The following is a 57,671-nucleotide window of genomic DNA, read 5'->3' on the forward strand; positions in this document are numbered from 1 at the left end:
CGAAAGCGAGCCAAGCAGCTGCGAAAGTGAAGGTTGTTCGAGATTGTCCCGACATCTTTTTATTTTGTTTAAACCACCACATCATTTGTGTGAGGGGTGAAACAAAGTAAAAACGGCGGGCAAGCCGAATCAACCGGAACGATAGGTTAAGCTAATAAGAGCGCACGGAGGATGCCTAGGCACCAGGAGCCGAAGAAGGACGTGGCGAACAACGATACCGCCTCGGGGAGCCGTAAGCAGGCTTTGATCCGGGGATTTCCGAATGGGGAAACCCAGCTGGGGTAATGCCCAGTTACTCTTGACTGAATACATAGGTCAGGTAGAGGCATACCGGGGGAACTGAAACATCTAAGTACCCCGAGGAAGAGAAAACAAAAGTGATTCCGTCAGTAGCGGCGAGCGAACGCGGATTAGCCCAAACCAAGGAGCTTGCTCCTTGGGGTTGTAGGACGTCTCACATGGAGTTACAAAGGTGTTGGTTAGGCGAAGAGGTCTGGAAAGGCCCGCTAGAAGAGGTAAAAGCCCTGTAACCAAAAGCCAGCACCCTCCGAGACGGATCCTGAGTACGGCGGGACACGTGAAACCCCGTCGGAATCCGGCAGGACCATCTGCCAAGGCTAAATACTCCCTGGTGACCGATAGTGAAGCAGTACCGTGAGGGAAAGGTGAAAAGCACCGCGGGAGCGGAGTGAAAAAGAACCTGAAACCGTGCGCTTACAAGAAGTCAGAGCCCGATTAATGGGTGATGGCGTGCCTTTTGTAGAATGAACCGGCGAGTTACGATCACGTGCAAGGTTAAGGTGGAAAGCCGGAGCCGCAGCGAAAGCGAGTCTGAATAGGGCGCCATAGTACGTGGTCGTAGACCCGAAACCGTGTGATCTACCCCTGTCCAGGGTGAAGGTGCGGTAACACGCACTGGAGGCCCGAACCCACGAATGTTGAAAAATTCGGGGATGAGGTGGGGGTAGCGGAGAAATTCCAATCGAACTCGGAGATAGCTGGTTCTCCCCGAAATAGCTTTAGGGCTAGCCTCGGTTGTGAGTGTCGTGGAGGTAGAGCACTGATTGGGTGCGGGGCCCGCCAAGGGTTACCAAGTCTAGTCAAACTCCGAATGCCATAGACATGCTTACCGGGAGTCAGACAGTGAGTGCTAAGATCCATTGTCAAGAGGGAAACAGCCCAGATCATCAGCTAAGGTCCCCAAGTGTGTGTTAAGTGGGAAAGGATGTGGAGTTGCACAGACAACCAGGATGTTGGCTTAGAAGCAGCCACCATTTAAAGAGTGCGTAATAGCTCACTGGTCGAGTGACTCTGCGCCGAAAATGTAACGGGGCTAAACACACCACCGAAGCTATGGCATGTACCTTAGGGTACTTGGGTAGGGGAGCGTTGAATGTAGGTTGAAGTCAGACCGTAAGGACTGGTGGACAGCATTCAAGTGAGAATGCCGGTATGAGTAACGAAAAGACAAGTGAGAATCTTGTCCGCCGAAAGCCTAAGGGTTCCTGAGGAAGGCTCGTCCACTCAGGGTAAGTCGGGACCTAACGCGAGGCCGAAAGGCGTAGTGGAAGGACAACAGGTTGATATTCCTGTACCACCGAAAATCGTTTGAGCGATGGGGTGACACAGAAGGGCAGTGACGCGGACTGATGGAATAGTCCGTCCAAGCAGTGAGGCTAGTTGGTAGGCAAATCCGCCAACTATAAGGCTGGGCTGTGATGGGGAGCGAAAATTGCAGTAGCGAAGGTCATGTACTCCGGCTGTCAAGAAAAGCCTCTAGTGAGATCAAGGTGCCCGTACCGCAAACCGACACAGGTAGGCGAGCAGAGCATGCTAAGGCGCGCGGAAGAACTCTCGTTAAGGAACTCGGCAAAATGACCCCGTAACTTCGGGAGAAGGGGTGCCTCGGTAGGGTGAATAGCCCGAGGGGGCCGCAGTGAAAAGGCCCAAGCGACTGTTTAGCAAAAACACAGGTCTGTGCGAAGCCGTAAGGCGAAGTATACGGGCTGACGCCTGCCCGGTGCTGGAAGGTTAAGGGGAGCGGTTAGGGGCAACCCGAAGCTGTGAACCGAAGCCCCAGTAAACGGCGGCCGTAACTATAACGGTCCTAAGGTAGCGAAATTCCTTGTCAGGTAAATTCTGACCCGCACGAATGGCGTAACGACTTGGGCGCTGTCTCAACGAGAGATCCGGTGAAATTTTAATACCTGTGAAGATGCAGGTTACCCGCGACAAGACGGAAAGACCCCATGGAGCTTTACTGCAGCTTGATATTGGACTTTGGTACGATCTGTACAGGATAGGTGGGAGCCTAAGAAGCCGGAGCGCCAGCTTCGGTGGAGGCGTCCTTGGGATACCACCCTGATCGTATCGGAGTTCTAACCTGGTACCGTGAATCCGGTACAGGGACCGTGTCAGGCGGGCAGTTTGACTGGGGCGGTCGCCTCCTAAAATGTAACGGAGGCGCCCAAAGGTTCCCTCAGAATGGTTGGAAATCATTCGAAGAGTGCAAAGGCATAAGGGAGCTTGACTGCGAGACCTACAAGTCGAGCAGGGACGAAAGTCGGGCTTAGTGATCCGGTGGTACCGCATGGAAGGGCCATCGCTCAACGGATAAAAGCTACCCTGGGGATAACAGGCTTATCTCCCCCAAGAGTCCACATCGACGGGGAGGTTTGGCACCTCGATGTCGGCTCATCGCATCCTGGGGCTGAAGTAGGTCCCAAGGGTTGGGCTGTTCGCCCATTAAAGCGGTACGCGAGCTGGGTTCAGAACGTCGTGAGACAGTTCGGTCCCTATCTGTCGCGGGCGCAGGAAATTTGAGAGGAGCTGTCCTTAGTACGAGAGGACCGGGATGGACGTACCGCTGGTGTACCAGTTGTTCCGCCAGGAGCACCGCTGGGTAGCCAAGTACGGACGGGATAAGCGCTGAAAGCATCTAAGCGTGAAGCCCCCCTCAAGATGAGATTTCCCAATTAGTAAGACCCCTTGAAGACGACGAGGTTGATAGGTTCGGGGTGGAAGCACGGCAACGTGTGCAGCTGACGAATACTAATCGGTCGAGGGCTTATCCTAAAAGTACCCCACAAAGTGAAGCGTAGGCTTCGAGGAGTAATCCGACCGCATCAAGCGGATGCTTGATCGGCGTCTAAACTTACCAATAAATCGCGGTTGCTCATCTTGAGTTACTTCGATAGAAGTTTAGACATTACTTTGCGGGGGCCTCAAAAAAGGCTTCAGCTAAAAAGTTCAGCAAACTTTCGTATCCAGTTTTCAGGGCGCAAGCCTTGAGAAGCATTGAAGCGTATGTTCTGGAGCAGCTCTTGAAGCTGTTCATCGAAAAACGCGATATTCCCTGATAGCTCAGTTGGTAGAGCACTCGACTGTTAATCGAGTTGTCACAGGTTCGAGTCCTGTTCGGGGAGCCATTTTCTGGAGAAGTACCCAAGTGGCTCAAGGGGACCCTCTGCTAAGGGGTTAGACTGCGTAAGTGGTGCGAGGGTTCGAATCCCTCCTTCTCCGTTGTACTTATTCTAGCTATTCCATAAGGCCCGTTGGTCAAGGGGTTAAGACACCTCCCTTTCACGGAGGTAACAGGGGTTCGAATCCCCTACGGGTCACCATCTTTATGCCGCTGTAGCTCAACTGGTAGAGCAACTGACTTGTAATCAGTAGGTTGGGGGTTCAAGTCCTCTCGGCGGCACCATTTTTTTGCGGAAGTGGCTCAGCGGTAGAGCATCGCCTTGCCAAGGCGAGGGTCGCGGGTTCGATTCCCGTCTTCCGCTCCATCCATCGGGACGTAGCTCAGCTTGGTAGAGCACCTGGTTTGGGACCAGGGGGTCGCATGTTCAAATCGTGTCGTCCCGACCATATCGTTTAAACTAACAGCCTAATCTTATAAATAAGATTAGGTTTTTTTGTACTTACATAGCTTATAGAATATTGAGTTCGAAGGAATAAGCGTGCCAGGAACGTCTATATGTGCTAGGACGGGTGTTCTGGAGGAAATAGACGTGCTAGGAACTTCTAAATGTGCTAGGACGGGTGTTCTGGAGCAAGTAGACGTGCCAGGAACGTCTAAATGAGCTGGGGCGGCTGTTCTGAAGCAAATAGACGTGCCAGAAACGTCTAAATGAGCTGGGACGGGTGTTCTGGGGCAAATAGACGTGCCAGGAACGTCTATTTGTGCTTCAACGGGTGCTTCGGAGGAAGCTTGAGCGGATAGGGAAGGGAGACAATGGGAATCATAATGCATGCAGAGGGGGCAGGCTAAGACAGCGATAAAGGTAAGAGAAGAGGAGAGATCACATTGCGCAAGAAGCTTATGAAGCTTGCGGCTGCGGCGACGCTTGCTGCCATTATGTTCTCAGGCGTCGCTTCAGCGGAGCCGGGGGCGTTTCATTTTGGATTCAAAAAAAGTGTCAACGGGCAGCTGCCATCCATTGATCAGGAAGGCTTTAAGCCTGTCGTGGAGAAGCATGGCGCGTTATTTCTGGGCGATACGTCGCGCAAGGAGCTATTTTTAACCTTCGATAATGGCTATGAAAACGGGCTGACTGGCAAGATATTGGATGTGCTGAAGGAGAAGAAGGTGCCGGCTGCGTTTTTTGTAACGGGTCATTACATTAAGGATCAGCCGGAGCTGCTTAAGAGAATGGCTGCGGAAGGGCATATCATCGGCAATCATTCTTGGAGCCATCCCGATATGACGAGTTTATCGGAGGAGTCGATCAAGCTAGAGCTGGAGAAGGTGAAGGAGCAGGTTCGCCTCGTTGCTGGTCAGCAGGAGATGGAGTATTTGCGTCCGCCTCGCGGCATATTTAATGATAAGGTGCTGGCTACTAGCAAAGCTGCAGGATATACAAGCGTATTCTGGTCGATTGCCTACAAGGACTGGGATGTCAGAGCCCAGAAGGGAGCGTCTTTCGCGTTCCAGCAGGTGACGAAGCAGCTGCATCCAGGAGCTATTCTGCTGCTGCATGCGGTGTCGCAGGACAATGCGGATGCTCTGGGCAGCATCATTGATGAAGCAAGGCGGCAAGGCTATGAATTCCAAAGCCTGGATGCCCTCCATTCTACGCAGCAGGACGAGCTATTGCCTGATGAGCTGAAGCCGTAAGCCAAGTCCATAGGCCATCTGGCCAACCAAAAAGCGGTGTCAGGGAACGTGCTTGCCCTGCACCGCTTATTTAACCAAAATAGAATTTATAAGTTTTCGAGCATTCGAAAACGGAAATTCTATTTGGCGATAAATCCTATATCTAAACGCGGTCGCTCATCACTGAAAGGCCTCGATAGAGGATTTCTCATGATCAGAACGTAAGCCTATTCTCTCTGCTGGCTTATCTTTCAACGCGAAAGCAGTCTCTGGAACAGCTCACTGTATCGCTGCTGCACATAGGAGCGTTCCTTGGCCAATGTGTCGCTAAGCTTCTTGGTGCTCATCCCGCTGTGAACCCGATATTGCACGAGAGGTTCATCCAGGTAATGGAAGTGATAATGCTGCAAAATGCGGCACCAGAGATCGTAATCCTGCGTGCATTTTAAGCTTTCGTCGAACAAGCCAACATGATCGAACACCTCGCGCTTCAGCATAACCGTGCATCCGTTGATGACATTGCCGGCGCGCATGGCCTCATAAAAGGCCCTCCGATCCCCGAAGCCTGCTCTGAACGTGCCGGTTATCTGATTGTGTTCATTGATGATATCGAAAGCGGAATAACAGGCGTCAGCTTGAACGGAGCCCATATATGCCAGCTGCTTCTCCAGCTTATCTGCAGCATATAAGTCGTCGGAGCTAAGCCATGTGAAATATTGTCCGCGAGCCTCGCGAATGCCGGCATTTAGGGCACTGCCGGTTCCGCCGTTCGATTTCTCCATATATCGGATTCTATCCAAATAAGGCTGTATAAGCTCTGTATGCTCGGTGGAGCCGTCGTTAACGACAATGACCTCTTTGTGCCCATAGCTCTGTGCAAGTGCGCTTTCGATCGCGGATCCGATAAAGGGACAATTATACGTAGGAATCACAATGGAGACGAGCGGCTCATTAACGTGATCGATAGGTCATACACCTCCCATACTGGCGACGAGTTCAGCATACAAGCGGGACAGCCGCTTCTCCATATGCTCCCAGCTGAACAGCTCTTCCATCATGGCTCTGGCGTTTTTGCTTAATTTCCGAAGCTTCTTCCGATCGTCCTGCAATTTCCGGAAGCACTCTGCATATTGCTCAGCAGTCGGACTAGCATGCTCAATCACTATGCCGCATTTGTATTCGCGAATGATTCTGGCCATTTCCGGGCAATTGTTGACGACTACCGGCACCCCATTGTTCAAGTAGCTGAAAAACTTATTGGGCAACGCGATGCTGTAATTAAGAGGCGTATCAGACGCTTGAATATCGTAATCAATCCAGCCGATATCAACATCCGCCATATACTCCGGTATCTGGCGGTAATCGATCCATCCGCACAGCTCTATGCGATTCTGGACCGAGGGCGGCAGCTCCAGCGTTTTGCCGGCTGTGCCGCCTAATATTTTGAAGCGAAAATCAAAGGTGCTGGCGCAGTTTTCGGTAATCCCGAACAGCTTGGCGCTGCTGCCTTTGTCCTTGTGCATATACCCTTCGTAACAGGCGATAAACGTATCCTTTTTCTTCGGAGGCGGCGTATAAGCGGCAGCAAGCGGCGGCGAGTTGTAGATCACCTCAAGCGGCATGGAGGGTACGGTATTGCTGTACCACGACGACATGGCGTCCGATACGGTAATGACCCGGTCCGCTTCCCGTAGCATATCGATCATGAGCGGAACCTTGTCGCCCTCCGTTATTTCATGGCTGTCATATATGAGTTTGACCGACTTTCCCTTCTCCTTGAGCGCCCGCTTGATTCCGATACCCGAATATAAGGAATGATATTCATGCGCGTGATAAATATCGGCTTCCTGAGCCAAGCCAGCCTTAAACAACGGATCCTCGAAATAGAGGCTTCGGCCATCGCGAATGGCCAATTCCATATGAGCTTGGAATGGCATACGGGGGGAATAGGAGACGACATGAACCGATTCATGAACAAACTCCGGCTCAAGAAAACGATCCGTAAATGGCGTGCCATCGATGTCGTACATATAGCCTTGGCGATTGCGAGGGACAACCAGTGTAACCTTGTAGCCCAGCTTCACCAGACTGATTGCTTCTCTCTTGAATATGCGCGCATCCGTGAAGGGATGCTGAAGAGCAAGCATACAGACATGGATGGGCTTCGAACGCTGCAGCTCCAACAGAACTCTCCTCCTTCTTAATCGTAAAAGCCGCCATCGCGAAGCATTGCTGCGATTTCATCCTTGGATAGAATGGATAGGTTGGAATGGTAATGGGGGAATCCGGCTTTGGCGAGGGCGGCATACTTTTGAATATGCAGCTCCGTGGGGTCCTCTGGCAGGATGACGTAATATTGTTGTCCGAATTGATAGGTGCGTCCCGCTTCATAGCTGGACACCAGCACCTCGTGCAGCTTCTCGCCAGGACGTATGCCCGTCTCCATCAGGCGGGAGCTGCCGTCCGAGAAGCGCTCCATAAGCACCTCGGCCAGATGGTCGATCTGGCAAGCTTTCATTTTCATAACGAATATTTCTCCGCCTACGGAATCAACCGAGGCTTTCAGGAGCAGATCAATAGCTTCCGATATGGTCAGGAAAAATCGAGTCATCTCGTGCGAGGTGAGAGGAATGTCCTTCTTCTGCCCCAGGAGGGCCTTAAAATAAGGGACAACGCTTCCTTGCGTGCCAAGCACGTTGCCGCCCCGAACGCAAACAAAACGAGTCTTGTCGCTCAAGGCATTCGCTCGTATCATCAGTCTCTCGGCAAACGCCTTGGTCATGCCGTAGAAATTGATAGGATCAACCGCTTTGTCGGTCGATACGTCAATGACCTTCTGGACTTCATGCCTGATGCTCGCCCGAATGACATTCTCCGTGCCGATCACATTTGTTTTGAGCGCCTCGTCGGGCTGCAGCTCGCAGACAGGAACATGCTTCAGCGCGGCCAGATGGAATACATAGTCGACGCCGCGGCAAGCTTCCATGACGGCCTCTTGATCTCGGACGTCTCCAATGATAAAGCGCAAGGCCGGATGATCGAACGTGCGCTGCATGTGGACCTGCGCAAATTCGTTGCGGGAGAAGATGCGGATCTCCTTCGGCTGGAAGGGCAGAAGCTTGCGCGTCAGCTCCTGTCCCCATGAGCCGGTGCCCCCGGTTATTAATAGGGTTGAATCTTTAAACATGATGAAGCCCTCCCAGTACCATATTCACGATCTTCGTCGACACATTGGGATCGATATAGCCCTCCGGATAGCTCCAACTTTTTCGCCCGGCTGTCATAAGCTTTACGCATTCGGCAATGCGGCGGGACTCGACGCCCGATACGACGCTGCTGCCGCATAGGACGGTTTCGGGCCGTTCAGTGCTTCGACGGATAATGACGGCTGGAACGCCAAGTATGCAGCTTTCCTCCTGCACGGTGCCGCTATCCGTAATGACGCAGCGGGCGTTCGCTTGCAGCTTAATAAATTCGAAGAAGCCAAATGGCTCGAAAAGTCGGATTAATGGGCTGTCAGCAGTAATTCCGAATGCATCCAGCTTGGCTTTGGTGCGAGGATGAACGCTGCAAATCAACGGAATCTGCAGCTCATCAGCAATCTGGCGCAGACCATCGAATATGCTTCGAAGTGTAGGCTCATTGTCTACATTTTCCGCTCGATGCGCCGTGACGAGGATATAGTGGCTCGCGCTAAGCGACAGCTGCTCCAATATATCGCTTCTATCAATTTGCTTCTTGTAATGCTCGATAACCTCGTAGATCGGATTGCCGGATACCCATATACGGGTTGGCGAAATCCCTTCCTTGAGCAGGTTGTCCCGGGCTCCTCTCGTATAGGGCAAATTGAAGGAGGAAGCCGTGTCAATGATCTTCCGGTTCATCTCCTCGGGCACCCGCGGGTCGAAGCAACGATTGCCGGCTTCCATATGGAATACGGGAACACCCATGCGTTCGCTTAGAACGGCGCATAGCGCGCTGTTCGTATCTCCCAATATGAGCACGCGATCGGGCTGCTCCGACCGAATCATTCCTTCCATCTCCGGGAACAAAGTGCCGAGCTGCCCGCCGAAGGAGAGGCTGGGGAGATCGATCCTATAGTCTGGCTGGCGAAGCCCCAGCTGGCTGAAGAAGATGTCGTTCAGATAGGGCTGCTTATTCTGTCCCGTATGCACAAGAACATGCTTCTGCGCCAGCTGATCCAGCTTCGGGATAATGCGGCTCAGACGTATGATTTCTGGACGCGTCCCGATAATGGTCATGACTTTCATGAGCGCTTTTGCCCCTTTCTTCAATATGGATGGCGGCTACGGTCGACCCCGCCTTTACCGTCGGCGACACCGATAACCGAGTGGAGAGCTTGCAAGCTGTCCACAACGATGTCGCCCTTCATGCCGATCACGCCGCCAGCGACGTAAAAGCTTCCGTCCCTGCATACACGGCCAGCCGTATGGGCCAGAAACTGCTCCGTGGATAAAATACTGTTCACAATATGGGCAAACGCGATTCGAACATCTAGTCTGTATACAAAGTGGCCCCGCTGGTTCGCCTCTTGTACAGCCTCTTCATAGAGCGTGCCGATGCCTCCGTCAATGATGAGCGCTCCAGCGGGAAGCGATCCCATCATCTCGGCTGTAATCACAGGCAAACCCTGCGTAAAACCAATTACGATATGCGCGCCGTCAGCGGCTTCGGCCAGGCTTGACGCCGCGATGATGCGGCCTTGCGAGTGCTTGCTTAGCATACTGTTCAACGCCTCGGCCAGCAGAGTCGCCTTATCGTCCCTGCGGCAGATGCTTACGCGGGCGCCTCGTTCCGCAAGCGCCAGTGCGGCTTTGGAGCCCAGGTTGCCGGCTCCGAGGACTGCGGCTTTCAGCGACGATACATCCGGGATGATCGAGCTAATCAGCAGATCACAGGCCAGCGCTGTAATATCGTTGCCTTTATACGTTCTCACTGTGCTGCGGAGTACAATCGATCGGGCTAAAGTGACGAAGCAAGCGGCGTCTGGCGTTTTGCCCTCCGCATCAATGAAGATATAGTCCGCTTTGCCATCCGCGAACAGGCAAATTTCCTTCAGCTGCTCCGCCGTTCCAATAATGAGGGAGCAGGAGACAAATTCTCGGGACTCCCGGACTGGGGCGATGATGAGGGAAGGGTTGCCCACCCGCGCTGTCGTCCCGATCATGACGATGGAGCGCCTTCGGCTAACCGCCGCTTCGTCCAGCATAGTCAGGATGGCCGTTCGCCAGTCTAGGGGTGGGTTATTCAGAGCCGCTCAGCTCGCTCTGCCCGTTCTGGATGATTGCAGCAAGCAGCTCCATAGCCATATCCGTATGCCCTGGCCGAAGCTTAGCCAGCCGCTCCAAATCGCTGGACAGCAGCGGGCTGTTCAGAGGCTTGGGTCGAATGACGGATATGCGGGGATGAGCGCTCGGCGCTACGATTTCCTCCTCGTAGGTCAACAATTCCCGAAGCTTCTCTCCAGGGCGGATGCCGATGAATTGAATTGGAATGTCGCGCCCCGGCTCTAGTCCAGCTTGGCGAATCATCGCTTTTGCCAGCTCTAGCACGTTAACGGGCTCACCCATGTCCAGAATAAAAATTTCACCGCCCACGGATAAGGCGCCGGCGTGCAGAACGAGGTGAACGGCCTCCGGAATGGACATGAAGTAGCGCATCATATCGGGATGCGACACCGTCACAGGACCGCCATCGGCTATCTGTCTTTTGAAGATCGGAATGACGCTGCCCCGGCTTTCCAGCACATTGCCGAAGCGGACAACTGAAAATTCGGTCTGGCTATTTTGGGACAATTGCTGGATGATCATTTCGCTGACTCGTTTGGTCGCTCCCATCATATTGGCGGGATATACGGCTTTGTCCGTCGAGATAAAAATAAACTTGAGGGCCTTGTGCGCCTTCGCAAGCTCTGCAACAATGCCAGTTCCCCATATGTTGTTCTGAATAGCCGCCATCCTGTTCTTCTCCATCAGCGGCACATGCTTGTGCGCGGCGGCATGGAAGACGACCTGCGGTCCATGCTTACGGAATACTTCATCAATTTGAGCGCGGTCCTGGATGTCAGCTATAAGACTTTCTACAGCAAGCTGCGGAAATTGCTCTCTAATGGTTCTATCTATTAGAAAAATACTATTTTCCCCGTGTCCCAGCAGCAGCAGCTTCCTTGGACCTTGTGCCGCAGCCTGAAGCGCAAGCTCAGAGCCAATGGAGCCTCCCGCTCCCGTAATTAGAACGACGCGATCCCGCAAATAATGGACGTCGTCAGGGGTGGCGGGCGTCAAGCTCTGCCGACCGAGCAGCTTGCCCACATCCAGAGCTTCAATGTCCACCTTCCGCATACTCTCTCACTCCTCTCTATGCTGACTCTGTTCCTAATATATGATGGAGCTGATAGATTGCTTGGATGGGAGCCTTTGCGCACTATTAGAGCATTCCTTAGGTATCGGCCGTTTCCCTATTGAATACCCAAAAATAGAATAAGAAAGAGGAAAATGGATAGAGGGAGCTGTGTCATGAAAGTCATTCATTTGCCATATAATCCTGCCGGCCAGATGAGCTCGCAAGTTTTAGCGCTTAGGAAAGCAGGGGTTCAAGCTTCATTCTGCACCTATGGAACCAGTATTTTTCAATATCCTACGGATATTCCTTCACCTATTGCACATCTTCCGATCCCTCTGCGGCCACAAGCAATGGAGACTTTCGCGAAGGAGGCTCTGGACAAATACGATGTTTTTCATTTCCACGGGGCATTAACCTTCTCGAACAGCTATTCCTATCCAGACTTGCCCTTGCTGGAGGGCAAGAAGAAGGTGATGAATTTCTGGGGCTCTGAGGTGCGTCAAGCCTCTATCGCCCGGAGAAGCAATCCCTACGTAAGAGTGAAGACGATGGAGGAGACGGAGATTGTCGAGAGGCTGAGGCTGCTCGCTAACCACTTTGAGCATGTCATCGTTCCGGATTATGAGATTCTGGAGTATGTCGGACCTTATTTCAAGCATGTTCACCTCGTTCATTATGTGGTAGACCACAGAGGATTGAAGCCCATATATCCCAATTGCCAGGAGAAAAAGCCGCTTATTGTGCATGCCCCAAGCGATCCGTATATTAAAGGAACGGAGTTTGTAGAGCAGGCGATCGAGCGGCTTGCGGGAAGGGCGAATTTTGAATTTAAGCTCATTCAGAAAATGCCGCATGCCGAAGCGATGAAATGGTATGAGAAAGCGGATATTATTGTGGATCAGGTATGCTTAGGCGTATATTCCATTCTCTCTATTGAAAGCATGCTTCTCGGCAAGCCGGTCATCGCGTATATCAGGGATGATCTGAGGATGCAATATCCCCCGGAGCTGCCCGTTGTATCGGCTAATCCATATACAATTGAGCTGACGCTGCTGTATTTGCTGCAGCATCCGGAGAAGCGTCAGCGTCTGGGCGAGCGGGGGCGTGAATATGCAATCAAGGTGCATTCGCCGGAGAAGATTGCCTCTCAGCTGATGGCGATATATAAGCAGTTGTAAGATGAAAAAAAAAGCGACGGAATAGCGCGTTCAAGCCGCTATTCCGTCGCTTCAATTATTGGAGTTGAATGGTGAGGTGACGATCGCCGCCGGAATCCTCCAGCTCGATATAGGTCTCTTGACCGGCGATCAGATCGAAGTCGCCGTCTCGCTCTCGCAGAAAGCTCAGATGGTAGCGTGTCTGGCCGTATCTGTAGGCGGCATGGAAGCCAGGCCATTCGGCCGGAACGCATGGATTCAGATACAATCGCTTGTCTTGCTTGCGCAGGCCCAAGATCCATTCGATTCCGCTCTGATACATCCAGCTTGAGGCGCCCGTATACCAGGTCCAGCCGGCGTGGCCCTGATGAGGCTCCGCCGTGTACACATCCGCAGCCATAACATAAGGCTCGCCATAATAGGTCCGCACCTCGCGCTCGGTTCTCGTATGGTTGACCGGATTCAGCATGCGGAAGAGCTCAAAGGCCTTGTCTCCGCGTCCAAGCTTGCACCAGGCTACAATGCTCCAGATGACGCCGTGCGTATATTGCGCGCCGTTCTCGCGGATGCCCGGCGGATACCCCTGGATATAGCCAGGGCTTGGCTCGGTGCGATCGAATGGAGGAGCCAGCAGTCTGACGACGCCCATATCACGATCGACCAATTCCCGGTCGAACGAGGTCATGGCCTGTTGCGCCCGGTCAGGAGCGCCTGCGCCGGAGATGACCGACCAGGATTGGGCGATGGCGTCGATCCGGCATTCCTCATTCTGCAGGGAGCCCAGCCATGTGCCTGCATCAGTGAAGGCACGGCGGTACCATTGTCCGTCCCAGCCATGCTCGTGAAGAGCTTCTGCAAGCTTCTCGCGAGCCAGCCTGTAGCGATCGCCGCGATCTTGTTCGCCAAGGCTCTCGCATAACGGCTCGAACCGCTTCAGCACCTCGCACAGGAACCAGCCGAGCCAAACGCTTTCGCCTCTGCCCTCATCCCCAACCAGGTTCATGCCGTCGTTCCAGTCGCCAACTCCGATATGCGGCAGCCCATGCTCGCCGATTCGCTGCAGCGACTTGTCGATGGCGCGGCAGCAATGCTCATAGACGCTGCCGGCTTGCTGGGACCGCACCGTCTCCTCATACCGTTCATGCTCGCCTTCCCGCAGCGTTTCACTGGTAATATAGGCGACGACCTCGTCCAATACGGTTCTGTCCCCTGTATGGTCGATATAACGGGAAACCGTATAGGGCAGCCAAAGCAAGTCGTCGGAGAACAGGGTGCGAATGCCGCGGCTGGTCTCTTCATGCCACCAATGCTGCACATCGCCCTCTTCGTACTGATGAGAGGCGCTGAGCAAAATTTGCCTTCTCGTCAGCTCTGGACGGGTATGCAGAATCGCAAGCGAATCCTGCAGCTGGTCCCGGAAGCCGAAGGCGCCCCCGGCTTGATAAAATGCGGTTCGCGCCCACATGCGGCAAGCAAGCGATTGATACAGCAGCCAGCCGTTAAGCAGAATGTTCGTCTCCTGGGAAGGCGTATCGACCACAATCTGCTCCAGCGTTTCCTCCCAATGGCTGGAGGTGCCTTGCCATGCGGCGTCGCAGCGCGCACTGTCCGAATATTCTTGTGCAAGCGCCGCAGCTTGGGCTCTGGAGGTGGCGCAGCCCAGCAGGATAATAACTTCCATCTCCTCGCCGGGCTTAAGCGTCAGCTTGCGCTGAACGGCTCCACAGCTGGCGGCATGAACCCCGACTCGCTTGTCCAGACTGACGCGAGACAACGCAGAAGGACGCTCCACGCTTCCATTCCGGCCAACGAAGCCGAGCTGATCAGCTGTCCATGACAATCCGTCTTCATCCTTGATACCTTGAGGGAATACACCGAGGAACGGTGTGGCTTCCCGGAATATTTCCTGATACCTGTTCTGCGCGGTTAAAATTTCAGCGTCGTGGTCCCATTCGCTGGCGATGAAGGATGCGTTCGATTGGCGCTGCACCCCGATGACCCACTCCGCATAATAGGTCACGGACATTCGTCTTGTCACAGCGGAATGGTTCGTGAGCCGCAGACGCATAATTTTGACGGGATCATCCATCGGCACAAACAGCTTCAGCGTATGGCGTATGCCGTATCGCTCATGCTCGAAGGAGGAATGGCCGAGCCCATGTGTGACCAGATAAGGGCTGGCATCGTTGCCCGCGCAAGGGGTCAGCGTCCACAAGCCGCCCGAATCCTCGTCACGCAAATAGCCGATTTCACCCGGCGGATCCAGCACGGGGTCGTTCGACCAAGGCGTCAGCTTGCACTCTCTGCTGTTTCGCCAGAACGTGTAGCCGGTGCCGAGCTCCGATACGATAGCTCCGAAGCCGGGATTGGACAGGACGTTAATCCATGGCGCCGGCAGGTGCTTGCCGCCTTCAATAAGCAGCTTGTATTGCTTCCCGTCAGGCGTAAAGCCGCCCCAGCCGTTGTGGAACAACACATCCTTGGCATCCAGCGTAACAGCGCGCCCTTCCTGCGAAGGAGAGGCAGGCTTGTCCATCGGCAACAGCTCCGCGCTGTCTGCATGATCGCTCAGTGCCGCCGAATCCAGGGCGTCGCCCTGTCTCTCGCTCCTTGTGCGGCTGCGTTCCACCGCGCGCGCCTTCAGCGAGCCATGCTCCCGCACACCCCGCAGCTGGCGAAGCTGGACGGCGAGAGAGGGGCCGCTTGAGCGCAGCAGCAGCCTTGCTACGGAGAGCAGCAGCGTCATATCCTCCTCCGAGAGCCGTCCGACAGGAAGGACGTGAATGTTGGCGTGTCCCGCTCCGAAGCGGTCGACGCCATGCTCTACGGCACGGCTCAACGCGTCCTGCAGATCCTGCTCGTAGCCGTCCGCCGACCGATTCAGCAGCACCAGATCGAAGCGAATGCCGAGACGGCGCAAATATTCATGGCCGGTCAGCAGCTTGATGACAAACGGGAGGCGGCTGCGTTTGTCAATCTCGGCGACCACTACTGGTCTGTCGCCGGAGATGCCGAAGGCCCACAATCCCGGCTGTCCCTTGACGTTGGCCAAAATGCGGGAGCTCCGTTCGCCGCTTAGCGGCGGCGTATACAGCACCTGCGCCGCAAGCCGCTGGAACACGAACGCTTCCGCTTGCTCCAGTCCGAGGCTTCGCAGCTCGATGCGGCTTCTCGTCCATGCCATCTGGAAGGTGCGCTCCACCGCGTGCGTTTTCGTTATGCCGGCTGCAGCTCCGAGAGCGCCTTCCTTCGTTTCGGATACCGAAGTAACGGCATAGAATACGGCCTGCGCGCCAGGCTCTACCTTCACACGCCGTCTCATGACGAAGGCAGGATCCGCGACAGAGCCCGTCTTGCCTTTGAGCCGCGAGCGAATGGATTGCGGCTCCTCCAGGCGATAGCCCCGACCGATGAAGGCTGAGCGGTCCGTTTCGAATTCCGGCTCCGCAGACGCAGCTCCCTCAGCCACCAAGGCGTGGGCAGCCCACAGGTCCTGATCCTTGGCTTCGCGCTTGCGGCGGCTCGCGATAAGGCAGCCGCTGCTCTCGTCGTAAGCCGTCCGGATAAACAGCTTGCTGAAGGCGGTATGCGCATCGTCCGCGATGGGATTCGCAAGCGCCAGCTCCAGATAGGTGGTCACCTCCAGCATCTTCGGCTCGCTGCTTTCATTCGTAAGCGTAATGCGGCGCACCTCCGCGTCGGTCTCCGGCGATACGCATATTTCCATAAGCGTCAGCACGTCGCCGAAGCGGCGCTCGAAGGACGCCTTGTCCGGCTCGAAGCGAGCGCGCTGCTCCGGCGTTTCGGTCCGGCAAGGCTGGAACGAAGGGGACCATATCCGATCGTTGCCGACGTCCCGGACATAGATATAGGCGCCCCATGAGTCCATAACGGGCTCCTCCCGCCACCGTGTGACGGACAAGCCTTCCCAGCTGCTGAAGCCGCTGCCGCTTGCTGTGACGACCGTGCTGAATCTGCCGTTGGACAAGACGCAAGCCTCGGGGGTCGCGGTATGCGGCGAAGTGAATTCCCGCACCGGCTCCGAGGTATTCGGCACCGCGTCCCGCTCTAATAATGAACGAGACAAGGCGGGATGCTGGATCATTCGGACCTCGCGAGGAATTCGTTCCTGAAGCAGCAGCTCCGCCGCACGCACCTCCTTGTTCCGATGGAAACGATCGATCATGGAATGGGGAAGCAGCAGATTGGACAGGGTCAGCATGCTCATGCCCTGATGGTGGGCCATAAAGCTGCGGATGACCTCATGGCGGTGCTCCCGCTTCAGCCGCCGCGGCGTAAAATCCATGGCTTCGTAGTAGCCATAAGGCCCTCGTCCGCCAAGCTCCTCCATCTTCTTCAGCGCGCGCAATCCCTCCTTGGGGGCATACGGCAATGCCATGATGGTAGCGTAAGGGGCCAGCACCAGATCCTGCTCCAGCCCGCGCTTGAACCCCAGACCGGGAACCCCGAACGCGCGATACTGGTAGTTCAGCTGATGATCGAAGGCGAAGTAGCCGGATTCGGATATGCCGAACGGCACTTTTCGCTGCTTCGCATATTGAATTTGCCTGGAAACAACGGCCTTATAGGTGCTGTCCCAGATCGTCTGGCGGTATGTTCTCATGAGCAGCCACGGCATCAAATATTCGAACATCGTGCCGCTCCACGACAGGAGAGCGGGCCTGCCGTCGACCTTGGTCATTGTTCTTCCAAGCGCGTTCCAATGGGAGACCGGCACCTGTCCCATCGCAATGGCGACGAAGCTTGCTTGTCTCGCCTCGGAAGCCAGCAGATCGTATAGAATGTCGTCCCGCTCTCGCCGGGACACATGATAGCCTAGCGCAAACAGATTGGTTCTGGCATCGTAGAGCTGCCGGAAGTCGGTTCCACGCGCCAGCGCGTCAATTCGCTCCGCTAGCCGGCTGCCGCGGATCATCCAGTCGTTCTTGCCGGGAGAGCCCAGCTCCGCGGAGAAGGCGACCTCGAATCGATTGGTGTGGCGGCGATCCTTCTCATGGGTCCCGCCAGAAGCCGGCTGGCTGCTCCAGTCGCTTTGCATCCACTCCAGCAATCCTTCCTTGACTGCCAGGAGCGCTGCCACCAAATTGCCTGAGTCGACGGTAGATACGTAGACCGGCATCAGAGGGGCCAGCGATTGGGTGTCGTACCAGTTATACAGATGGCCCTCCCACTTCTCCATCCTCTCCATTGTGCCAACCGTACGCTCCAGCCGCTCGATCAGGCCAGGCGTATCAATGAAGCCGAAGTCTCTAGCGGCGACGGCGCATACGGCATACATCCCAATATTCGTAGGAGAGGTCCGGTGCGCCACGCCACGATCCGGCTCCAGCTGCACATTGTCCGGGGGCAGCCAGTTCTCCTTCTCCGTGACGAAGTCCTCATAGAAGGACCAAATATCCCGAGACAGCCCGCGCAGCGTCTCCGTCTCCTGCTCGGTAAACGCGGCTTCGCCATGCTGAGGCGAAGCGTCCAGCCAGCGGACGAACAGCGGCGCCATGCTCCATAGCAGAACAGCAGCCAGCACAATGCCTTTCGTACCCCCTGATACGTCTGGCAGAGGGATGGCTATAAGCATAAGCGCGGTCAGAACGTAGCCGCCGAGCATGCCCGCTAGCGGCGGAGCCCCCGAGTTGCCGCTCAGCCGCTCCACCTCCGCCTGGCTGGTCCATTCCAGCATACGACGCTTCGATACCAGCATGCGATACAGCGTGCACAGGATCGCGTCAAGCTGCATGGCGCTCTGGAACGGCAGGGTAATGAAGGACAGCAGCACATGAGCTGACGTCCGCAGAATGCCTCCCGGATTACGAAGCAGTCCATCGAGCGTAAAGAGCTGGCGAATAACGGGCAGCAGCAGCGTGAACAGGGCAATCCCGTACCAACGCAGGGGAGAGCCCGGCAGCAGCGGCGCCGCTATCAGTATGGCCAGAAGAGCAGGCTGAAGCAGGCTTCGCCTAAGGTTGTCCGCGATCTGCCAGCGCGTCATGAGCGATAGTCGATTGGGGGCGAGCTCGCCTTGGCCGTTCTTCACAGAAGACTTCAGCCAAGGAAGCAGCTGCCAATCGCCGCGCGTCCAGCGGTGCTGTCTTTTCTGATGCGCCAGGAAGGTCGGCGGGTGATCGTCGATCAGCTCGATATCCGACAGCAGACCGGCACGCAGGTAGCCGCCCTCCAGCAGGTCGTGGCTGAGCACGCGGTTCTCCGGGAAGCGGCCTCCTAGTGCAGCATGGAAGGTGTCGACGTCGAAGATGCCTTTGCCCGTGAAGATGCCTTGGCCAATGGCGTCCTGATAAGGGTCCGACACCGCAAACGCGTAAGGGTCAAGCCCCGCTTCGTGGGCGAACAGCGATGTCAGTCTCGACTTCTGCGCGCTTTCGTAGGTCATGCCGATTCGAGGCTGCAGCACGCCGTAGCCTTCTTCTACAAACGTACCGGTCGCATCCAGCCTCGGCCGGTTATACGGCAAATGGATGGCTCCGATCATGCGGCGGGCGCTCTCCAGCGGTAGCTGCGTATCGGCGTCCAGCGTAATGACATACCGGATATCCTGCAATATGGCTGGATCCCCGTACTGGATGCCATAGCTGGTCCCCGGCATGCCCTTCAGCAGCTTGACGAATTCCTCCAGCTTGCCCCGCTTGCGCTCCCAGCCCATCCAAGCCTTCTCGGACGGATTCCATAACCGATTGCGATGGAACAAGTGGAAGGATGCTTCCGGATAGTCACTGTTCAGCCGGTCAAGCTCGGCTTTGGCGATGCGGATCAGCTCCTCATCCTCCGGCAGCTTCTCTTCAGCCGCATCCTTGAAATCGCTGAGCACGGCAAAGTGGATATGGGGATCGCGATTGGCCAAATAATGAAGCTCCAGCCGGTCGAAGGTCGCTCTAATATTGTCCGGTCTGCTCCAGATGACCGGAATGACCACCATAGTCCTCGCTTCAGACGGCACGCCTCCGGAAAAGTCATAACGAAGCAGACGGATGGGCCTTGTCATTCGTTCAATAAACCAGTGCAGGGCAGTTACCGCCCACTCGCTGGCGGGAAGGAGCAGCAGCAACACGCAGACAGCGAAGGCGCCCGCGGAGATCGGGAAATCGTATGCCGCTCCCGTGCCGACTATTGTGGACATGACGGCCACTGCGATCAGTGTGCCAAGCGATGCCATCTGCAGGTACAGACCGGAGGCGCGCAGACGAAGGCCGGCTTCTGGCAGCGCGCCTGCTTTGCCGCATTGCTTGAGCGCCTGCTGCAGCACTTTCATGCCGCGCGCATCCAGCAAGTAATAAGACACATAGCTGCCTCTGGCAGGCAGTCCGCCGTGCGCGCCTTCCGAAGCATCAGTGTTCTCTGTATACGCTTCTGCCAAGCTTACGGCTTGGGAAGCGACCAAATTTTCCGGCACTCTCATGCGGCGGGCCAACTGCTCGACCCGATGGCGCAGCGTGCCCCGGCTGGCTGCGTCCAATCGCGGATAATCGCCGGCCTTCTCCCGCCGCAGCGTCTGTTCAATGACGCTGATTCGTTCGAACAGCTCGCTCCACAGCCATCTCGAAAGCTTCCGCAGACTGCCGATCACGTTGCCAATGCCGACCTGATATTCTGCTTGAAGCCGGTATTCGTAGGATAAGATGGAGTCCAGATCCGAGGGCTCATTCTCCAGCTTGCAGATCAGCCATTCTCCGACATGCGCTGAATCCTCGGCGTGCTCTCTCAGATGCTTCACCAGATGGACGATCATCGCGCCGGATAACGGCAGCTCAATGCCTTCCTCGTCCAGCGCCCCCTTGAGGCGCTCCGGCGTCAGCTCCGACACCGGAATCGCTGACAGCATGCGGTCTACCTGTCTGCAGATCGCGCGTCTCTCCTGGAGCGGCTTGGCTAGTGTGACAAGCCTTCGCACCAGCTCCATCTTCAGCATAACAGGGAGGACTCCCGCTTCGGCGGAGGTGAGAACAGCTACCTCCTGATACGCTTCCAGATAGGAGACGAACAGGTCCTCGTCCAGCAGTCCGTCCGTATAGGCCAGATAGGCCTCGCATATGGAGGACACTCTTGTTCTGGCGCTTTTGCTTAGCACCGGCAGCGATTTCGACGGGAAGTCATCCAGCTCCATATGAATGCCGGCCAGCTCTGACTCCAGAAATTCGGAATGATCCATCAGCCATTCCTCGGCAGGCTGCTCGCAGGGGATGGCACGGTCGTTCAGCTCAGCCATAAACCGTCTGAGCTCGTTAACGTCCTCCTCCATCCACGTCCATAGCGACTTTGAAGAAACCCGCTTGCCGTGTGGGTCATGCTCCAGTGCGAGCTTATGAGCATGTTCACGCAACTTCGTTTGATTCCATTCCATTTTCATTTTTCCCCCATGGATTCTACAGGTATAAAATTGCTTTATTACCATTCCTATTTTTGGGGGATTTTATAAGCGATTGATGTAAATTTTTATGGTGATGAACGAATAAAGCCCGCGATCCGCCAATAAGCGGTCACGGGCTCTGTTCATTTCATCGGTCTGGATTCAATGATTGCGAATACATCTTAAGCGAGTGGAAAGGCAAGGCGTACAGCTCTAGATCGCCATCAGTCGCCCTGCGCGTTGCGCCGTCGAGACGGCTAAGCTTCGTCAGCAGCCTCTGCTCATCGCTGTTCCTCGCCGTCCACACGTGAAGCTCCTTGATCTCGGGATTCAGATGCTCGAGCCTCTGGAGGAGCAGGTGCATGGTGCGAGCGAATAACGGTGTGCGTCGCACCTCCGGTTGCAGGTATGCCACCGACAGCTGGCAAATCTCGCGGTCCTCGTAATTCCGTTCACCGGTGCCGAAGACCACGCTGAACGCGCCTACACATTCATATTCTTCTTCGCTAAAGATGAGCCAGGCTTGTCCCAATATTAATGGGCTGGCTATGAAGCTAAGCGTCATAGGGAAGGAATACGGCGAGCGGAGCTGATCATAGTTGCTGAGCAGAAACTTCATGTATGCGGAGTGATCCATCTCCAGCTCGCAAGGACGGTGGATATAGTGCATTATTTCAGTGCGACTCTAAGGGATTCGTTAAGCTTGACGATTTTCCCAAATCCGCTGCCTTTGGAAACATCTTTTATTTCTGGTCTTGGTGGAACCATGCGCTTCACCTCCTTCTGATAGGATGAGCATGGGTATAATGACATATCAGTCCCATTATACGACAGAATATTTTCCAAGAATAGTCTTTATTTGCGCAATGGATGTGAAAAATACCGTTTCCTGGCCCAATTGGCCTTCCCGCTGTCCGCCCTTATTCATAAACTTCGCGTACAGGCGGCACAAATAGGCGTTGCTGGAATAGGCGACAAGCCTCAGCTCCTTCACCTGCGGATTCTGCTCTACAATGCTCTGAACGACAAATTGCAGGCCTTTCACGAACATCCTTGAGCCGCGATAGCTCCTGTCGCCAATGGCGAGATCGATCAGCGCCGTGTCCTGATTCTGGAAATTTTCCTCCGGCGTGCCGATGTAGAAGGCGGATAATCCCACGATGAGGCCCGCCTCATCCAACACGATGACAATTTTACCTTGTGTGGCGTAGGTATACAGCAGCTCGACCACATTCATCGTCATGAAGCTGGGATGAAGATCGCGTCTGTTCTTCAAGAAAAAGACTCCGGCCATAGCCAGCTCGTTGTCGGTTTCGCACAATTTGATATGCAGGGCCAATTCAATAGACCTCCTTAGGTAAAGGAATTGTTAGGTTCGAGCCTGAAGCGAGCGTTCCAGCATCGTGCGGATTTGCGGGAATTGAGCGGTAATCGCGGCAAAGTCATCTCTTCGCATAGTCAGCAGGATGCCGGGACTGCCCGCCATGACGGTTGCCGTCCTCGGGATGTCCCGCAGCAGGGCAATCTCGCCGAAGTGATCGCCGTCCTGAAGAACGGCCACCCTCAGCTCGCTGGCGTCCGCCTGCCGCTTCAACACCTCGAACTTCCCTCTCACGATAATATAAAATTTGTCGCCCTCATCGCCCTCACGCACAATGCGGTCGCCTTCTCTGACGGCCTCTGAAGTAAACAAGCTTGCCAGCTGCTCCAAGGCCTCCTGTCCCAGCCCCTCGAAGAAGGCAAGCTGGGCCAGACGGTCCGCCTGTACGGCTGCTTGGCGCCCATCGTCCGAGAGGAGGAAGCCGTGCTGCTTGTCCCATAGCTTCTTGTAGAAGCCGTTGCGCTCCAGCAGCTCCTTGTGGGTTCCGAATTCCGCGACCCGCCCTTCCTGAAAGACAAAGATTCTATCCGCTCCAAGGGCGGAATCGAGTCTATGCGTAACGGTAACAATCGTATGCCGTCCGCGAAGCTGATAGAGGAGGGTGTTAATCTCCGCTTCGGCAACGGGATCCAGCGCGGCCGTCACCTCGTCCAGCAGAAGCAGCTTCGGCTTGCGAAGCAAGGCTCTGGCGATCGCAAGCCGCTGGCGTTCGCCTCCCGACAGGGTGCCTCCCTCCTGCTGCACCTTGGTATCATAACCGTCGGGCCAGCCCGCAATGATGTGGTGGATGTGCGCTTTGGCGGCTGCCCCATGCAGCTCCTCTTCGGTTATGTCCCGCTGATCCAGCACCAGATTATCCCGTATTGTCGTGTTGAAGAGAAACGTGTCTTGTGTTACCAGGGTGGCGTAACGACGCAGAGATGCTTCGCTGACGTCACGCAAATCAAGCTCGTCAGCCCTAACAGAGCCCTCCTTGGGATCATAGAAGCGGGCCAGCAGCTGAAGCGCTGTGCTTTTGCCTGAGCCGCTTGCTCCGACGAAGGCAACATAGCTGCCTGCTGGGATTTCCAGCGTCACGCCGCGAAGCTGATAGGCAGCGTCATTATAGCCGAAGGCGACGTCCCTGAACCGGAAGCTCCCGACTTCAGGCGGCAATGGAACAGGGTTGTGCGATTCCGGCACGGACGGCTGCTCGTCCAGCACCTCGTTAATTCTGCGAACACTGATGCTCGACTCTATCAAGCTGGGAATGAGATACGATAGATTGCTGCCGGATTGCCCCACGCTCATGAACAAGGTGAAAAAAGCGATAAAGTCGCCGATCGTCATCTGATCCTTGAAGATAAGGTAGCCGCCGAGCCCAATCATGACGCCGTTCAGCAGCATCAGCATAGCCAGCGGAATCCGCTCCATAAGCGCGTTTGTCATAAACAGCCTGAAGCCTGAGGTGAACAAGTCCTGGATGTTCCTGGCACCCTGCTTCGTGAAACGCTCCTGCTGATGCAGGCCCTTGATGGTCCGGTGTCCCTTGACCATCTCGTCGACCGTATTGGAGAAGTTCTCCTGCGCTTGCTTAAAGGCAAGGTTTGACGATTCCGCCCGTCGCTGCATAAGCTTGGGGCCTGCCATCATAAGCAGGGTGCCCGCCAGCATAGCGAGCGTCAGCTTCCATTCCAGCAGCAGCAGCATAGTCAGACCGAGCAGGAGTCCTGCGGATTCCTTCAGGAGCGCAGGGCTTGTGATTCGTACGACCTGTTCAATGGAAGCCATGTCCGACGTGAACCGTGTGACCAGATCCCCAATGCGGTAGCGCTGGTAGAAGGGAAGAGACTGCTTCTGCAGATGCGCGAACAGCTTCGCTCGAAGCCCTTGCACGGTGCTTCCGCTCAGCTTGCCCAGCGAATAATCTCCTAATAGATTGGCGAGAATGCTGAGCAGGCCGCCGGTCAGAAGAAAGCCCAGAATAAGCATAAAGACATGGAAATCACGTGGATACAGCGCCTTATCCACTAAGTATTTCAAGCTATATGGAGCCGCTACCGCATAGGCCACTTCGATTAGAAGAGCCAGCAGGAATAACGCTGTCAGCAGCTTGTGCCGCTTGATCGGCTCCAGGATGATTCGGGAGAATGACAAGAATACACCGCCTCTCTAGTCCTTTTAGAGTACCTCAGAATGAGGAAGGTGTAAATCATGGAAATAGCCATTATTTGGGTCGAATCGGCACGGCAAGAATCACTTGAAGCCGATCGTTAATGATATGCTGCTTGGTCAAAAAGCCATAGCTCTCGAAGTGGGAATGGAGCTCAACGGCAGATGCTTCGCCGTCCGGCTTCAAGTAAGCCACGCAGATTCGGCCATGGGGTCTCAGTACTCTGCGCATTTCCTCAATCGCCATCCGCATTTGCTCGATTGTAAGGTGATGGAGGGCAAAGCTTGATACCACAAAATCAAAGCGGCCGTCCATATAGGGCAAGGCCAGAAAATTGCCTAGCCTGGTCTCCAGCTCCGGAAATTTGCGACTGCATGCCTTCAGCATCTCCCTGGACTGGTCGACACCCGCCATGACCGCTCCTTCTGTAAGGAGCCGGCCAGCCAGATTTCCAGTGCCCGTGCCGATATCGAGCCCCCGTTCCCCGAGGGCAGGAGACACTAGCCGCACGATGCAGGCAAGCGCTTCGTCATAGTCCGGATACATCTGCCCATCCTCCGACACAAGCTGATCGTGAATGCCCGCTAAGCCGTCGAATCCCCACTTGTCCTCCCAAGCTCTATGCTCTCTTAATCTACGCGAGCCCTCGGCCAGCGAATAAATCCGATCAAGGGGGAGCTCCTCGTTCGTATGCAAGGCTTGAATCATAACATCAGTTGTTTCAATAATGCCCTTCATTTCAATCCATTTGCTGAACATGACGGAGCGCTGCAGCTCCAGCAAATAACGAAGCTGGCTGCCTCCTTGCGTATCGATATCCGACAGAGCCTCTCGGATATGTGGAATCGACATGCCGGCTTCCCTCAGCGCAATAATCGTCTGCAGCCGCCAGATGTCTTGCTCGTCGAACGTTCGGTACTGATTGTCAGCCTGCTTGGAGGGTGCAATCAGACCTTTGCCTTCATAGAACCGAATAGCTCTTTGCGATATGTTCAGTTTGTCTGCGACTTCTTTTATTTTCATTATAAGCTCCTTTGTTCGCTTGACCCTGACCCAACGTCAAGGTTTAGTATAAGCCTTGAAAAGGAGGCTGTCACGATGAGGACATTAATTAAAGGCGTAACGGTTGTAAGCATGAGCACAGAGAGGGAGGAGCCGTTCACGGGGGATATTCTGATTGAAGAGGATCGTATAGCGGACATTCAGCCCTGTATTGAAGCGGAAGTCGATGAGGTTATTCCGGGGAAGGGCATGGCGGCGATGCCAGGGCTGATTAACGCCCATCAACATACGCCTATGAGCCTGCTTCGGGGCTTCTCCGATGACCTGAAGCTGATGGACTGGCTGTCCAGGAAGATGCTGCCGGCTGAAGCTCGAATGTCACCGGAGGACATCTATTGGGGCGCACAGCTTGCGATGGCGGAGATGATCAAGTCGGGCACGACCGCCTTCGCCGATATGTACATTCATATGAACGAAATCGCCGCTGCGGTTGAGGAGGCCGGCATGCGGGCTTCATTGACGAGGGGACTCGTATTTCTCGAGAATGACGGTGGCCGGCGTATGTCGGAGGCGATGGACCTTATTCACCGTTGGAGCGGTAAAGCGGAGGGGAGAATAACGACGATGCTGGGGCCTCATTCTCCCTACACGGTTCCTCCCGAGCCATTCAGAGAGCTCATTGCGCTTGCGGAGCAGGAGGATATTCCCATCCATACGCATCTGGCAGAGACGGTCGAGGAGGTTGTCCGGATCAGGGAACGTTATCATCAGACGCCCACCCAATATTTGTACCAGCTTGGGTTGTTCGAGAAGGCTCATGTGGTGCTGGCCCACGGGGTGCAGTTGAATAGAAGGGATATAGGGTATTTGCGTGGGATGCGAGGCGGTGTGTGCCATAATCCTGTAAGCAATCTCAAGCTAGGCTGCGGCATTGCGCCTGTGACCGATATGCTGCAACAGGGTGTTGCTGTAGGCCTGGGCACGGACGGGGCAGGCAGCGCATCCACCCTGGATATGTTCCAGGAAATAAGGTGCGCGGCATGGCTTCAGAAGCTGGATTACGGGGACCCGGCGAGGCTTCCCGCCATGGACGCTCTTCGTATGGCAACGGTGGGCAGCGCGAAGCTGTTGAACCTGAGCCATGAGGTTGGCAGGCTGGAGGCTGGGATGAAGGCTGACCTCATTCTTATTGATCTGCAGAAGCCGCATTTGCAGCCGCTCCATGATGTTCCCTCGCTGCTTGCGTACAGCGCTGTCGGCGCGGATGTAGACACGACGATTGTCAACGGAAAAGTGCTGATGCGAGGCCGAAGACTGCTCACCATTGACGAAGAGGAGCTGTTCAGGCAGGTGTCAGTGCGGGCCCAGCGGATTGTGGAGGGGGTGTGAGGCGCAGGAGAAGCCAGCGTGGCAGGATGCTGCCGCGCTGGCTTGTTGTAGTCCCATTTGGAGAAGATTGCTGCACGTGCAACACTGGAGAAGACGGAGGTGTCCGCCAGCTATTTGCCCGTGAATCTAAGGATGCACATGAGTCAGCTTGAAGAACGTCGCCTGGACATAATCCGAAGCCGTGCCCGTGTTGTTCTGGTTGTAGACGCTCGCCTTGAAATACATGTATTTGTTATTGTAGCCGGAAGGCAGAGTGTATTGCACCGTTGTTGTGGAGCCGCCCTCAGGCGTTACCTTGACCGTCATGGTCAGGCCAACGACCTTGATCTCATAGCTCCACTTCTGCCCAAGCGCGATACCGTTTGAAGGGTTCAGGCTGGAAGGCCCGCCAATAATATTAACCCAGGTGTTGTTGTTGCTCAGGTCATCCGTGCCGAAATAGATGGCGCCCTTCGTATCAGTCGGACGTTTGTGGTAATACAGACGAATGGGCTCGGTGTCCGGTCCGTGAATTTGGCCTACAACTACGCGTCCCACCTTGGTGCTGTCGCCGGTCGTAGAAACCCTGTCGACCTGAAGCGTTGCATTCATCGTGCCGTCAACGCCGCCAGCCTGCGACTTCGTGCTGGAGGACGAGGTGGAGGTGACCCAGTTGTTGCCCAGAGATGTGGTGCCGGCGGATGGATTCAGCATCTCGCGCAGCTCGGAGCGGGTATACGTGCTGTTGGTCGTTGTGCTGCCCAGATTCGGCGAGCGGAACACCATGCCGCCATTGCTGGAGCTCGTGTAGAACCAGGTTGGATGCGTATAGCCATTGCTTAGCGAGGAAGGCTGCACTTCGCTGGCATCCGGAAGCGTAATCTTCCACTTGGTCAGGTCAAAATTCCCGCTTGGGGGCAAGGAAGGATTAAGTCCGCCAGTACTTCCACCGCCAGTACCGCCACCGCCGCCGCTGCCAGAGACGGTGCCCCAAATTTCGGTCTCCAGAATGCTGTTCCAATTGTTGACGTTGTTGCCGAAGCCGTTAATACGGACATATCGGGCCGTAACCGTCGTAATATTGTAAACCTCCAATGCCGCTGATGTGCCGCTGCTGGTGCCCGCGTATACCTGGCTCCAGCTGGAGCCGTTCGCCGACACCTGGATATTGAAGGTGGATTGGCGCTGTGTGCCCTGATACCAAGCGATCTTGACGCGTTCAATTGAAGCGGATTGACCCAGATCATATTGAATCCATTGTCCGCTGCCTTGTGCAGACCATCGTGTTGTGTAGTTGTTGTCAAGCGTATTGGCGGGAACATTCCCGTCATTGCTGCTGGCCGTAACTGAGGCCACTGGCAGCTCGCTGGCTGCAAATGCGGCAGGGGATAACGGGATAAGGCCAATCATAAGTACAAGTGCAGTAAGGAAGCCAATCGTTCGCATACGTAGAGACTTTGTTTTTTTCATCATAACAGCTCCTTCGATAAATTTGGCAAGCGATTACAGGTCATCCATTCTGTGATGCGCTCATGCTGCAGTTGAATGTGATAAAAGCGCTTTCACCTCCTTCGGGATTGACTATACATTTTTTGGAAGCGTTGCCTTGTTTTTTCTTTAGACGATTTGTAAATTTCTTCATAATCCAAAAAAACTACCATCCGAACAAAAAGTAACCGCTTACAGGTCTGCAAAAAATACAAGTATGATGATAACGAGGCAGGCGCATGCCGGGAGAATGCGCAACCATCTTAATTAACAAAGTAAGGGGATGATGCAGTGCGAGTTACACAATGGAAAAAACCAGTGTCTCTTATGCTGGCGGTTGCCGTAGCTTCAGCCTCCTTCTTCATGACGACGTCGACCATCGACGCGAATGAGGTCAACTATGAGAGCTACAGCGGCTTTACGACCTCCGAGGTGCCGGTGCTGCCGGAGACGGAAGCCCATCCAAGCTTATGGTTCAAGGCGGATGAGGTGGCCGACGTGTATGACAAACGGAATGCGGACGAATATGCGCTTGAGTTATGGAACAATGTGAAAGGCAGCAAATATTTGGGGGCGGCGCTCCCAGAGGTGCCGACGTATCCCAATCCATGCGTTGACAGCCGATTGCACAGCTACTATGGCGATATGGCCCGCATTGCGAAGTACAACGCGTTTATGTATGTCATGGAGGGGGACGAGACGCATAAGAATGCGGCGATTGGGGCGCTGCTGAGAGCGTATGACGGACCCATCTATCAATGCGACCCTACGGTGTCGAGCAGCCCGGTGGATGAGACCTACAGAGGCGTCTGGATTCAAAACTTTGCGGAAGCGTATGACTGGATGCACGGAGAGCTGACGGCTGAGCAGGATGCCGCGATTCGCACAGCCTTTGCCAAAGAAGCGCAGGAGCTTAATGATTTTATGTATATTTGGGGACCGCGCCCGCATAATCATCGCTCCAAGCCGGCTTGGGGCCTGGGTACGGCAGCATTGGCTCTTAGCGGTCACGAGGATGCGGCAGAATGGCTCCAAACGGCGCTGGAAGCGGCCAATACGAACACCAAATATTTTTTCAGCTCGGACGGGGTGTACCGGGAAGGCTCGCAATATTATATTTATTCCCATCTGAATTTCCTCCCGTTCCTGTACCACTACAAGCATGTATCCGAGGTTGATCTGTTCCCTACGTACAAACCAGCCTTCATCTGGGAATTCTCCGTCACGAACAACAAAGGGTGGATGCCCAATGTAGAGGACTCCTATCTAAGGCATAACTTCCTGCAGATGGTTGCCGGTCAATTCGTAAACGATGCGGATTCCACGCCGCTGCACCCAACGGCCAAATGGGGCAATTTGTTCCAATGGCGCTACGAGACGACCGACACCGCGCCATGGGGCGGGGAATTTGGCAACAATACAGGTGCCAGCTACGACGATACGATGGATCTGAACAAATATTTGACCTACGATCCGTCCGTGGAGCCAATTGCTCCTACGGGCTCCGCTACTCAGTTCCTGAACGAGGGCGGACAGACGATCTTCCGTAACCATTGGAATGACGATCCTTCCTCCCGCTATCTGCTGTTCCATGGACAAGCGGAGATGGATAACCATAATCAGTTCGATCATCTGAGCTTTATCATTCATGCAGAGAATCAAATGATGGCGAGCGATTCCGGCTATTCCAAGTCAGCCTACGGGGACGCCGAGCGCCGCAGCTGGTATCGTACGGCTAAGGCGCACAACACCGTGACCTTGAACGGGGCGTGGCCGGTTGACACCGCACAGAACGTAACACCGGCGTCACGATTCGGTATGGATACGGGTTTCTTCGACTTCCAGCAGAAGGAAGCGCGATTTATCGCCATTACGAATGATACAACCAAAGGGGAGAACCCGCTGCTCTTCCCGCCGGACGATCAAAGCACGGGCTATATCAAACGTTCGGTTGCGTTCCCGAATCAGGAATACTTCGTGGTTGCCGACCAATTAAGCACGAAGGACGGCGCTGCCGGCCAATTCGAGCTGTATCTGCACGGCGGACGCGGAACAATGATCGGAGACGGCAATTATCGGGAATGGATTTACTCCAAGGACGCATACGGCACGGCAGCCAAGCTGTCCGCATGGATTCTGTCAGATGATGCCACGCTGACCAATCATGTAGGCGATGTAAGCTATATCAAGGACGATGCGGCCTCCTTCGGTTATGTGACGGCCCAGAAGCAAGCGTCCAATGCCAACTTCCTGCAAATCCTGATTCCGAATCATATTCAGGCGGATACACCGGTTGTAACGGACGCCAGCGACGAGAGTCGCACAGGCGGAACCGTAGCCATGAATGGCAATCTGGACACGTACCTGGTACAGAACGAATCCTCGATGTCGGAAGTGGGCGAGCTGAGCTCCGATGCCGAATTCGGTTATGTGCGCCATAACGGCTGGGTACAGCAATATGCGATGAAGCAAGGCACCTCCATCAGCTATGGCGATGAGCTGCTGGCAGCTTCCAGCGCGCCAGTCGCGCTTGCCTTGAATGTGGCGGAGCGAGATCGCCACAGCGGCTATATTACCTCAGTATCCGATGCGTATACGTTGCAGCTTCTTGTACCGGAAGGCAAGACGGTCGCTTCGGCCAGTCTGGCTGGCGAAGCGTTGACGGCTTCGGTATCGAACGGCTACGTCACGCTTGCCCTCTCAGGCAGCGGCGAGCTGGAAATCCAATATGTCGATGAGGGAGCGGGGGATGTAACCGCGCCGCTGGCGATTACGGATGTGAATGCTGTCAATGAAGGAGCGAACGCCGCGATCCTGTCGTGGACTGCACCTGCTGACCAGGGCAGTGCGGTTAGCTACTATGACGTGAGGTACAGCGTTTCGCCGATTACGGAACAGAATTGGAGCCAAGCCAGCCAAGTCGCAGGAGAGCCAGTTCCAGGCGCGCCCGGCACGCCGGAGTCGATGGTCATTGGCGGTCTGAGCGCAGGCACGACCTATTATATTGCCGTAAAATCCGGTGATCATGCACGCAACGTTTCGGCCTTGTCCAATGTGGCTGCCGTAACAATGGGCTCGGCTGACGACACTATCCCGCCAGCGGCAATAACGGATTTGACAATTTCTTCTGTCTCCTCCAACACGGCAAGTCTGACCTGGAGCGCGCCAGGGGATGACGGCTACAAGGGCACGGCTGTATCGTACGACCTCCGTTACAGCACATCGCCAATTGACGAGGCTAGCTGGAGCCAGGCGGTTCAAGTGCAAGGCGAGCCTGTGCCATTATCGGTTGGCAACGCGCAAGGCATGACGGTGGAAGGGCTGAAGCCGGGTCTAACGTATTTCTTCGCTATTCGTTCGTCCGATGAGGCCAATAATGAATCCACATTGTCCAATCTTCTATTCGTGCCGCTGCTGAATGATCCGGCTGCTGACAAGCTCCAGCCCGCTCAGGTGACGGCGAGCGCGGATGACGGCAATGTGCCTGCGAACACTGTGGACGGCGATATGACAACACGCTGGTCCGCAAGGTCCGATAACGGGGTTGGACAGTGGATCGCTTACGATCTGGGCCAGCTCTATCAGGTTGATTATGTGAAGCTTGCCTGGAGCTCGGGACATCTCCGGCAAACGAAATTTGAAATTGAAGCTTCCATCGACGGCAATCGCTGGAGCACCGTGACCGAACCGGCATGGTCCAGCGGCAAAACCGAGAAGCTGGAGGCTTATGAAGCGGGTGTAATGGCTAGGTATATCCGAATTGTCGGCTATGGCAATACAGCCAGCGGCTGGAACAGTCTGCTGGAGACGGAGATATACGGCAGGGATGCAGCAGAGGCGCCTCCGGTGCTGCTGAGCAATGTGGAGCTGAAGGATCGGAGCGGAGAGACGATCTCGAGCGTTGACGGTCAAGCTTTTGTCCAAATCGAAGCAGTCATGACCAATACGCGGCAGGAGTCCCAGGAGGCGGCTCTGACCGTTGGTGTCTATGATGGGCAAGGCAAACTGCTGAATACTGTATTTATTAGCGGGTTCTTGAACGGACTGGCAAGCGAAACGATAGGCGCTGAGCTAGAACTGCCATCAGGGGCGGATTCCGTGAAGCTGTTCGTCTGGGATTCATGGGACGGAATGACGCCGTTGTCCGAAGCGGTCCAAATTGATTAAGCGGAGCTGAAGGAGGCACCAAACAATGAAGAAATTCCAAGTTCGGAGAAGCACGAGCTTGCTGCTGATACTGGCCATGCTGACGGCATGCGTTCCATTCACGGCGTGGCTGAACCAAGCATCCGCCGAAGCTGGCAGCTCGTCAGAGCCGCTTCTAATTCCCGTATCCGAGGATACGTATGTTCAGGGCGGCACGTCCTCTAACAATAATTATGGCGGCAGCACAACGCTTAAGCTGAAGCGCACCTCCTCGGAGAACAGGGATATGTTCCTGAAATTTAATCTCCCGACTATTGATGGCTTTGTGGAGGAGGCTGTGCTGCAGCTGTTCGTCAAGGGTATTGAGAGCGCAACATTAAGCAGCCCGGAAAAGGGGTATAACATCGATGTAAGGGGCATCGACGACGACAGCTGGACGGAGATGGGCTTGACCTATTCCAATGCTCCGACTGAGCAGGGGTTAGTGCTGGATACTGTATTTGTTGGTGAGTCTCAAATTGGCAGCTATGTGTCGCTGGATGTCACGAGCTTCGTTAAGGCACACCAGGACGCAACGATCACCCTGCGTCTGAGAGGGGTCGACAGCAGTCGTGGTGCGGATTACGCTTCCAGAGAAGATGCCGCAACCGGCAAGCCGGCACAGCTCGTTCTTGCTATCGGTGAGAAGCAGGTGCTGACGGAAGCGCCGGAGCTGTCAGCCGAGAGCGGTCATGAACGCGTTGAGCTCGCATGGACCGAGGTGGCCGGGGCTCTTGGTTATACCGTGAAGCGGGCGAGCTCCCCGGAAGGTCCCTATGAGACGCTGGCGGCTCAGACAACCGCGCTCTTGTATGTCGATGAGCCTGTCGTGAATGGAGAAACCTATTATTACAAGGTATCAGCGTATAATGAAGCCGGTCCAGGTCCCGATTCCGACATGGCGACAGGTGCGCCGATATTTCCGCTTCAAGTCAGCATAACGGGAATAAAGGATATGAAGGGCCAGGCTGTCGCTCAACTGGACGACACAAGGTTTGCGATCATTGAAGCAGAAGCATCGAACGTTGGAGTCGAAAGCGCAGAAGCTCGTATTGTGTTCCGGCTGCTGGATGCGAGCGGCACCTCTGTTGCCAAGGTCACCACCGTTAAGAGGCTAGCTTCCCAGGAGCAGACTGCCTTGAAGGCAGGCTTCCAGCTTCCAGCTGATGCTGCCGGCTACGAAGTGGATGTGCAGATTGAGCTGGTAGAGGAGGGAGCGATTCGATGAAGAGATGGGCAGGCCTATTACTCCTTTGTAGTCTGCTGTTCGGGCTCGTGCCAGCTGCCCATGCGGATGGCGCTTCAATAACGGCAACCTTATCCGTGAATACGGATTTGACAGTGAGTGGAGCTTTGTCGACTGGTCAGAGCAGCTGGGTCTCGCTTCGTATGACGGGACCGGAGGGCGAGCTCGCCCATCTGGACCAGACAACCAGCAATTCGAGCGGCAGCTTCACGTTTGCGGTGCCAATGGCAGGCAGGTCAGAAGGCGTGTATGAGGTGGCCATCGGCGCAGCTGGACTGACGGAGGTGTATCGCCAAGCGTTCACCTACACCCAGCCTGTCACGCTGCCACCTGTCGTACCGGTTCTTCCTTCAGCTCCTGACACCAACGTGATTCAGCTGAGCCGGCTGAACTGGAGCTCGGATGGCAGCCTGCAGATCAGCTTGGCGGGCAAGCAAGGGCTCAAGGTCCCTGCTGGGGCCATTCAAGCGGAGAACGGGAAGCAGCTTCAGATTAACCATGATTCGATGTCGGTGAATATTCCCGTTAATGTCTTGAAGGAGCTTATGAAGCAGGTTCCTGCCGCTGCTCTTGGCCAAGCAGAACTTTGGTTCACAGTCGCAACAACGGAAGGCGAGCTGAGCTTGCCTGCAGAGGGTTCGGCTATGACAGGGCTTCGTCAAGGAGGCGACACTGTGGAGCTGGAGCTGTTCGTCCTGGAGGCGAATGGCACAAAGCATCAGCTGACGGCATTCCCAGAGCCGCTGAAGCTGTCTATGTCCGTAGACAGCGGAGCGGACAAAGGGTTGGTCGGAATTTATTATATTCCTTCTAATGGCGCACCCCAATATGTAGGGGGCGTATGGGATGGCTCCAAGCTGACGGCGATGCTGAATCACTTCAGTACCTATGCGGTGCTGGAGTATAAGAAGACATTTGAGGATGTGCCGGCGCAACACTGGGCGCAGCGTGTCATTCAAGAGCTGACGGCGAAGCATCTGATGCAAGGCGTAAGCGAAAGCAAGTTTGCGCCGGACCGCTCTATGACGAGAGCTGAATTCACCGCGACCCTGGTTCGGGCGCTGAAGCTGGAGTCGGCTGAGCCAGCGCCTTTCGCGGACGTAGAAGCAGGAAGCAGGTATGCGGATGAGGTTGCGGCTGCTTATGCGGCGGGGCTGATTGCCGGCAAATCCAGCACTACCTTTGCTCCGAATGCCCAGCTGACCCGCGAGGAGATGGCGGTTATTCTGATGAACGCGGCTCGCATTAAGCAAGGGGATTCAGGCACAACGGCTTCAGGCTCCGCGAACGTTGCCTTCCAGGATGAGCACGCGATCAGCGATTGGGCTGTAAGCGCGGTTCATGCCGCCGCAGATGCGGGGTATGTGCAGGGCCGGGGCAACGGCCAGTTTGTACCGAAGGGGCAGCTGACTCGCGCGGAAGCCGCGCAGGTTGTGTATCGTATGTTTCTGTAGTTGAATAGAATTTCTTATCCACCGTCGGCTTGGCTGACGGTGGATTTGTTTGCTCAAATATTATGAGAAAGCATATGTTTGCTCTATACTGGGCTTATATTTCAACGCGAAACGTATGCTGCTCCGCCAAAGGACGGAGACAGCCGTTTCACCTTGTAGTTATAGAATTTATAACATTTTCACGCGGTTCGAACGCCACAACGCTAACGGACAAAAAATGCGCTTAGAGCTCGAATTTATCGCTTTCCAGCCTGTAACGGGCAAGCTTGACGCTTAGCCCTCCTAAACGCACCGACTTTACCTCAATTATCGTTCTAACATTCGAAAATGACCGTTACAACTTTGAATGGTCGATTTGACTAGTCTAAAGTTTTTTTTTGACCGTTAGAAGCCCGGTCGAGATGATGACTATGGCGAAAGTTTATATCAAGGACGCCGTCAGGCGTTTTTCTTACCACAATTTATAAGTTTTCGAGCATTCGAAAACGGAAATTCTATTTGGCGATAAATCCTACATCTAAACGCGGTCGCTCATCTTTGAAAGACCTCGATAGAGGATTTCTCATTCGTTCCGAAAATAATGTGCTGGAATTGCAATTTCACCTTGAATCCGTACAATGATTCAATATAGCGATTAGATAACCAGGCCAATTGTAAGAAATGCTGACAGCCTGTTCACAACTAGAATGTGAGGTGCTAGCGATGACTGACCAACCGATCGACCAACCGATGCTTACTGTCCTGATCGTGGACGATGAGGAGCCTCTTCGCAAGGAGATGGCCTCCTACCCATGGGAGAGCTGGGGGGCCGAGCTGATTGGCGAGGCGCGCAATGGAGAAGAAGCGCTGGCCTTCTGCGAGCATTGCGAGCCTGATCTTGTCATTACCGATGTGACGATGCCTGCAATGGACGGCATAACGCTGCTGCGCGAGCTGAAGCGGCGGTTCCCCCGCGTGCAGGTTGTGCTGCAAACAGTGCACAGCGACTTCCACTATGCCTGGGAAGCGATCCGCCAGGAGGCGCTGGACTACCTCGTCAAATCCAATGTGGAGGAGGAGGACTTGCAGCGTGTGCTGAAGAAGGCGGAGCAGGCCGTTCAACAAGCATCGCTTGCGGTTCGCAGCGCCAAGGAGGAGAAGAGGTGGCATTGCGGCAAGGATATGTACGCTCTTCTGCATGATACGCCGCCGCTGTCGATGAACGAAGGCTGGCAATTGTTCTGCGAGAGATATGGTATAGCTTCAGAACGCTCTTCATCGTTCATTCAATTTAAGCTGCTGTCCCTTCCTATGGACGAGCTGTATGCAAGCCGGACCATCCAGGATGCGCTGATCCAATGGGAGCAGGAGACCGGCGCAGGAGGGGCTATGGGATGGATTTCGCTGAAAGCCAGAGATTATGTTGTATTTGCCTCGCATACGGAGAAGGATAAGCTTATTGCCGAAATGGAGCAGTTGATGGAGCGTATTTACCGTCAGCTATCCGCAACGTTCTCCTATTCCGACGGAGAGATTGATCCGATCGCGATCATCAGCGAGCCATTCATGACGGGAATGGAGCTTAGAGGGCGCTACTTGGATAATCAAATATGGGAGGAAGCGCGCTCTATGCGCCAGAATCCAACGCGATCTATTACGGCGCGCCTGCACCGCTTCGGAGCGCGACCTCCGAAGAAGTTGCGGCCGCCATGAATATGCTTTCCTTGGCGGGAAGCGACTATGCCAAGTGCAGGCAGGAGATTCAACAATCCTTTGTGCCCTGGGCTTGCAGGGAACGAATTCACCCCGCCGAGCTGAAGGAGCTGGCCATTCGCGGCTTAATGAGATGGCAGCTGCTTGACGGGACCGTGGATGCCGGACGTCTGCTGAACCGGGCGCTGCTGGAGCGGGCGGCGAGCGCAGCCGAGCTGGAGGAGCTGCTGCTTAGAGGGCTGGATATGCTCTTCTCCTCCCAGCCGCGCAGGCTCAGAGGCGAGGTGGCCAAGGCGAAGCAAATTATTGAAGTGCAGTTCGCCGAGCCGTTCACCCTGCAGAGCATTGCCGAGCAGGTGGGCCACCTGTCTGCGGCTTACCTGGGCAAGCTGTTCCGCGAGGAGCTGGGTGAATCCTTTAACGAATATGTGTCCAAGGTAAGAGTGCAGAAGGCCATTCAGCTCTTGAAGGAGGGCAATACGAAGGTGTACGAAATTGCGGAGGCTGTCGGCATACCGAATTACCGCTATTTTACGCTCGTGTTCAGGAAATACACCGGATATGCGCCAAGCGATTACAAAAAAAATGAGCAGGAAAGGGACGGATTGTGATGAAAAGGATGTCCCTGCTGAAGCATCCCCGCAGATGGAGCATTGGCACCAAAATGTTTGTTTTGCTGTTTATTGTAACGATGCTCCTGTTCAGTATGCTAGCCTGGAACAATATGCGAATATCCCAGAACGCCCTGAAGGAGCAGCTCTGGACGGATTCCTACAGTCTTCTGAATCAAAGCAATCAATTAATCGATTCCCAGGTAAGCACGGTTCAGAACATTTTATTTTTCCTCACCTCTCAGAAGGAGAAGATGCTGGAAGGCAGCAGGGATGAGCTGGAAAATATACTGTCCCAATACAGCGCCGCGAATGCAAGCTTCGCCAAAGCGATGTATATGGTCCGGTCGGATGGCACCGTTTATTCCAGCAACCCGCTGCTCTACGAAATTCGGGGTAACGAGATGCTGAGCACACTATTGCTGCGAGCAAAAATCTCCCGCATCGGCATCTCCTGGAGTGAGCCTTATGAATCACCCGGCATCGGCTCTACGGTTGCATTCGTACAGTCTATCCTCAATGAGAATGGATCGTTGTTAGGCATCTCGGTTGTCGAGCTGGACTTGGAGGCGCTGAGACTGCGGCTCGCCCCTCAATTATCAAGCCGCTCCAGCGGCTTCTTGCTGCTGGACTCCTCCAAGTATGTCATTCTCTTCCATGAAAGCAAGATGAGCATGCCTCAGAAGCGTCAAGTCTATCCCCCGCAGCTCTCCACCGATTTTATCAACCAGCTCCAATTCTATCACGCGGGCTCCGAGCTCTTCGATTATGACGGTCGCTCGTATGTAGTGATACGAGAGGGCAGTAATCGATTGGGATGGGAAATCGTCATGCTGATCGATGACCAGACCTTCTATCATACCGTTAACGACCTGTTTATCGTATTCCGCAACACAGTCATGGCCTGGAGTGTCGTGCTGCTTATTATTACGTTTGTATTCAGTCGCCTCTTCACAGCGCCTCTGCGACTGCTAAGCGCGAAGATGAATCGCGTCAATGATATTAATCTTGCAAGCGGCTTCTATGTGAACCGGGAGGATGAGATCGGACAGTTGGCCGCCTCCTACAATACTTTGCTTGCGCGAGTGCACAGCTTAATTGAAATCGTCAAGCAGACGGAGAAGACTAAAAAGGACTATGAGCTGAAGATGCTTCAGAGCCAGATCGGCCCCCATTTTCTACAAAACACGCTGTTATGCGTCTCCAGCCTTGCCCGCCAGAAAAGAATGGACGAGGTGAGAGAAACGGTCAAGTCGCTAATCGGTCTGCTAAGCTACAGCTTTAACCGTGGGACCGGCGATACGATCACGCTGGCCGAGGAGATGGAGCTGCTGCGCATGTATGGACATATCCAGCGTATTCGTTATGGCAGCGACTTGAAGCTGGACATCCATATCGATGATAGTCTGCTGGAATACATGGTGCTGAAGCTGTCTCTGCAGCCGCTGGTCGAGAATGCCATCTTCCACGGGATTGGTCCCAAGAAGGAGCTCGGTACAATCTGGATCAGAGCCAGAAAACAGGGCAACAGCCTCATGATTTACATCCTTGATGATGGCGTCGGCATGGATCGAAAGCAGGCTGAGGCGATCCTGCATAAGCCAGTGGATGAGAGCGCGGATACGCTGCCAAGCGCAGCCTTCTCCTCTATTGGCGTATGGAATGTGCATGAGCGGATCAAGCTGTTTTTTGGCGAACATTACGGGCTTCGGTATTACAGCAGGAAAAACAAAGGAACGGTCGTGCGAATCAGATTGCCTATTGTGTTAAATGATTCGAAATAGTATGACACTTTTTGAAGATATCATGTATATTTCGTAAATTGGGACGGTGATACCATAAAGCTATCAACAAAACATCCAACATGGAAGGAGGGCTAATAACCATTGGAAAGCTCAATAACCCGCACATCAGTCTCAGATAACAAATGGAAGAGGAGGATGCTTTGGAAGAGAGTATGGAGCTATCGCGCGCTGTATCTGATGCTTCTGCCTGGACTGCTCTGGTTCTTAATCTACAAGTACATTCCTATGAGCGGAGCCATTATCGCCTTTAAGGATTATTCCATCGGCAAAGGTATTTTTCAGAGTGATTGGGCAGATCCGTGGTATAAGTATTTTCAGGATTTTTATGAATCGCCTTATTTCTACAAAATCTTGACGAATACGCTGCTGATTAGCTTCTACAAGCTCATATTCGGCTTGTTCCCTCCGATACTGTTCGCGATCATGCTGAATGAAGCGGCCTCGAAGTGGCTGCAGCGCCTGGTTCAGACGATCAGCTACATGCCGCATTTCTTCTCCTGGGTCATCATCTACGGCATGCTTCTGATGTTCTTGTCCGAGGGCTCTGGTATTGTGAACAAATGGCTGGTGGATGGAGGCGGTGAGGCCTATCCGTTCCTGACCTCCACAGAATCATTCCGCTCCATACTGATCCTATCGGATATATGGCAGTCCCTGGGCTGGAGCGCCATTATCTATCTGGCGGCCATGTCCTCCATTGATCCAACCTTGTATGAGGCAGCCAGGGTGGATGGAGCAGGACGGCTGCGCATGATCTGGCATATTACATTGCCCGGCATCCGCAACGTGATTACGTTGATGCTGATTCTGAATCTCGGCCGCATCATGGACGCCGGCTTCGAACAAATTTATGTGATGTACAACATTCAAGTGTATGACGTTGCGGATATTATTGATACCTGGGTATTCCGTACAGGTCTGGAGCAATTAAGCTACAGTCTGGCGACCGCCGTCGGCTTGTTCAAATCCATTATTGGTCTGATTCTGGTATTGGGATCGAATCAATTGGCGAAGCGATGGGGGGGAAGCATATGGTAGCCAAAAGCTTAGGGGATCGCGTGTTTAACGCCATCAATCATACTTTTCTCATACTCGTCGCGCTTGTCTGTGTCGTACCGGTCCTATACGTCATTGCCGTGTCGATCACTCCCATTAACGAGGTTATGAAGAACGGCGGCTACGTCCTTATTCCCCAAGAAATATCCTTTGCGGCCTATAAGGAGCTGTTCACCAAAGATACGATACCAAGGGCGCTGATGATTACGTTGTCGCTGGCGATATTCGGCACGTTCCTAAACCTGGTTATTACTGCTTTGATGGCCTACCCGCTAAGCCGGAAGGGCTTGCCGGGAAGGGGGCCGCTGCTTCTGGCCGTGTTCTTCACGATGCTCTTCAGCGGCGGACTTATTCCAACCTACTTGATTGTGAAGGAGACCGGGCTGCTGAATACGTACGGCGCACTCATCGTGCCGGCGTTGGTTGGAACCTTCCAGCTGCTTGTGATGAAGAGCTTCTTCGAGACGATTCCCGAGGAGCTGTTCGAATCCGCAAGAATGGACGGCGCGCAGGAATTGAAAATTCTGTATTCCATCGTGCTTCCGTTATCGGTGCCGGCGCTTATTACAGTAGGCTTGTTCTACATGGTAGGTCACTGGAATGAAATATTCCGAGCCATTATGTATATAACGAACTCCGAGCTCTATCCGCTTCAGGTCGTGATTCGCTCGATGTTGATACAGTCTGCGGATTTCAACCAAGCTGAGGTCGTTGTGCCAACGATGACGCTTCAGATGGCTGCGGTTATGATCGCCAGCATACCTGTCATCGTGTTCTACCCATTCGTTCAGAAGCATCTGACGAAAGGGATGCTCATTGGAGCTATTAAAGGGTAACAAGGCAGTTAAACATACGAGGGGGAATTTCTGTGAAAATGAAGAAGACGCTTTCCAAAACTCTGCTTTCTGTCCTATCCATTACCTTCCTGCTGGCCGCTTGCGGCGGCAACAACACGAATAACAGCACAGGGAGCACCAACACGCCGCAGAGCTCATCCGCTGCAGAGGAAACAGATACCAAAAAGTATCAAATCGAGTTCCTGAAGCATGGCTCCGCTCTTCCTGCAGAAAACGAAAATGTCATGAAGCAGCAGTTCGATGAAGCACTGAATATCGACCTGAAGATGACGATTACTCCGTCTCCGGAGGATCGCAACAATCAATTAAGCGTTCGTATCGCGGCGGGCAATCCACCCGATGTGCTGTGGTTGGAGAGCACAACGCTGCAGAAGTTCGTGAAGCAGGATGTGCTGCTTGATCTGACGCCGTACCTGGACAATGAGCTGAAGCCCGTTGTTGACTACATCGGCGAAGAAAGCTTGAAGAAGGGCACGGTTGACGGTAAGGTCTATGCGCTGCCTTCGAAGGACTATCTTCCTCAGACAAGCTATTGGATTCGCAAGGACTGGCTGGACGGTCTGAATCTGCAGGTTCCTACGACACATGATGAGCTGTTCGAGGTGGCGAAGGCGTTCAGAGAAAATGATCCCGATAAAAACGGCAAAAAGGATACTTATGGCATTACGGGTCTGCAATTCGAGACGCTTAGCGCTCTGTATACAGGATATGACGTGGCGAAGCCGACTGATATCTATGTGAAGGACGGCAAGGTTATCAGCTCAGTAATGGACCCTGCTATGGAGGACGCGCTGAAAGCCATTCAAAGGTTTATCGAAGCTGATGTGGTGGATCCCGATTTTGCTACAGCTACAGGTCTGCAAAACCAGCAGAAGGCTATCCAAGGCAAAGCCGGCATCGTCTATGCAACATGGCCTGCGATGAAGAAGGATGAGTTCGTATCGCAATTTACAGCGGTTGATCCAAATGCAGACTGGGTGCAGTTCCAGTCTCCGGCTGGCCCTGCGGGAAGCTACGACAATACGCTTGATATTGCTGGAGCCAACATTCTGAATGGCCTTCCAAAGCAGCTTGGCGATGATCCGGGCAAGCTGAAGCGGGTATTCGAGCTGCTGAACTACACGGTATCCGAAGAAGGACAGAAATTGACGCAGTTCGGTCTAGACGGCGTTCACCATACGATGCAGGACGGCAATGTGGTGTTGGATGAGAAGCTGGCAACGGAAGGCGCTTATTTCTACCAATATCAATTTTTCGGCCGCAATGATTACGATTACCTGAAAGCAAGATTCCCGAACCAAATCGAATATATTGAATTCGCCAAGGCTCAGCCTCGCAAAGAGGTTATCAATTCGGCAGCGCATGCTCCGGAAGGCTACAACAAGGCGGATGCGGACAAGTATATTAATGAAGAAATACTGAAATTTATGTTCAATAAGCGTCCTCTTTCGGAATATCAGGACTTCCTGAACACCTTGAATTCGACCTTTAACTACCAAGTATATATCGAAGCGGCGAATGAACAGGCAAAAGCGGCGGGATATCTGCAATAAGAACGGAGGAAGCTAGCTTTGCGCTCAGAGACGATTACTACAGATATTACAGTCGTCGGCGGCGGTTTGGCAGGAGTGTGCGCGGCAGTAGCCGCGGCACGCTCCGGCCGGACTGTGGCGCTCGTACAGAATAGGCCGGTATTAGGCGGCAATTCCAGCAGTGAGGTAAGAGTATGGGTCAGCGGCGCTTCGGCAACAGGAACGCAGCGCTTCGCCAGAGAGACGGGCATTATGGGCGAGCTGCTTGTGGAGAACCAATTCATGAACCCGGACGGCAACCCGTACTACTGGGATCTTGTTGTGCATGAGGCTGTACTGGCGGAGCCCAATATTCAATTGTTCCTGAATACGGATGTGCATGAGGTGGAGGCGGAAGGCGATGAGCATAATCGCCGCATTCACTCTGTTACCGGCTGGATGATGGGATCGGAGCGCCGTCTCCGGTTCGAAAGCGAGATGTTCCTCGACTGCTCGGGAGACGGACTTGTCGGCTTCCTGGCAGGCGCGGAATATCGTATTGGCCGTGAAGCCCGTTCCCTCTACGGTGAGGAGTGGGCGCCAGAGGAAGCGGACAACATTACGCTGGGCAGCACCATTCTATTCTATACCAAGGATGTAGGCAAGCCGGTCAAATATATCCCGCCATCCTTCGCGAAGGACATCACGACGACGACTATACCAACCAGACGTATTATCCGCACGGGTGATTCAGGCTGCTATTATTGGTGGATCGAATGGGGCGGCGAGGTGGATACCGTTCATGACAATGAACGGATTCGCGATGAGCTGTGGGCAGCTATATATGGAATCTGGGATTATATCAAAAATTCGGGCCAATTCGAGGCGGACAACCTGACGCTGGAATGGGTAGGCTCGGTTCCCGGCAAGCGGGAATACCGCCGTTTCATCGGTGACTATGTGCTCAAGCAGCAGGATATCGTCAATCAAGTCGAATTCCCGGACAAGATCGCATTCGGCGGTTGGTCGATTGACTTGCATCCTCCACAAGGGATGTATGCCGAGGCCAGCGGCTCGAAGCATCTGTTCCCGGATGGGACGTATCATATTCCGTTCCGTTCGTTGTATTCCTCCAATGTATCCAACATGCTGATGGCCGGACGCAATATAAGCGCTTCTCATGTAGCATTCGGCACCACTAGAGTTATGGCGACCTGCGCGGTTATGGGCGAGGCTGCCGGAGCTGCGGCGGCGATGTGCGTGGAGCGGGGCATAACCCCTCGTACACTGGCGGAGGAGCATATGGAGGAGCTTCAGCAAGCCCTTCTTCGCAATGACGGCTCTATTATTGGTTTGCGCAATGCGGATCCAAAGGATCTCGCGCGCCAGGCCGCTGTCCAAGCTTCCAGCTGGCTGGATTCGCCTAAGGTTGAACATGGGGATAAGCGCCATCCGCTGGATACGGACGCAGGCTTGCTGATGCCCGTTAATCCCGAGCTGCAGACGCTGGAGCTGCTGGTTGACGCATCGGAGAACACGGAGCTGACCGTAGAGGTATGGGATACGGGACGTGCTGAAAACTATGTGCCATATTCCCGTCAAGCGACAGATACCGTAAGTGTGGAGCAGGGAGAGAAGCAGTGGGTCAAGCTGAACCTTCCTTGGAAGCCCTCGCAGCCTCAGAATGCGTTCATTATCATTAGAGCGAATGCATCCTTGCATGTATGGCTGGCAGATGAATCTATTACAGGCGTTATGGGCTTCGTAAGGAGCAAAAAACGGCCTGTTGTGGATCCAACGCTGGAGGTTCAGCCCGAACAGCCTGTTGTGGAGTGGGATCCGAAAAAGCTGGTTCGCCAGACCTTCTGCTTCCGCTTGTCCGGCAAGTCCGAGGCGTACCATCCGTCGATGGTCTTGAATGGCTATAGCCGTCCATATGGCGGACCTAATCTATGGGCTTCCCATTCGATGACGGAGCAACAGGAGGAGTGGATCGAGCTGAGCTGGCAGGATGAGGTCGCCTGCTCCGAAATCCATCTCACCTTCAATGATGAAGTGAACGAATATTTGATCAACCTGCATTATATTACAACTCCGTTCGATATTATTCCCGAGCTGGCAGCGGATTACAGGATCGAGGGCCTGATCGATGGTCAATGGCAGCTGCTGCACAGGGAAACCGGCAATCGCAAGCGCAAGCGAGTACACCGCCTTGAATCGGTGAAGACGGACCGCATTCGACTCGTCATCGAACGAACGAACGGCAGTGCAACCGCACAGCTGATCGAGATGCGTGTATACGAATAGGGCTGCTGAGCCTGAACGAAGGAGAGAGAAGGCATGACTGCATACGCATTGGAGACTAGAACTCTAAGCTCGCTTGCGAAGGTATTCACCGACTGTGAGCTGTTGCATGACGAATATTTGGAGGGCTCCGCGTTGCTGGGCGAGAGCTACTCGTTCCAGGTGGCGTATCGCTCCACGGAGCGAATCAAGGATATTCGCGTACAGGTGAGCTCTGATCTGGATGGGGGGATCGAGCTGTATCGGGTAGGGCATGTACCCTCCGAATTCCCTATCTATCACGATCACGATGAGCATGTCATCCGTACAACACCTGGCTTGTATCCAGATCCGCTGTATCCCAATGCTGCGTTGGAGGGTGTGACTGCAGTGGGCGGTCAATGGCGGGCTGTTTGGATCACTGTACAGGTGAAGCCGGATACTACAGCTGGCGCGCATCCCATTAGCATTCGGTTCGAGAGCAAGGAGGGCGAAGCGCTGGGCGAAGCGTGCTTCCGATTGAACGTTATCTCCTCCGAGCTTCCGAAGCAGCGCCTCATTCATACCGAATGGTTCTATGCGGACTGCATCATGGACTATTACGAGACAGACATGTTCAGCGAAGCGCATTGGTCCTTGATTGAGAAATATGTGGAGACTGCGTCACAATACGGTATCAACATGATATTGACGCCAATCTTCACGCCGCCGCTGGATACGAAGGTTGGCGGTGAGCGTACAACAACCCAGCTGGTAGATGTGACGAAGACGGAGGATAGCTACACCTTTGGCTTTGAGAAGCTGGAGCGCTGGATCGCGCTATGCCAGAGCAAGGGCATTGAATATTTTGAGTTCTCTCACCTGTTCACCCAATGGGGGGCCGGACATGCGCCGAAGATTATGGGCACCGAGAACGGCGAGTATAAGCGGCTCTTCGGCTGGGAGACAGATGCTGCGGGCGACGATTATCGTTCCTTCCTGGATCAATTTCTTCCGGAGCTCGTCGCATTCATCCGTGAGCGTAAGCTGGAGAAGCTCTGCTACTTCCATATCTCGGATGAGCCTTATGCCGATCATATGGAAGCTTTCAAAAACGCGGTATCTATCGTAGAGAAGCACCTGAGCGGTTTTCCGAGAATTGATGCCTTGTCGAATATCGCTTATTACGAGGAGGGGCTGGTGCCGAAGCCGATCCCGGCATCGAACCATATCGAGCCATTCCTTGAGAGGGGCATATCCGGGCTGTGGACGTATTATTGCTGCTCGCAATATAAGGAAACCGCCAATCGGTTCTTCTGCTTCCCATCGGCACGAAGCCGCATTCTGGGCATCCAGCTGTACAAGTTCCAGATCGAGGGCTTCCTGCATTGGGGCTTCAACTTCTGGAATTCACAGTTCTCGCTTCGCCAATTGAATCCATTCGAGGTAACGGACTGCGATTTATCCTATCCGTCTGGAGATGCCTTCCTGGTGTATCCGGGCGAGAGCGGACCTATTCCTTCATTACGCATGAAGGTGGTCTATGAGGCGAAGCAGGATCTGCGTGCGCTTCAGCTTCTGGAAGGTTACATGGGAAGAGATAAGGTTATCGAGCTGCTGGAAGAGGGGCTGGAGGAGCCGATTACCTTCAAGCAATACCCTCGCAGCGAGGAGTGGCTCCTTGGCAAGCGTGCCGAAATTAACAATCGAATTGGGGAGCTTGCAGGCAAGTAACGGAATGGGAAGAAATCAGGAGGGTTGTCCGTGAGGAAGGTATCTGTCGCAATCATCGGATTGGGCGCTCGGGGAGCGGGGGCTTACGCTCCATACGTGAAGCAATTCCCGAATGAGGTGGAGCTTGCCGCAGTCGCCGAGCCGAATCCCGCAAGACGTGAATTGTTCGGAGAACAATACAACCTTGCGAAGAATGTGATGTTCGAATCAGGCGAGGACTTTATCAAGCAGCCTAAGCTTTGTGACGCCGTTATTATTTGTACATGGGACCGGATGCATTATGAGTTCACGATGAAGGCGCTGGAGAAGGGATACCACGTGCTTCTGGAGAAGCCGATCTCTCCAGATCCGCATGAGGTTCTTCATATTGCACAAGCGGCCAAACGTCATCAGCGTCTCCTGTCGATCTGTCATGTACTGCGTTATGCGAAATATTGGGAGTCCATGAAGAAAATAATTGACGAAGGCAAAATCGGCAACGTCGTATCCCTGCAATTAAATGAAAATGTCGGTTATCTGCATCATGCCCACAGCTTTGTGAGAGGCAACTGGAGCGATGCGGAGAAATCGAGTCCGATGATTCTGCAGAAGTCGTGCCATGATATGGACCTGATTAGATGGCTGGTTGGCTCGGAGTGTACAAGGGTAAGCTCATACGGCTCCTTGTCCTACTTTAATGAGGCGAACGCTCCGGAGGGAGCAACGGCAAGATGTACGGACGGCTGCCCGCATGAGCATACTTGCGCCTTCTCGGCGCCTAGATTTTATTTGCAGGATCTGAGTCTCAATTCCTTCGCCAAGCATATTGCGGATCCGCCAACGCTGGAGAATCGCTTGAAGGCGCTGGAGGAGGGGCAGTACGGTCGCTGCGTGTTCCGTCATGACAATAATGTCGTGGATCATCAGGTCGTCAATATGGAATTCGCTGGCGGCGGCACCGCAACGTTCAGTATGAGCGCATTTACGCGCGACATTACAAGAACTATATTGATTATGGGAACCAAAGGCGAGATCCGCGGAGATTTTGTATCCGGCGTCTTTCAATATTTCGAATTTGCCTCCCAGCAATTGACCGAGGTGAAGGTGAATGCGCCGATTCATCATCATGGAGGCGGGGACGAGGGCATTATGCGTCAGTTCTTGGCTGATGTGAGAGCGGAACGTACGGAGAATCTGACCTCTGCGGATCAATCCGTGGAGAGTCATATGATGGCATTCGCCGCTGAATATTCCAGACTTCACGGCGGCGAGTCTATCGACATGCGGGAATTTGCAGCTTCGCACCTGTAATACATCTCCTTTATAAATGGGCAATAGCTGCCGTAAAACCTAAAAAAAATACAAGTCAGCATAAAGCAGTCCATTGTGAGTCTAATCCGGCGACCTCTATGATAGATATAGAGGCCGCCGGTTTTCTTTTGATAAGAAAAATCGTATGCGTTTTCAATGTTCGGCTCATGCACGAAACGTATGGAAGGGAGCAGCGCACATGGATAGAACGTTAAATCAACCCGAGAGCAGCGCGCTAAGTGTCCAATATTCACCAACAGAGGAAACGAAGCTGCTAGAGAATCCTCCCCGCTTCACTTGGATGGCTGCTGATAGCGGCGAAAGAGGATATATGCTTCAATGGTCGACATCGGCTTCCTTCGAGGAAGCAGCAACGATTATGGCAGGACCAGTCAAATACCCCTTATATACGCCGGACGTTGTCCTAGACCCCGGCTTTTATTATTGGCGTTATGCTGCGATATTAGGCAAGGGCGAGCTGTCCGAGTGGAGCCGCGTCCGCTCCTTCAAGGTAGAAGCATCTTTGCCGGTGACACCGCTGCCGGATCCCATTGATCGTTATCGAATGAGCAGGGAGGATCACCCCCGTCTATGGCTGAATTCGGATCAGATTGTGGCGTTTCGGAAACGATTGCATGAGGATGCGAGCTACTGCTCCTGGCAGCTATTCTATGAAGGCTCGGTGCTGCCGTGGCTGGATCGGGAGCTTATCGCCGAGCCATTGCCTTATCCCAATCATGTTCGCGTAGCCAAGCTATGGCGGCAAATGTATATGGATTGTCAAGAAACGCTATATGCCATTCGCCATATGAGCATAGCCGGTGTTATTCTTCAGGATCGTTTATTATTGAATCGTGCGAAGGAATGGCTGCTACATGTATGCTCATGGGATCCAGAAGGAACCACTTCCAGAGATTACAACGACGAAGCGGCATTCCGAATTGCAGCTGCTGTTGCATGGGGGTATGACTGGCTGTATAAAGAGCTTACAGAGGATGAACGGAGGCTTGTACGCGAGGTGCTTCTGCGCCGTACTGAACAGGTGGCCTATCACGTCATTGAAGGCTCACGTATTCATACGGTGCCTTATGACAGCCATGCTGTCCGTTCCTTGTCATCCGTTCTCGTGCCGTGCTCCCTTGCTTTATTATTTGAGAATGAACGAGTTGCGGAATGGTTGAATTATACAATGGAATATTATTCAACGATATACTCCCCATGGGGAGGCGCGGATGGCGGCTGGGCTGAAGGCCCTATGTACTGGACAACGGGTATGGCCTATGTGACGGAAGCATTCAACCTGCTAAGGAACGCGACTGGCGTTGATTATTACAAACGGCCTTTCTTCCAGCGCACGGGAGACTTCCCGCTCTACTGCTTCAGTCCGGATACTACTCGCGCCAGCTTCTGCGATCAGTCGACCTTAGGTGACCCTCCAAGCCTGAAGACGGCATTCCTGATGCGTCAGTTCGCTGGCATAACGGGCAATGGGACTTACCAATGGTATTATGAGCAGATTCGTGCCAGGGAAAGCTTCGAAGAGGCGGATCGGAAGTTCTACAATTACGGCTGGTGGGATTTCCGTTTTGACGAAATGATGTATCTGCACGATTTCAAGGAGGTGCAGGCGGTTGAGCCAGCCCATATGGAGCCTGTCAAGTGGTTCCGAGATATTGACTGGGTAGCGATGCATGCAAGCCCCACTAAACCGGAGGAGCATATCATGCTCTTGACCAAGAGCAGCCGCTACGGCTCTGTGAGCCATAGCCATGGGGATCAGAACGCCTTTGTGCTTCACGCGTACGGAGAGGCTCTTGCCCTGCAAAGCGGCTACTATGTGGCATTTGGCAGCACGATGCATCTGAATTGGCGCAGGCATACCCGTTCCAAAAATGTGCTGCTATTCGATGGGAAAGGCCAATATTCAGGCAGGGACAAAGCATATAATCTTGAAGCGACGGGTCAGATTGAGACTGCCTGGCATAAAGACGGGGTTTCATATTCGAGGGGAGATGCCACCGCGGCATATCAGCAAGAAGTGCCATATTTGCGCAGATTTGTGCGAGAGTATTATTTTGTAGACGATGCTTACATTTTTGTAGTTGATTCTGTAGATTTTGACCAGCCGGCTGCACTGACTTGGCTCATGCATACGCAATATGAGATGGAGCTGAACGGTCAAACCTTCAGAGCTGTAAAAGAGAAAGCGGAGCTGCTTGGTCGATTTGTGTATTGCTCATCAGGGGAATTAGAGCTTTCCCAGACGAATCAATACGAGAATGTGGATATGGATGAAATCGAAGGATTACCGGAGGAATGGCATCTGCATGCGGTATCAGGAGCTGCGATGAGCCATCGGCTTGTGACTCTTCTTGTGCCTATGAAACGAGCGGAGGAAAAATCGGTGACTTGCGAAGTAGAAGACGGCGATGAGGTTGTACGCTTATGGTTTACTTACGAAGGAAATACACGTGCTATTGAAGTGAGGAAATCATGAGCGGTCCCGCAACCGAGGGGATGCGACAGCAGCGCCTTGGTTTGCTCGCCATGTATCTGGACACACTGTGCATGGCTATAGGCTTCTACATGCTGATTCCTCTCCTGTCTATATACACGATCAGCCATCTGGGATGGAGTCCGGCTATTGCTGGTATCATAGTGGCTATTAGCGGACTTTCACAGCAAGGCCTGCGATTTGTGTCGGGCATCATTGCGGAGAAGATCGGATACAAGCAAGCTATTTTGTTAGGGGTAGGCATTCGGATTGCAGGTTATGTGCTGTTCGGCCTTGCGCAAGTGCCTGCAGGGTTCATGCTTGCGGCGTTTATCGCCGGGGTTGGAGGCTCATTGTTCCACCCGGCAAGCTACGCTGTATATGCGGTGCTGACTGAGAATGAAGGCCGCTCCAAAATTTACGCGATGCGGGAGATGCTTAGCAATTTAGGGTTTATATTGGGACCCGTTATGGGTATGTTTCTGCTTTCCATTGATTTTAAAATTGTCTGCTTTTCTTCGGCGGCCATGTTCCTGCTCGCATGGGTATTAACCTATTATTATATCCCCAATATAAGAAAGCCGGAAAATAAGGAAGGGCGGCCGTCCACCATTCGAGCTATGCTGGAGACGGTTCTCAAGGATAAGCCCTTTATCCGATTCAATCTGGTCACGCTTGTTCTGTGGTCATTGTCCGTGCAGCTGTATCTTATTGTGCCCATTCGGGCTGAGCAACTGATGCTGGATGTCTCGAATCTAGCATACCTCTATACGGCAGCCGCTGTATTTATGGTACTCCTGCAATTGCCGATTCATATGGGCTGCAGCAAGGTGCTTAGCGGCTGGCAGATGCTAAGTATTGGCGCTTTTTTTCTTGCTGCAGGCCACTTGGTCATTGGATTTTCTGCAGGAATTTGGATGCTGATGGCAGGGATACTCATTTTTACGCTGGGTCAAATCTTTTTTGTGCCTAAGATGAATGAGATGACCTCGGGCTATGCAGACAAGCAGTCCTTTGCCTTGTATTTTGGTTTTTCGGGCTTTTTCCTAGCAGCAGGAGGATTTTTGGGCAACTCCTTAACAGGTTTGCTGCAGGAAATGGCCTCTCAGATGGAAACGGATTTCAAGCTGCCTTGGATCATTAGTGCGTTGATCGGCTTTACGACAGCAATATTTATTTGGCTCAAAACGTTGAAATCCAAAGTGCAGATCAAGGAGGAGCAAGCATGACGACGGATCAGGCTCAACGCAGTAAAAGACCATTAAAGCTCAGAAGCAACCGAGTATGGAGAACCTACACGGGCGGCAAGCAGATAGAAGACTGGCAAGGGAGGCCTAATGCCCAGGATTCAGCTTTTCCTGAGGAATGGGTGGCTTCGGCGGTGAAGGCCAAAAACGCAGGACGCGAGCATATCGTAGAAGGCTGGAGTCTGGTTGAGCCGGAGGAGGAGGGAGGAGCGCACATTGCCTTGAAGGACCTAGTGGAAAGTGACCCTGCCGCTTATCTGGGTCCCAAACATGCCACTCGTTACAAGGAGCAGATGGCGGTGTTGGTCAAGGTGCTGGATGCCGGAGAGAGGCTGACGATTCAAGTGCATCCAAGCCGTGAAACGGCGAAAGAGCTGTTCGACTCCGAATTCGGGAAGACGGAGGCCTGGTATGTGCTCGGCGGAAGAGAGATCGATGGCGAAGCGCCATGCATCTATCTTGGCTTTAAGCCGGGCATGACCAAGGAGAGATGGCGCGAGCTGTTCGAGAGTCAAGCGATCCCTGACATGCTGGATTCGCTTCATCGTATTCCTGTCAAGAAGGGTGATGTGTTTCTGGTGGAGGGCGGCGTGCCCCATGCCATCGGCGCTGGCTGCTTCCTCGTCGAAATTCAGGAGCCAACGGATCTGACGCTGCGAACGGAGCGGATTACACCGAGTGGTCTTCATGTTCCGGACGCTTCCTGCCATCAGGGAATCGGATTTGAAGCCATGCTGGATTGCTTCCGGTATGAGTCTCTCGACCTGCCAAGTACGCTTGCCAGGTACAAGAAGGAGCCTAGACTCCTTAGAAGCACGGAGGGCGGCAGGGAGACGATGCTGATTGGAAGCGAGGACACTGATCGATTCTCCATGAATCTGCTTCAGATCAACGGACCATACGCTAGGCGTCAGAATGGCGGCTTCTCCATTGCCATTGTTGTTCAAGGCTCAGGCGAGCTGTATTGGGGACAGGAACGTATGCCTGTCCGGCAAGGCGATCAATTTTTTTTCCCGGCTGGCTTGGAGGCTGTCACTTGGGTGAATGCTGACGAACAGGCTGAGCTGAAGGTCGTTGTATGTCATCCGCCTGAGGTAAAAACTTCTTAGTTCAAGTGTTAAGTATACAGGGTGAGCAGACGATTTCTCTGCCCACTCTGTTTTTTGTTGCGGTTTGTACAGGATTGGTAATATGATGGAGCCAGGATTGGATTCGTTATTAAGCTTTAGGGAGAGGAGTGTCAAAATTGTTGATTTATCATAACCCGCTTGCTGCTCCGGAGGACGTGGCGGGTTTTATTATGGAAGGCCAGGCTGCCGTCACGTTCCCGCATGGCCGGATGCGGTTGGAGAGCCTGCTGGATCCCAGTGAAGGGCAGAAGTCTAATTTCGTATTCTGGTGCCCAGATGAATTCCCATCGGAGCTGGCTATTGAATGGGAGTTTCGTCCGATTCGCGAGCCGGGTCTGTGCATCATATTTTTTGCGGCTAATGGGCGTAATGGACGATCTATGTTCGACCCGGCACTTACACCGCGAACAGGCGAATACCAGATGTATCATCATGGAGAGATCGATGCGCTTCATCTGTCATACTTCCGTAGACGCTACCCGGAGGAGCGGGCATTCCATACGGTCAATTTGCGTAAGAGCTATGGGTTTCATCTCGTTGCCCAGGGTGCCGATCCCATACCGGATGCAGATGATACGGACCGCTTCTACAAGCTGCGATTGACGAAGAAGAACGGATATACTACCTTTGCTGTGGACAACCTGACAGTACTCGACTGGCAGGATGACGGAGCAGCGTATGGACCACTATTGGGAGCAGGGCGCATCGGCTTTCGCCAGATGAGTCCACTCATTGCTGAATATGCCAATCTGCGAGTGTATGATTTGTCAGATTCTTAGGAGATTGGCTGAAAGTGCTGAAGCAGGAGGTTAACCCTCCTGCTTTGTTTGCTTCGTTATGCGGAATTCCGATGGTGACATGCCCGTCTTCTTGCGGAACATCTTGTAGAACGAAGAAGCATCGTAATAGCCCAGATGGGCTGCGATGGCCGCAACGGTCAGGTCCGTCTGCTCCAGGAGCTCGGCAGCGGAATGAATACGCAGCTGGTGCTGATATTCGGTAGGTGTCATACCGGTAGCTTCCTTGAACAGCGCTAACGTGTAATTGGGGGAGCGGCTGATGAGCTCAGCGAGTCTGCCCAGTATAAGCGGCTCACGGAAATGCTCTACAATATGCTGCTCAAGCGCGGCTGCATGCTGCAGCTTGCGTCTCTGCAAGGGCGGCGCCGTCAGCTCACGCTGGAGGTGGCCCAAGATCTCCAGCAGAATGCCTGAGCAGATCTGCCTGTAGTACGCGCGGCCTTCCACATAATGCTTGTACAGCAAGTGGAAGCGTTCCCGATAAAACTCAACAGCCCGTACATGCAGCTGACAGGCTTGCTGTTGTTCCACAAGCGGTATGTGGATATCGGAGGTCGTATTGAAATAAATCGCTATTTTCTGATGGAGCTGATCCGCGTCATTATAGGCTTCCCGGTAGGTGCCTGCAGGAATAAGCATGACGTCGCCTTTGCGAGCGGTATATTCAGCTCCATCAAGCTTATAGATGAGACGGCCCTCCGTAACGAGGACAATAATGTGATTTGGCACATTTACGCCTGGATTATGCCATTGGGGAATATGATCATCGAGGTGAGCGCTGAAGATCGTTAGCAAGGCAATTTCCTCCTCGAAAAGTCGTAAGGATTACTTACCTATAATCGTAATCTAGTACATGGATTTCGTAAATAGCTATTCCCTATAATGGGGGTGAGGTGATGGATATGAACAACACAAAGAAGCCAAACATTCTGTTTATTATGTCGGACGATCATGCCGCACATGCGATGAGCTGCTATGGCAGCCGAATTAACGAGACACCGAATATCGACCGCATTGCCAATGAAGGCATGCGCTTCGACAACTGCTTCTGCACGAATTCCATTTGCTCGCCCAGCCGAGCAGCTATATTGACAGGCAAATATAATCATCTGAATGGCGTCAAAACAATTGATGATGAGCTTGACGGCCGTCAGATGACCTTCCCGAAGCTGCTGCAGGCTGACGGTTACCAGACGGCGATGATCGGCAAGTGGCATCTTGGCCATGGTGGAGATGCTGACCCAACGGGCTTCGATTATTGGACGGCTGTTCGGGGGCAAGGTGAATATCATGACCCTATATTCCTGGACGCTGAAGGCGCGAAACAGATCAAGGGGTATGCGACGGATATTATTACTGACATTACTCTGGATTGGATTGACAAGCGTGACAAGGATCGCCCCTTTATGGTCATGTGCCATCACAAGGCGCCGCATCGGCCCTGGCAGCCGGATGAGAAGCATGCGCATCTCTATGAGGATGTTGATATTCCGGAGCCGGAAACCTTCTATGACGATTACAAGACCAGATCGCAAGCGGCAGTTGAAGCGCGTATGCGCATCGATCGGGATATGAAGGATGAGGTTGATCTGAAGGGCTTGCCGCCAGAGGGCTTGTCCGCCATCGAAGAGAAGAAATGGAAATACCAGCGCTATATTAAGGATTATCTGAGATGTGTAGCCTCTATTGATGATAATGTAGGCCGCGTGCTGGATTATCTTGATAAGGAAGGGCTTGCTGAGGATACGATTATTATCTATACATCCGATCAAGGTTTTTTCCTAGGCGATCATGGCTGGTATGACAAACGATTTATGTATGAGGAGTCGCTCCGCATGCCATTCGTCGTTCGTTACCCACGCGCCATTCAGCCTGGCACAGTTGCAACCGCAATGGCACTGAATGTGGACTTCCCTGTCACGTTCCTTGACTTTGCTGGAGTGGACATTCCGGAGGACATGCAGGGCCACAGCCTGCGTCCAATCTTTGCGGGCGAGGAGCCGGAAGGCTGGAGAACCTCTATGTATTATCGGTATTGGATGCACTTGGACAAATACCACAACGTCTATTCGCACTATGGCCTTCGCACAGACCGTTATAAGCTGATTTATTATTATGCGGAGGCGCTTGGCAGCTCCGGCTCGATTGAAGAGAAGCGCCAGCCGGAGTGGGAGCTGTTCGATCTGGAGGAGGATCCATACGAGATTAATAATGTGTATGGCAACCCTAATTATGCGGAGAGAGTGTCTGCGCTCAAGCAAGAATTGAGACGCCTCCAGCTGGACGTGCTGGATGAGCCGGTAGAAGAGATCGACTGATTGCAGCCCTCTTGGGACCATAATGAGTTAAAAAAGTGCACAGTCCTCTTAAAAAACGACTATTTGTTATATGCTATGATGAAATAGGTGAATAGGGGCGCCCCATAACCACTTGGTTGTGGGGCATGCTTATTTAAGAAGGAGGAAGCTTATCTATGAATCAAACATGCTTTATTAATGCTTTGGAAGTGTTGGATACGGAGGAGGGCTGGCAGCCGGTTCGTTTCTCGCCTCATCAGCTGGAGGCATTCTCCGATCATGATATGTTTCAGATCAGATCCCTGTGTAATGCCGGTATCGCTCTGGATTTCTACACGGATGCTTCTTATGTTCAATTCCAATATGTTGTCAAGGAATGGGTACGAGACTACTTGGCGTTTGATATCTACGTGGATAACATCTTTGTGGATCAAGTATACACAGCCAGTAACGAGTCTGGTGAGCATACCTTCATCTATGAGATGTCACAGCCGGAAGTGAGCAAACAGGAGCGAAGAATAACGATTTATTTGCCTCATAATGTACAGACCACTTATCGTGAATTTATCCTGTCGGATGGTGCAACATGGCGTGTGGCAGAGTCCCCTGAGAAGAGGCTGCTTTGTCTGGGAGATTCCATTACACAAGGCATGGATGCTGTTAATCCTTCGCTGACCTATCCCGTCATGCTGGCACGCCAACTGAATATGGGGCTGCTCAATCAGGGTGTTGGCGGTCATATCTTTGATGAAGGAACAATAGATCCACATCTCAGCTATAGGCCCCATCTGATTACCGTTGCGTACGGGACTAATGATTGGATTCGCTATCAACAGCTGTCGGAGCTGGAGAAGGCATGCGAAGCCTATTTGCATCGGCTGCATGAAGTGTTCCCCCATACGCCGATATTCGTGGTGACTCCGATTTGGCGAGTGGATGGGGGGACGGCAAGACCTTCTGGCACCTTCGAGGAAGTCTCCAGCGCAATCCGGTCGATTGCCAGCCGCATGCCGAATACGGTTGTCATCAATGGGCTGGAGCTGGTGCCTCATCTCCCTGCTATGTATGCCGATCTCGTCCATCCAACCAATGAAGGTTTTGTTCATATGGCCATGAATCTCGCTAAGCGTATTCATCAGCATCACAATAAGGAAGAAGTTTAACAAAATAAGTAATTTATAGTAAATCATAATAGCGGGTTCCCAAGCGCTGCACATTCGTTTTGACGAATGGCGGCGCTTTTTTTGTCGTTGAAGGGCAAAACCTAAAAAAAGTACAAGGACCGCAAAGCGACTCCATTGTTAGCGTTGCCAACTGAATATAGGATAAAGATAAGTCCGGAAGGGTATTTCGATTACATGGAGGAATGAACATGCCGCACATCTCGATTAAAATGTACGAGGGTCGTACAGATGCGCAAAAAAATGAAATCGTAGAAGTATTTACGAAAGAGCTTTCACGAATAATAGACCGGGAACCGGAATTCATCACCATTGAATTCAACGAAATTCCGATCGATGACCAAGCTCCCGCCAATTTAAAGAACAAGAGGTGATAACAGATGGTTAACAACCAATCAAAGCTAGGGTATATGTGGAAATTCAAAACCTTGTA

At 53.5% G+C, this 57,671-nt stretch carries 36 protein-coding genes, 6 tRNA genes and 1 rRNA gene (1 of these 43 only partly in view); 30 read left to right on the plus strand and 13 right to left on the minus strand.

Annotated elements, in window-relative coordinates; translation table 11 throughout:
• The first annotated feature begins 144 nt into the window (after window positions 1-144).
• From AB1S56_RS07540 to pdaA, 8 genes are all read left to right on the plus strand, one after another.
• Window positions 145-3,075, plus strand: a 23S ribosomal RNA gene (locus AB1S56_RS07540).
• Between the two features lie 277 nt (window positions 3,076-3,352).
• Window positions 3,353-3,428 (plus strand) — tRNA-Asn (locus AB1S56_RS07545).
• A 6-nt stretch (window positions 3,429-3,434) separates the two neighbouring features.
• Window positions 3,435-3,522, plus strand: a tRNA-Ser gene (locus AB1S56_RS07550).
• A 26-nt stretch (window positions 3,523-3,548) separates the two neighbouring features.
• Window positions 3,549-3,623 (plus strand) — tRNA-Glu (locus AB1S56_RS07555).
• A 7-nt stretch (window positions 3,624-3,630) separates the two neighbouring features.
• A tRNA-Thr gene (locus tag AB1S56_RS07560) sits at window positions 3,631-3,706 on the plus strand.
• Between the two features lie 7 nt (window positions 3,707-3,713).
• A tRNA-Gly gene (locus tag AB1S56_RS07565) sits at window positions 3,714-3,788 on the plus strand.
• 5 nt (window positions 3,789-3,793) lie between these two features.
• A tRNA-Pro gene (locus AB1S56_RS07570) sits at window positions 3,794-3,870 on the plus strand.
• Between the two features lie 490 nt (window positions 3,871-4,360).
• Complete coding sequence (gene pdaA, locus AB1S56_RS07575) at window positions 4,361-5,119, plus strand: delta-lactam-biosynthetic de-N-acetylase (RefSeq protein WP_340870421.1); 759 nt, start codon at window positions 4,361-4,363, stop codon at window positions 5,117-5,119.
• A gap of 230 nt (window positions 5,120-5,349) precedes the next feature.
• Here pdaA and AB1S56_RS07580 read toward each other — a convergent pair whose 3' ends face one another.
• The 6 genes from AB1S56_RS07580 to AB1S56_RS07605 all read right to left on the minus strand — a co-directional run bounded on the left by AB1S56_RS07580 (window position 5,350) and on the right by AB1S56_RS07605 (window position 11,460).
• Window positions 5,350-6,030, minus strand: coding sequence for a glycosyltransferase (locus tag AB1S56_RS07580; protein ID WP_340870414.1), 681 nt, complete (start codon window positions 6,028-6,030; stop codon window positions 5,350-5,352).
• A 36-nt stretch (window positions 6,031-6,066) separates the two neighbouring features.
• Window positions 6,067-7,281, minus strand: a complete 1,215-nt coding sequence (locus AB1S56_RS07585; protein WP_340870413.1) for a glycosyltransferase — start codon at window positions 7,279-7,281, stop codon at window positions 6,067-6,069.
• Window positions 7,282-7,298: 17 nt separating this feature from the next.
• Window positions 7,299-8,285 (minus strand): polysaccharide biosynthesis protein, encoded by a 987-nt coding sequence (locus AB1S56_RS07590; protein WP_340870411.1) that lies wholly within the window; start codon window positions 8,283-8,285, stop codon window positions 7,299-7,301.
• A complete protein-coding gene (gene wecB / locus AB1S56_RS07595; RefSeq protein ID WP_340870409.1) occupies window positions 8,278-9,369 on the minus strand; it encodes a non-hydrolyzing UDP-N-acetylglucosamine 2-epimerase in 1,092 nt (363 codons plus the stop codon). Before wecB ends, AB1S56_RS07590 begins: the two co-directional genes overlap by 8 nt.
• Before the next feature lie 20 nt (window positions 9,370-9,389).
• Window positions 9,390-10,286 carry an NAD(P)-binding domain-containing protein gene (locus tag AB1S56_RS07600; RefSeq protein ID WP_340870408.1) on the minus strand — a complete coding sequence of 299 codons (897 nt, stop codon included), beginning with the start codon at window positions 10,284-10,286 and terminating at the stop codon, window positions 9,390-9,392.
• 76 nt (window positions 10,287-10,362) lie between these two features.
• A complete protein-coding gene (locus AB1S56_RS07605) occupies window positions 10,363-11,460 on the minus strand; it encodes a polysaccharide biosynthesis protein (RefSeq protein WP_340870406.1) in 1,098 nt (365 codons plus the stop codon).
• 351 nt (window positions 11,461-11,811) lie between these two features.
• On the opposite strand from AB1S56_RS07605, the gene AB1S56_RS07610 reads away from it, so the two are divergent.
• On the plus strand, window positions 11,812-12,639 hold the full coding sequence (locus tag AB1S56_RS07610; RefSeq protein WP_340870405.1) for a glycosyltransferase: 828 nt from the start codon (window positions 11,812-11,814) through the stop codon (window positions 12,637-12,639).
• Between the two features lie 55 nt (window positions 12,640-12,694).
• Here AB1S56_RS07610 and AB1S56_RS07615 read toward each other — a convergent pair whose 3' ends face one another.
• From AB1S56_RS07615 to AB1S56_RS07635, 5 genes are all read right to left on the minus strand, one after another.
• Window positions 12,695-20,989 carry a glucoamylase family protein gene (locus AB1S56_RS07615; RefSeq protein WP_340870403.1) on the minus strand — a complete coding sequence of 2,765 codons (8,295 nt, stop codon included), beginning with the start codon at window positions 20,987-20,989 and terminating at the stop codon, window positions 12,695-12,697.
• 154 nt (window positions 20,990-21,143) lie between these two features.
• The gene (locus tag AB1S56_RS07620) at window positions 21,144-21,665 is read right to left on the minus strand and encodes a hypothetical protein (protein WP_340870401.1); all 522 of its coding nucleotides are present in this window, start codon (window positions 21,663-21,665) and stop codon (window positions 21,144-21,146) included.
• 153 nt (window positions 21,666-21,818) lie between these two features.
• Window positions 21,819-22,334, minus strand: a complete 516-nt coding sequence (locus AB1S56_RS07625) for a hypothetical protein (RefSeq protein WP_340870398.1) — start codon at window positions 22,332-22,334, stop codon at window positions 21,819-21,821.
• A gap of 30 nt (window positions 22,335-22,364) precedes the next feature.
• Window positions 22,365-24,512 (minus strand): ABC transporter transmembrane domain-containing protein, encoded by a 2,148-nt coding sequence (locus AB1S56_RS07630; RefSeq protein WP_340870395.1) that lies wholly within the window; start codon window positions 24,510-24,512, stop codon window positions 22,365-22,367.
• A 70-nt stretch (window positions 24,513-24,582) separates the two neighbouring features.
• Window positions 24,583-25,551, minus strand: coding sequence for a MerR family transcriptional regulator (locus AB1S56_RS07635; RefSeq protein ID WP_340870393.1), 969 nt, complete (start codon window positions 25,549-25,551; stop codon window positions 24,583-24,585).
• A 75-nt stretch (window positions 25,552-25,626) separates the two neighbouring features.
• Here AB1S56_RS07635 and AB1S56_RS07640 point away from each other — a divergent pair, with 75 nt between their 5' ends.
• Complete coding sequence (locus AB1S56_RS07640; protein ID WP_340870391.1) at window positions 25,627-26,919, plus strand: amidohydrolase; 1,293 nt, start codon at window positions 25,627-25,629, stop codon at window positions 26,917-26,919.
• A 126-nt stretch (window positions 26,920-27,045) separates the two neighbouring features.
• On the opposite strand, the gene AB1S56_RS07645 is transcribed toward AB1S56_RS07640, so the two are convergent.
• Window positions 27,046-28,371 carry a polysaccharide lyase family 7 protein gene (locus AB1S56_RS07645; RefSeq protein ID WP_340870389.1) on the minus strand — a complete coding sequence of 442 codons (1,326 nt, stop codon included), beginning with the start codon at window positions 28,369-28,371 and terminating at the stop codon, window positions 27,046-27,048.
• A 306-nt stretch (window positions 28,372-28,677) separates the two neighbouring features.
• Here AB1S56_RS07645 and AB1S56_RS07650 point away from each other — a divergent pair, with 306 nt between their 5' ends.
• From AB1S56_RS07650 to AB1S56_RS07725, 16 genes are all read left to right on the plus strand, one after another.
• The gene (locus tag AB1S56_RS07650; RefSeq protein ID WP_340870386.1) at window positions 28,678-32,553 is read left to right on the plus strand and encodes a discoidin domain-containing protein; all 3,876 of its coding nucleotides are present in this window, start codon (window positions 28,678-28,680) and stop codon (window positions 32,551-32,553) included.
• 25 nt (window positions 32,554-32,578) lie between these two features.
• Entirely contained in the window at window positions 32,579-33,799 is a 1,221-nt protein-coding gene (locus tag AB1S56_RS07655; protein WP_340870385.1) for a DNRLRE domain-containing protein, read from the plus strand.
• Window positions 33,796-35,271, plus strand: coding sequence for an S-layer homology domain-containing protein (locus AB1S56_RS07660; RefSeq protein WP_340870381.1), 1,476 nt, complete (start codon window positions 33,796-33,798; stop codon window positions 35,269-35,271). The genes AB1S56_RS07655 and AB1S56_RS07660 overlap by 4 nt, the downstream gene beginning before the upstream one ends.
• A 702-nt stretch (window positions 35,272-35,973) precedes the next feature.
• Window positions 35,974-36,963: a response regulator gene (locus AB1S56_RS07665; protein WP_340870379.1), complete on the plus strand. Its 990-nt coding sequence runs from the start codon at window positions 35,974-35,976 to the stop codon at window positions 36,961-36,963.
• The gene (locus AB1S56_RS07670) at window positions 36,960-37,574 is read left to right on the plus strand and encodes a helix-turn-helix domain-containing protein (RefSeq protein ID WP_340870376.1); all 615 of its coding nucleotides are present in this window, start codon (window positions 36,960-36,962) and stop codon (window positions 37,572-37,574) included. The genes AB1S56_RS07665 and AB1S56_RS07670 overlap by 4 nt, the downstream gene beginning before the upstream one ends.
• Window positions 37,574-39,358, plus strand: a complete 1,785-nt coding sequence (locus AB1S56_RS07675) for a sensor histidine kinase (RefSeq protein ID WP_340870374.1) — start codon at window positions 37,574-37,576, stop codon at window positions 39,356-39,358. Before AB1S56_RS07670 ends, AB1S56_RS07675 begins: the two co-directional genes overlap by 1 nt.
• 156 nt (window positions 39,359-39,514) lie before the next feature.
• A complete protein-coding gene (locus AB1S56_RS07680) occupies window positions 39,515-40,417 on the plus strand; it encodes an ABC transporter permease subunit (protein WP_340870370.1) in 903 nt (300 codons plus the stop codon).
• Entirely contained in the window at window positions 40,411-41,271 is an 861-nt protein-coding gene (locus tag AB1S56_RS07685) for a carbohydrate ABC transporter permease (protein WP_340870367.1), read from the plus strand. The genes AB1S56_RS07680 and AB1S56_RS07685 overlap by 7 nt, the downstream gene beginning before the upstream one ends.
• Window positions 41,272-41,309: 38 nt before the next feature.
• A complete protein-coding gene (locus AB1S56_RS07690; protein ID WP_340870418.1) occupies window positions 41,310-42,845 on the plus strand; it encodes an extracellular solute-binding protein in 1,536 nt (511 codons plus the stop codon).
• A gap of 18 nt (window positions 42,846-42,863) precedes the next feature.
• A complete protein-coding gene (locus tag AB1S56_RS07695; RefSeq protein WP_340870364.1) occupies window positions 42,864-45,110 on the plus strand; it encodes an FAD-dependent oxidoreductase in 2,247 nt (748 codons plus the stop codon).
• Between the two features lie 33 nt (window positions 45,111-45,143).
• Window positions 45,144-46,799 carry a DUF4091 domain-containing protein gene (locus tag AB1S56_RS07700; RefSeq protein WP_340870361.1) on the plus strand — a complete coding sequence of 552 codons (1,656 nt, stop codon included), beginning with the start codon at window positions 45,144-45,146 and terminating at the stop codon, window positions 46,797-46,799.
• A gap of 30 nt (window positions 46,800-46,829) precedes the next feature.
• Window positions 46,830-48,089: a Gfo/Idh/MocA family oxidoreductase gene (locus tag AB1S56_RS07705; RefSeq protein ID WP_340870360.1), complete on the plus strand. Its 1,260-nt coding sequence runs from the start codon at window positions 46,830-46,832 to the stop codon at window positions 48,087-48,089.
• Window positions 48,090-48,288: 199 nt separating this feature from the next.
• Window positions 48,289-50,586, plus strand: a complete 2,298-nt coding sequence (locus tag AB1S56_RS07710) for a DUF4962 domain-containing protein (RefSeq protein WP_340870358.1) — start codon at window positions 48,289-48,291, stop codon at window positions 50,584-50,586.
• Complete coding sequence (locus tag AB1S56_RS07715; protein WP_340870356.1) at window positions 50,583-51,812, plus strand: MFS transporter; 1,230 nt, start codon at window positions 50,583-50,585, stop codon at window positions 51,810-51,812. The genes AB1S56_RS07710 and AB1S56_RS07715 overlap by 4 nt, the downstream gene beginning before the upstream one ends.
• A complete protein-coding gene (locus AB1S56_RS07720; RefSeq protein ID WP_340870354.1) occupies window positions 51,809-52,939 on the plus strand; it encodes a type I phosphomannose isomerase catalytic subunit in 1,131 nt (376 codons plus the stop codon). Before AB1S56_RS07715 ends, AB1S56_RS07720 begins: the two co-directional genes overlap by 4 nt.
• Before the next feature lie 140 nt (window positions 52,940-53,079).
• The gene (locus AB1S56_RS07725) at window positions 53,080-53,739 is read left to right on the plus strand and encodes a DUF1961 family protein (RefSeq protein WP_340870353.1); all 660 of its coding nucleotides are present in this window, start codon (window positions 53,080-53,082) and stop codon (window positions 53,737-53,739) included.
• A gap of 30 nt (window positions 53,740-53,769) precedes the next feature.
• On the opposite strand, the gene AB1S56_RS07730 is transcribed toward AB1S56_RS07725, so the two are convergent.
• The gene (locus AB1S56_RS07730) at window positions 53,770-54,555 is read right to left on the minus strand and encodes an AraC family transcriptional regulator (protein ID WP_340870352.1); all 786 of its coding nucleotides are present in this window, start codon (window positions 54,553-54,555) and stop codon (window positions 53,770-53,772) included.
• A gap of 107 nt (window positions 54,556-54,662) precedes the next feature.
• On the opposite strand from AB1S56_RS07730, the gene AB1S56_RS07735 reads away from it, so the two are divergent.
• The 4 genes from AB1S56_RS07735 to AB1S56_RS07750 form a co-directional block, all read left to right on the plus strand.
• Window positions 54,663-56,078 carry a sulfatase gene (locus AB1S56_RS07735; protein WP_340870351.1) on the plus strand — a complete coding sequence of 472 codons (1,416 nt, stop codon included), beginning with the start codon at window positions 54,663-54,665 and terminating at the stop codon, window positions 56,076-56,078.
• A 155-nt stretch (window positions 56,079-56,233) separates the two neighbouring features.
• On the plus strand, window positions 56,234-57,220 hold the full coding sequence (locus tag AB1S56_RS07740) for an SGNH/GDSL hydrolase family protein (RefSeq protein ID WP_340870350.1): 987 nt from the start codon (window positions 56,234-56,236) through the stop codon (window positions 57,218-57,220).
• A 209-nt stretch (window positions 57,221-57,429) separates the two neighbouring features.
• Window positions 57,430-57,612, plus strand: a complete 183-nt coding sequence (locus tag AB1S56_RS07745; protein ID WP_340870349.1) for a tautomerase family protein — start codon at window positions 57,430-57,432, stop codon at window positions 57,610-57,612.
• A 6-nt stretch (window positions 57,613-57,618) separates the two neighbouring features.
• On the plus strand, window positions 57,619-57,671 hold the beginning of the coding sequence (locus AB1S56_RS07750) for an ABC transporter permease subunit (RefSeq protein WP_340870346.1). Its footprint extends 862 nt past the window's final position; only the first 53 of its 915 coding nucleotides appear in the window; its start codon is at window positions 57,619-57,621; its stop codon lies off the right edge, out of view.

The sequence above is a fragment of the Paenibacillus sp. PL2-23 genome, assembly GCF_040834005.1.
Lineage (GTDB): Bacteria > Bacillota > Bacilli > Paenibacillales > Paenibacillaceae > Pristimantibacillus.

What these genes read in the sequence shown, in the direction of transcription:
- AB1S56_RS07600 (WP_340870408.1), bottom strand. Translation starts at nt 10,286, where the DNA reads ATGATCGGGACGACAGCGCGGGTGGGCAACCCTTCCCTCATCATCGCC.
- AB1S56_RS07610 (WP_340870405.1), top strand. Translation starts at nt 11,812, where the DNA reads ATGGAGACTTTCGCGAAGGAGGCTCTGGACAAATACGATGTTTTTCAT.
- AB1S56_RS07645 (WP_340870389.1), bottom strand. Translation starts at nt 28,371, where the DNA reads ATGATGAAAAAAACAAAGTCTCTACGTATGCGAACGATTGGCTTCCTT.
- AB1S56_RS07620 (WP_340870401.1), bottom strand. Translation starts at nt 21,665, where the DNA reads ATGCACTATATCCACCGTCCTTGCGAGCTGGAGATGGATCACTCCGCA.
- AB1S56_RS07685 (WP_340870367.1), top strand. Translation starts at nt 40,411, where the DNA reads ATGGTAGCCAAAAGCTTAGGGGATCGCGTGTTTAACGCCATCAATCAT.
- AB1S56_RS07745 (WP_340870349.1), top strand. Translation starts at nt 57,430, where the DNA reads ATGCCGCACATCTCGATTAAAATGTACGAGGGTCGTACAGATGCGCAA.
- AB1S56_RS07715 (WP_340870356.1), top strand. Translation starts at nt 50,583, where the DNA reads ATGAGCGGTCCCGCAACCGAGGGGATGCGACAGCAGCGCCTTGGTTTG.
- AB1S56_RS07590 (WP_340870411.1), bottom strand. Translation starts at nt 8,285, where the DNA reads ATGTTTAAAGATTCAACCCTATTAATAACCGGGGGCACCGGCTCATGG.
- AB1S56_RS07735 (WP_340870351.1), top strand. Translation starts at nt 54,663, where the DNA reads ATGAACAACACAAAGAAGCCAAACATTCTGTTTATTATGTCGGACGAT.
- AB1S56_RS07700 (WP_340870361.1), top strand. Translation starts at nt 45,144, where the DNA reads ATGACTGCATACGCATTGGAGACTAGAACTCTAAGCTCGCTTGCGAAG.
- AB1S56_RS07710 (WP_340870358.1), top strand. Translation starts at nt 48,289, where the DNA reads ATGGATAGAACGTTAAATCAACCCGAGAGCAGCGCGCTAAGTGTCCAA.
- AB1S56_RS07740 (WP_340870350.1), top strand. Translation starts at nt 56,234, where the DNA reads ATGAATCAAACATGCTTTATTAATGCTTTGGAAGTGTTGGATACGGAG.
- AB1S56_RS07640 (WP_340870391.1), top strand. Translation starts at nt 25,627, where the DNA reads ATGAGGACATTAATTAAAGGCGTAACGGTTGTAAGCATGAGCACAGAG.
- AB1S56_RS07690 (WP_340870418.1), top strand. Translation starts at nt 41,310, where the DNA reads ATGAAGAAGACGCTTTCCAAAACTCTGCTTTCTGTCCTATCCATTACC.
- AB1S56_RS07670 (WP_340870376.1), top strand. Translation starts at nt 36,960, where the DNA reads ATGAATATGCTTTCCTTGGCGGGAAGCGACTATGCCAAGTGCAGGCAG.
- AB1S56_RS07660 (WP_340870381.1), top strand. Translation starts at nt 33,796, where the DNA reads ATGAAGAGATGGGCAGGCCTATTACTCCTTTGTAGTCTGCTGTTCGGG.
- pdaA (WP_340870421.1), top strand. Translation starts at nt 4,361, where the DNA reads ATGTTCTCAGGCGTCGCTTCAGCGGAGCCGGGGGCGTTTCATTTTGGA.
- AB1S56_RS07615 (WP_340870403.1), bottom strand. Translation starts at nt 20,989, where the DNA reads ATGGAATGGAATCAAACGAAGTTGCGTGAACATGCTCATAAGCTCGCA.
- AB1S56_RS07675 (WP_340870374.1), top strand. Translation starts at nt 37,574, where the DNA reads ATGAAAAGGATGTCCCTGCTGAAGCATCCCCGCAGATGGAGCATTGGC.
- AB1S56_RS07655 (WP_340870385.1), top strand. Translation starts at nt 32,579, where the DNA reads ATGAAGAAATTCCAAGTTCGGAGAAGCACGAGCTTGCTGCTGATACTG.
- AB1S56_RS07680 (WP_340870370.1), top strand. Translation starts at nt 39,515, where the DNA reads ATGCTTTGGAAGAGAGTATGGAGCTATCGCGCGCTGTATCTGATGCTT.
- AB1S56_RS07720 (WP_340870354.1), top strand. Translation starts at nt 51,809, where the DNA reads ATGACGACGGATCAGGCTCAACGCAGTAAAAGACCATTAAAGCTCAGA.
- wecB (WP_340870409.1), bottom strand. Translation starts at nt 9,369, where the DNA reads ATGAAAGTCATGACCATTATCGGGACGCGTCCAGAAATCATACGTCTG.
- AB1S56_RS07635 (WP_340870393.1), bottom strand. Translation starts at nt 25,551, where the DNA reads ATGAAAATAAAAGAAGTCGCAGACAAACTGAACATATCGCAAAGAGCT.
- AB1S56_RS07605 (WP_340870406.1), bottom strand. Translation starts at nt 11,460, where the DNA reads ATGCGGAAGGTGGACATTGAAGCTCTGGATGTGGGCAAGCTGCTCGGT.
- AB1S56_RS07665 (WP_340870379.1), top strand. Translation starts at nt 35,974, where the DNA reads ATGACTGACCAACCGATCGACCAACCGATGCTTACTGTCCTGATCGTG.